Source organism: Gramella sp. MT6, assembly GCF_019357415.1.
Classification (GTDB): Bacteria; Bacteroidota; Bacteroidia; order Flavobacteriales; family Flavobacteriaceae; genus Christiangramia.
This window is the reverse complement of record NZ_CP048410.1, coordinates 3,557,570-3,615,240: the sequence shown is the minus strand read 5'-3', so window position 1 is coordinate 3,615,240 and position 57,671 is coordinate 3,557,570. Positions and strand designations below refer to the sequence as shown.

The 57,671-nt window shown below is 37.1% G+C and carries 54 protein-coding genes, 2 tRNA genes and 1 pseudogene (2 of these 57 running past the window's edge); 30 read left to right on the top strand and 27 right to left on the bottom strand.

The annotated features are described in order from the left end of the window. The 8 genes and pseudogenes from G3I01_RS16385 to G3I01_RS16350 all read right to left on the bottom strand — a co-directional run. On the bottom strand, nt 1–730 hold the 5' portion of the coding sequence (locus tag G3I01_RS16385) for a methylmalonyl-CoA mutase subunit beta (protein ID WP_219549704.1). It extends 662 nt beyond the left edge of the window; 730 of the gene's 1,392 nt are visible here — the first part of the coding sequence; the start codon lies at nt 728–730; its stop codon lies off the left edge, out of view. A gap of 36 nt (nt 731–766) precedes the next feature. After that, nucleotides 767–1,081: a septum formation initiator family protein gene (locus tag G3I01_RS16380; protein ID WP_219549702.1), complete on the bottom strand. Its 315-nt coding sequence runs from the start codon at nt 1,079–1,081 to the stop codon at nt 767–769. 108 nt (nt 1,082–1,189) lie between these two features. Further along, a complete protein-coding gene (locus tag G3I01_RS16375) occupies nt 1,190–1,864 on the bottom strand; it encodes a class I SAM-dependent methyltransferase (RefSeq protein WP_219549700.1) in 675 nt (224 codons plus the stop codon). 104 nt (nt 1,865–1,968) lie between these two features. After that, a complete protein-coding gene (locus G3I01_RS16370) occupies nt 1,969–3,309 on the bottom strand; it encodes a RagB/SusD family nutrient uptake outer membrane protein (RefSeq protein ID WP_219549698.1) in 1,341 nt (446 codons plus the stop codon). Between the two features lie 16 nt (nt 3,310–3,325). Continuing rightward, nucleotides 3,326–6,304: a SusC/RagA family TonB-linked outer membrane protein gene (locus tag G3I01_RS16365; protein WP_219549689.1), complete on the bottom strand. Its 2,979-nt coding sequence runs from the start codon at nt 6,302–6,304 to the stop codon at nt 3,326–3,328. Between the two features lie 198 nt (nt 6,305–6,502). Continuing rightward, nucleotides 6,503–7,123 (bottom strand): annotated as a pseudogene (gene udk, locus G3I01_RS16360) (uridine kinase); the annotation flags it as partial. 131 nt (nt 7,124–7,254) lie between these two features. Then, on the bottom strand, nt 7,255–7,728 hold the full coding sequence (locus tag G3I01_RS16355) for a cytochrome c (RefSeq protein WP_219549678.1): 474 nt from the start codon (nt 7,726–7,728) through the stop codon (nt 7,255–7,257). A gap of 1 nt (nt 7,729) precedes the next feature. Beyond that, nucleotides 7,730–8,923, bottom strand: a complete 1,194-nt coding sequence (locus G3I01_RS16350) for a PQQ-dependent sugar dehydrogenase (protein ID WP_219549676.1) — start codon at nt 8,921–8,923, stop codon at nt 7,730–7,732. Nucleotides 8,924–9,045: 122 nt separating this feature from the next. Between G3I01_RS16350 and G3I01_RS16345 the strand changes: the two genes are divergently transcribed. Together G3I01_RS16345 and G3I01_RS16340 are read left to right on the top strand one after the other, a co-directional pair. Further along, a tRNA-Pro gene (locus G3I01_RS16345) sits at nt 9,046–9,120 on the top strand. 215 nt (nt 9,121–9,335) lie between these two features. Beyond that, the gene (locus G3I01_RS16340) at nt 9,336–10,550 is read left to right on the top strand and encodes a site-specific integrase (RefSeq protein WP_219549674.1); all 1,215 of its coding nucleotides are present in this window, start codon (nt 9,336–9,338) and stop codon (nt 10,548–10,550) included. A 1,377-nt stretch (nt 10,551–11,927) separates the two neighbouring features. Here the strand turns inward: G3I01_RS16340 and G3I01_RS16335 are convergent. Next, the gene (locus G3I01_RS16335; RefSeq protein WP_219548572.1) at nt 11,928–12,221 is read right to left on the bottom strand and encodes a hypothetical protein; all 294 of its coding nucleotides are present in this window, start codon (nt 12,219–12,221) and stop codon (nt 11,928–11,930) included. 505 nt (nt 12,222–12,726) lie between these two features. Here G3I01_RS16335 and G3I01_RS16330 point away from each other — a divergent pair. From G3I01_RS16330 to G3I01_RS16290, 10 genes are all read left to right on the top strand, one after another. Further along, complete coding sequence (locus tag G3I01_RS16330; protein ID WP_219549672.1) at nt 12,727–13,410, top strand: response regulator transcription factor; 684 nt, start codon at nt 12,727–12,729, stop codon at nt 13,408–13,410. Then, nucleotides 13,407–13,976, top strand: a complete 570-nt coding sequence (locus G3I01_RS16325) for a hypothetical protein (protein WP_219549670.1) — start codon at nt 13,407–13,409, stop codon at nt 13,974–13,976. The genes G3I01_RS16330 and G3I01_RS16325 overlap by 4 nt, the downstream gene beginning before the upstream one ends. Next, on the top strand, nt 13,934–14,575 hold the full coding sequence (locus tag G3I01_RS16320; protein WP_219549668.1) for a histidine kinase dimerization/phospho-acceptor domain-containing protein: 642 nt from the start codon (nt 13,934–13,936) through the stop codon (nt 14,573–14,575). The genes G3I01_RS16325 and G3I01_RS16320 overlap by 43 nt, the downstream gene beginning before the upstream one ends. Nucleotides 14,576–14,744: 169 nt before the next feature. Continuing rightward, on the top strand, nt 14,745–15,089 hold the full coding sequence (locus tag G3I01_RS16315; protein ID WP_219548567.1) for a PepSY-like domain-containing protein: 345 nt from the start codon (nt 14,745–14,747) through the stop codon (nt 15,087–15,089). A 311-nt stretch (nt 15,090–15,400) separates the two neighbouring features. Continuing rightward, a complete protein-coding gene (locus G3I01_RS16310) occupies nt 15,401–16,123 on the top strand; it encodes a superoxide dismutase (RefSeq protein WP_219549666.1) in 723 nt (240 codons plus the stop codon). After that, a complete protein-coding gene (gene chrA, locus G3I01_RS16305) occupies nt 16,124–17,194 on the top strand; it encodes a chromate efflux transporter (RefSeq protein ID WP_257710659.1) in 1,071 nt (356 codons plus the stop codon). A gap of 8 nt (nt 17,195–17,202) precedes the next feature. Continuing rightward, a complete protein-coding gene (locus tag G3I01_RS17185) occupies nt 17,203–17,469 on the top strand; it encodes a hypothetical protein (RefSeq protein ID WP_257710658.1) in 267 nt (88 codons plus the stop codon). Nucleotides 17,470–18,254: 785 nt separating this feature from the next. Then, nucleotides 18,255–18,608 carry a response regulator gene (locus G3I01_RS16300; protein WP_219549664.1) on the top strand — a complete coding sequence of 118 codons (354 nt, stop codon included), beginning with the start codon at nt 18,255–18,257 and terminating at the stop codon, nt 18,606–18,608. Then, nucleotides 18,608–19,660 (top strand): hypothetical protein, encoded by a 1,053-nt coding sequence (locus tag G3I01_RS16295; protein ID WP_219549662.1) that lies wholly within the window; start codon nt 18,608–18,610, stop codon nt 19,658–19,660. The genes G3I01_RS16300 and G3I01_RS16295 overlap by 1 nt, the downstream gene beginning before the upstream one ends. Further along, on the top strand, nt 19,650–21,101 hold the full coding sequence (locus G3I01_RS16290; RefSeq protein ID WP_219549660.1) for a glycosyltransferase: 1,452 nt from the start codon (nt 19,650–19,652) through the stop codon (nt 21,099–21,101). The genes G3I01_RS16295 and G3I01_RS16290 overlap by 11 nt, the downstream gene beginning before the upstream one ends. Here G3I01_RS16290 and G3I01_RS16285 read toward each other — a convergent pair. Continuing rightward, nucleotides 21,098–22,342, bottom strand: coding sequence for a YaiO family outer membrane beta-barrel protein (locus G3I01_RS16285; protein ID WP_219549658.1), 1,245 nt, complete (start codon nt 22,340–22,342; stop codon nt 21,098–21,100). The two genes, G3I01_RS16290 and G3I01_RS16285, sit on opposite strands and share 4 nt — an antisense overlap. A gap of 151 nt (nt 22,343–22,493) precedes the next feature. On the opposite strand from G3I01_RS16285, the gene G3I01_RS16280 reads away from it, so the two are divergent. The 4 genes from G3I01_RS16280 to G3I01_RS16265 all read left to right on the top strand — a co-directional run bounded on the left by G3I01_RS16280 (nt 22,494) and on the right by G3I01_RS16265 (nt 28,889). Further along, nucleotides 22,494–23,405, top strand: coding sequence for an alpha/beta hydrolase (locus tag G3I01_RS16280; protein ID WP_219549656.1), 912 nt, complete (start codon nt 22,494–22,496; stop codon nt 23,403–23,405). Between the two features lie 52 nt (nt 23,406–23,457). Beyond that, nucleotides 23,458–24,300: an aldo/keto reductase gene (locus tag G3I01_RS16275; protein ID WP_219549654.1), complete on the top strand. Its 843-nt coding sequence runs from the start codon at nt 23,458–23,460 to the stop codon at nt 24,298–24,300. Nucleotides 24,301–24,350: 50 nt separating this feature from the next. Beyond that, nucleotides 24,351–24,424: transfer RNA gene (locus G3I01_RS16270), tRNA-Pro, on the top strand. 292 nt (nt 24,425–24,716) lie between these two features. Beyond that, entirely contained in the window at nt 24,717–28,889 is a 4,173-nt protein-coding gene (locus G3I01_RS16265) for a hybrid sensor histidine kinase/response regulator transcription factor (RefSeq protein ID WP_219549652.1), read from the top strand. A 110-nt stretch (nt 28,890–28,999) separates the two neighbouring features. Here G3I01_RS16265 and G3I01_RS16260 read toward each other — a convergent pair whose 3' ends face one another. From G3I01_RS16260 to G3I01_RS16250, 3 genes are all read right to left on the bottom strand, one after another. Beyond that, nucleotides 29,000–29,338 carry an endo-1,4-beta-xylanase gene (locus tag G3I01_RS16260; RefSeq protein ID WP_257710855.1) on the bottom strand — a complete coding sequence of 113 codons (339 nt, stop codon included), beginning with the start codon at nt 29,336–29,338 and terminating at the stop codon, nt 29,000–29,002. Continuing rightward, nucleotides 29,313–29,717: a hypothetical protein gene (locus G3I01_RS16255; protein WP_219549648.1), complete on the bottom strand. Its 405-nt coding sequence runs from the start codon at nt 29,715–29,717 to the stop codon at nt 29,313–29,315. Before G3I01_RS16255 ends, G3I01_RS16260 begins: the two co-directional genes overlap by 26 nt. A 123-nt stretch (nt 29,718–29,840) precedes the next feature. After that, complete coding sequence (locus G3I01_RS16250) at nt 29,841–30,713, bottom strand: RsiV family protein (RefSeq protein ID WP_219549646.1); 873 nt, start codon at nt 30,711–30,713, stop codon at nt 29,841–29,843. 267 nt (nt 30,714–30,980) lie between these two features. On the opposite strand from G3I01_RS16250, the gene G3I01_RS16245 reads away from it, so the two are divergent. The 3 genes from G3I01_RS16245 (at nt 30,981) to G3I01_RS16235 (ending at nt 34,798) form a co-directional block, all read left to right on the top strand. Beyond that, nucleotides 30,981–32,033: a response regulator gene (locus G3I01_RS16245; protein WP_219549644.1), complete on the top strand. Its 1,053-nt coding sequence runs from the start codon at nt 30,981–30,983 to the stop codon at nt 32,031–32,033. A 358-nt stretch (nt 32,034–32,391) separates the two neighbouring features. Further along, complete coding sequence (locus tag G3I01_RS16240) at nt 32,392–33,894, top strand: thymidine phosphorylase family protein (protein ID WP_219549642.1); 1,503 nt, start codon at nt 32,392–32,394, stop codon at nt 33,892–33,894. 4 nt (nt 33,895–33,898) lie between these two features. After that, nucleotides 33,899–34,798, top strand: coding sequence for a ribose-phosphate pyrophosphokinase (locus G3I01_RS16235; RefSeq protein WP_219549640.1), 900 nt, complete (start codon nt 33,899–33,901; stop codon nt 34,796–34,798). Between the two features lie 8 nt (nt 34,799–34,806). Here the strand turns inward: G3I01_RS16235 and G3I01_RS16230 are convergent, their stop codons facing one another. After that, entirely contained in the window at nt 34,807–35,256 is a 450-nt protein-coding gene (locus tag G3I01_RS16230; RefSeq protein ID WP_219549638.1) for a pyridoxamine 5'-phosphate oxidase family protein, read from the bottom strand. 192 nt (nt 35,257–35,448) lie between these two features. On the opposite strand from G3I01_RS16230, the gene ftsH reads away from it, so the two are divergent. The 7 genes from ftsH (at nt 35,449) to G3I01_RS16195 (ending at nt 43,497) form a co-directional block, all read left to right on the top strand. Then, on the top strand, nt 35,449–37,407 hold the full coding sequence (gene ftsH, locus G3I01_RS16225; protein WP_219549636.1) for an ATP-dependent zinc metalloprotease FtsH: 1,959 nt from the start codon (nt 35,449–35,451) through the stop codon (nt 37,405–37,407). 4 nt (nt 37,408–37,411) lie between these two features. After that, the gene (locus G3I01_RS16220; protein ID WP_219549626.1) at nt 37,412–37,798 is read left to right on the top strand and encodes a hypothetical protein; all 387 of its coding nucleotides are present in this window, start codon (nt 37,412–37,414) and stop codon (nt 37,796–37,798) included. 171 nt (nt 37,799–37,969) lie between these two features. Continuing rightward, on the top strand, nt 37,970–38,152 hold the full coding sequence (locus G3I01_RS16215) for a hypothetical protein (protein WP_219549624.1): 183 nt from the start codon (nt 37,970–37,972) through the stop codon (nt 38,150–38,152). 476 nt (nt 38,153–38,628) lie between these two features. Further along, nucleotides 38,629–40,374: a GMC family oxidoreductase gene (locus tag G3I01_RS16210; RefSeq protein WP_219549622.1), complete on the top strand. Its 1,746-nt coding sequence runs from the start codon at nt 38,629–38,631 to the stop codon at nt 40,372–40,374. Between the two features lie 11 nt (nt 40,375–40,385). Beyond that, nucleotides 40,386–41,087 carry a gluconate 2-dehydrogenase subunit 3 family protein gene (locus tag G3I01_RS16205; protein WP_219549620.1) on the top strand — a complete coding sequence of 234 codons (702 nt, stop codon included), beginning with the start codon at nt 40,386–40,388 and terminating at the stop codon, nt 41,085–41,087. Nucleotides 41,088–41,258: 171 nt separating this feature from the next. Beyond that, complete coding sequence (locus tag G3I01_RS16200; protein WP_219549618.1) at nt 41,259–41,945, top strand: amino acid racemase; 687 nt, start codon at nt 41,259–41,261, stop codon at nt 41,943–41,945. Nucleotides 41,946–42,084: 139 nt separating this feature from the next. Continuing rightward, a complete protein-coding gene (locus G3I01_RS16195) occupies nt 42,085–43,497 on the top strand; it encodes an MBL fold metallo-hydrolase (RefSeq protein ID WP_219549616.1) in 1,413 nt (470 codons plus the stop codon). A 75-nt stretch (nt 43,498–43,572) separates the two neighbouring features. Here the strand turns inward: G3I01_RS16195 and G3I01_RS16190 are convergent, their stop codons facing one another. Then, complete coding sequence (locus tag G3I01_RS16190) at nt 43,573–44,013, bottom strand: Hsp20/alpha crystallin family protein (RefSeq protein ID WP_219549614.1); 441 nt, start codon at nt 44,011–44,013, stop codon at nt 43,573–43,575. A gap of 170 nt (nt 44,014–44,183) precedes the next feature. Between G3I01_RS16190 and G3I01_RS16185 the strand changes: the two genes are divergently transcribed. Beyond that, a complete protein-coding gene (locus G3I01_RS16185) occupies nt 44,184–44,570 on the top strand; it encodes a DUF302 domain-containing protein (RefSeq protein WP_219549612.1) in 387 nt (128 codons plus the stop codon). Nucleotides 44,571–44,597: 27 nt separating this feature from the next. On the opposite strand, the gene G3I01_RS16180 is transcribed toward G3I01_RS16185, so the two are convergent. The 4 genes from G3I01_RS16180 to G3I01_RS16165 form a co-directional block, all read right to left on the bottom strand. Continuing rightward, nucleotides 44,598–45,188: a hypothetical protein gene (locus G3I01_RS16180; protein WP_219549610.1), complete on the bottom strand. Its 591-nt coding sequence runs from the start codon at nt 45,186–45,188 to the stop codon at nt 44,598–44,600. Nucleotides 45,189–45,282: 94 nt separating this feature from the next. Further along, entirely contained in the window at nt 45,283–46,656 is a 1,374-nt protein-coding gene (locus G3I01_RS16175) for an MBL fold metallo-hydrolase (RefSeq protein ID WP_219549608.1), read from the bottom strand. Next, nucleotides 46,646–47,491 (bottom strand): restriction endonuclease, encoded by an 846-nt coding sequence (locus G3I01_RS16170; RefSeq protein ID WP_219549606.1) that lies wholly within the window; start codon nt 47,489–47,491, stop codon nt 46,646–46,648. The genes G3I01_RS16175 and G3I01_RS16170 overlap by 11 nt, the downstream gene beginning before the upstream one ends. Before the next feature lie 25 nt (nt 47,492–47,516). Next, on the bottom strand, nt 47,517–47,906 hold the full coding sequence (locus G3I01_RS16165; protein ID WP_219549604.1) for a hypothetical protein: 390 nt from the start codon (nt 47,904–47,906) through the stop codon (nt 47,517–47,519). A gap of 271 nt (nt 47,907–48,177) precedes the next feature. Between G3I01_RS16165 and G3I01_RS16160 the strand changes: the two genes are divergently transcribed. Next, the gene (locus G3I01_RS16160) at nt 48,178–48,957 is read left to right on the top strand and encodes a hypothetical protein (RefSeq protein ID WP_219549602.1); all 780 of its coding nucleotides are present in this window, start codon (nt 48,178–48,180) and stop codon (nt 48,955–48,957) included. Between the two features lie 62 nt (nt 48,958–49,019). On the opposite strand, the gene G3I01_RS16155 is transcribed toward G3I01_RS16160, so the two are convergent. Continuing rightward, nucleotides 49,020–49,460 carry a hypothetical protein gene (locus G3I01_RS16155; RefSeq protein WP_219549600.1) on the bottom strand — a complete coding sequence of 147 codons (441 nt, stop codon included), beginning with the start codon at nt 49,458–49,460 and terminating at the stop codon, nt 49,020–49,022. Between the two features lie 275 nt (nt 49,461–49,735). Here G3I01_RS16155 and G3I01_RS16150 point away from each other — a divergent pair, with 275 nt between their 5' ends. Continuing rightward, nucleotides 49,736–50,575, top strand: coding sequence for a PAS domain-containing protein (locus G3I01_RS16150; protein WP_219549598.1), 840 nt, complete (start codon nt 49,736–49,738; stop codon nt 50,573–50,575). Nucleotides 50,576–50,579: 4 nt separating this feature from the next. Here the strand turns inward: G3I01_RS16150 and G3I01_RS16145 are convergent, their stop codons facing one another. From G3I01_RS16145 to G3I01_RS16135, 3 genes are all read right to left on the bottom strand, one after another. Then, a complete protein-coding gene (locus tag G3I01_RS16145) occupies nt 50,580–51,104 on the bottom strand; it encodes a GNAT family N-acetyltransferase (RefSeq protein WP_219549596.1) in 525 nt (174 codons plus the stop codon). Nucleotides 51,105–51,128: 24 nt separating this feature from the next. Further along, nucleotides 51,129–51,653 (bottom strand): GNAT family N-acetyltransferase, encoded by a 525-nt coding sequence (locus tag G3I01_RS16140; RefSeq protein ID WP_219549594.1) that lies wholly within the window; start codon nt 51,651–51,653, stop codon nt 51,129–51,131. Between the two features lie 251 nt (nt 51,654–51,904). Beyond that, nucleotides 51,905–52,747 carry a bestrophin family ion channel gene (locus G3I01_RS16135; protein WP_219549586.1) on the bottom strand — a complete coding sequence of 281 codons (843 nt, stop codon included), beginning with the start codon at nt 52,745–52,747 and terminating at the stop codon, nt 51,905–51,907. Between the two features lie 181 nt (nt 52,748–52,928). On the opposite strand from G3I01_RS16135, the gene G3I01_RS16130 reads away from it, so the two are divergent. Then, the gene (locus G3I01_RS16130; protein ID WP_219549584.1) at nt 52,929–54,257 is read left to right on the top strand and encodes an adenylate/guanylate cyclase domain-containing protein; all 1,329 of its coding nucleotides are present in this window, start codon (nt 52,929–52,931) and stop codon (nt 54,255–54,257) included. Here the strand turns inward: G3I01_RS16130 and G3I01_RS16125 are convergent. The 4 genes from G3I01_RS16125 to G3I01_RS16110 all read right to left on the bottom strand — a co-directional run. After that, nucleotides 54,254–54,625 carry a glyoxalase superfamily protein gene (locus tag G3I01_RS16125; protein WP_219549582.1) on the bottom strand — a complete coding sequence of 124 codons (372 nt, stop codon included), beginning with the start codon at nt 54,623–54,625 and terminating at the stop codon, nt 54,254–54,256. The two genes, G3I01_RS16130 and G3I01_RS16125, sit on opposite strands and share 4 nt — an antisense overlap. A 303-nt stretch (nt 54,626–54,928) precedes the next feature. After that, nucleotides 54,929–55,438, bottom strand: a complete 510-nt coding sequence (locus G3I01_RS16120; RefSeq protein WP_219549580.1) for a lactoylglutathione lyase family protein — start codon at nt 55,436–55,438, stop codon at nt 54,929–54,931. A gap of 32 nt (nt 55,439–55,470) precedes the next feature. Then, the gene (locus G3I01_RS16115; RefSeq protein WP_219549578.1) at nt 55,471–56,451 is read right to left on the bottom strand and encodes an NADP-dependent oxidoreductase; all 981 of its coding nucleotides are present in this window, start codon (nt 56,449–56,451) and stop codon (nt 55,471–55,473) included. A gap of 131 nt (nt 56,452–56,582) precedes the next feature. Further along, nucleotides 56,583–57,671, bottom strand: the 3' portion of a protein-coding gene (locus G3I01_RS16110) for a TIGR00366 family protein (protein ID WP_219549576.1). It continues 309 nt past the right edge of the window; only the last 1,089 of its 1,398 coding nucleotides appear in the window; its start codon lies beyond the right edge, outside the window; its stop codon occupies nt 56,583–56,585.

Genomic DNA, 57,671 nt, shown 5'->3' with positions numbered 1-57,671 from the left:
AGAAATAATCTGAGCCTACCGAAACGATAAACTGAAAGGTAAATTTTGATTTTTCCTTCTCTGAAAATTCAAGTTGATCCAAGTGATTTAAATACTCGGTGACATGGGCAATGGAGTAGGCCAGTTGTTGCGGAATATTAGCCCCTGCATTTTGATATAATCCCAGGTCTATACTAACAGCCGACTCTAAATTTGAAGAGTTATTCAGGATCTTCTCAAGTTCTGAATGGTCTGCTTTTAAGCTGTCAAACCAGTTTCCAGATCTGGCCAGTTTTCCAATGATATCGGTCTGAAGAAATACCTTAAGATCCTTACCTGCTATAAATTCATTCAATTTCTGAACGTATTCCGCATCAAGAAATTCTGGTTTTAAATAGACCGTGATCCCTGCGGGAAGATCTTTAAAAAGTTCAGCGAAATCGATTTCTTGTGAGGGTAAAATAAACCATAGCGCTTCGGTTCCTTTCTGCAATCTATCCAGCGCCTTTTTATTGGCGGTTTCGGCAGAAGTAACATATATTTTTTCGCAAATATTCCAGTGAGCGGGATTTGAAACCTGAAGTGTTTCCTGCAAATCCTCTGAGGAGTAAAATGGTTTAATGTCTATACCGTGAAGGGTTTTGGTAACCAATTTCTCATTATAATCGGCACCCTTTAGATCGGCCTGGATCTTTTGTTTCCATTGTTTTGCAGAAACTTCTTCAAATTCCTGAAATAACAATTTTTTCATTCTCGTTGATTTTGGTTGGAAAGATTAGCGAAAACCTTAATCTATGGTGTCATATTCAATTATATAGATATCTTCATCTGGCCTTTTCATGTAATATTTCTGCCTGGCGAACTTTTCAAGCTCTACCGAATCCTGAAGTTTTTCTATGACTGCCTTATCTTTCGCGATTTCCTTTTGATAATATTCTTTATTGTCCTGCAACTCGTCTATTTCCTGATCGAGTTCATGATGAATAAACCATGAATTGGTATCCAGAAAGAACATCCATATAACGAATACGAGGCTTATCAGCATATATTTATTGCTAATAATTCTGAACCAGGGTTTTTTACGCAGGTCTTTAAATTTCATACCCGGCTAAGATACAAAATATAGGAAAGGCTTTTTAGCGGGCTAACAGAGATTTTTCCACTAAAAGATTATTAAGGATCGAGATTGATCATTATTTCTGCTAATGAGTTATGAAGTAGCCTTACTCAATTCGAAGATCACAGATAAAGGTTGATTTTCGTTATTTACTGGTTCTTTTATGGATTCCAGGTATAGACCGCAGGTATTGAATGCTTTATACCAGTCGGTAAAAGTTCTTATATACCATTGATGGGGATCTTTAAAATCACCTTTTAATCCCGCCCATGAGTCTTCTATCCATTGACTTTTATATGGAAGGGAGTTTTTAATTAGGAAAGCTGGATGCAATGTCTGGATAAAGATCCTACCATTTTTAGACATTATCGTCTTTAAACTTTTGAAGAGTAGTTCTGTTTCTTCATTTAAAAATAGGCTGAAATTATAGATGATCGCATCAAATGGGTTTCCTGTAATGTTAGGATCCAATATGATTTCTTCGTAAGATAGGTTCAGGTAGTTCTGATCTCCTTTTTTCTTCGCATTTTCGATCAGGGGAGCAGAAGCATCGCTCCCGGTACATGTAATTCCCGTTCTGGATAATTCCCTGGTTAACCAGCCTTCGCCACATCCGAGGTCCAGAAGATTTTTAGGTTTATGGCTAACTACTGAATCAATAATAGCCGCATTCGTGAATTTCCGGGATTCTATGATCCCGCCTTCAATGGCCCTGATCCATTCTGAAGCATTCTTCTCCCAGGTCCTTTTTATCTCATCATTTACCATTTGCTTAAGGAATAGTTTAAAAACAATTCAATTTAATCAAAAAAAGCAGGGAAATAACCTAAGGTCAGATCCCTGCTTTCTGATTTTAAAAAATTATCCAACTACTAAATTGCCGGATCCTGCGGCGTATTAGGATTGCTATTTCTCTCAATGTCTGGATATGGATAAAAGTTCCTGTTCCTTTCTTCTGTAAAGATCATTGACTGTCCGCTTGGAGCAGGTCTGTTAAACCTTCTGCTGTCTTCCAAACTCATTCCGGTTAGGAAAAGTTCTGCTCTACGGTTCTTATAGATCTCCTTTAATACGGCTTCTACTGTTTCAGGCCCAGAATATGCATCCAGATCTGCACTCAATCCCAGTGGATCACTGCTGTCTGTTAAAACAGCGTTTAGTGCCGAGATAGCAGCATCGATATCCGCCGGTGACTTTCTAAGGTTTGCTTCAGAAATTATAAGATCCATTTCATCTGGAATATATAGAGGAATAGCTTCAGTATTAACATCAAAGAAACCGGCCAGGTCCTCTATAGGTAAACCATTCTGGTTGTTTACATCTAGAGGGATGAGGTAAAAGTCAATTCTACCGTCTTCAGGATCAAGATCAAAAGATTCTGGTAACCCAAAATTATCTCTGGGTTTGAAGTTTGGTGAATCATTTAGATAAACCCGGCTCCAGATAGGATTCAAATTCTGAGAATCATATACGAACAATGAAACCGAGGATTGGTCTACCGAATTTGCCGCAGAAATAGCTGCTTCATAATTTCCTGCGAAGAGGTTATAACGGGCTTTCATCGCACGTATTGAATTCAAAAGATCAATATTTCCCTGGGTAACCTGGTTTGTAAACTCGTCTGAAGGGGGAGTGGCGGTTAGAATAGCTTCGGCTTCGTTCAATTGATTAATAGCAAATTCGAAACCCTGTTGACGTGAAACGAATTCAGCGTTGTTATCTGGATTTGTTACCGTTACCACCTGCTCAAAATTCTGTGATAGGCTACCAATGGCCATTGCCTGGAAAAGTTTAGCATGGGCTACCAACCCACTTTCGGTACCAGGATCAAGGGTAATATTGGGAGCATTGGTTTGGATATCTTCAGCGATCTTCACCACGCGTAGCATGGTAGACCAGAGTCCCTGAACATTCGAATTGAAATTGGGTAAGGAAGCCCCACCATCTTCAAGCTCGATCATATTCTGGAAAGTGGTGGTTATGCCACCTTCACGGGTTGTTATCGCAGGTGTTTCCACTATCCAGCGTAACCCGGTTGTCGAATAGATTTGCTGCAGACCTACGCTGGCAGAAAGTATTCCTTCTCGTGAGGAATAAGTTTGCTCACTGGTCGCCTCGTTGGGATTATCAAAATCTGTTTCACAGGAAGCTGCTAAAAAGATTCCCAGTAATCCCAACATCAAATATTTAGTGTTTTTATATATGATTTTCATTTTTATCTTTTTTGAGTTAGAAGCTAACGTTTACACCGAATTGGAAGGTTCTTGGGATAGGAACTCCGGCAAAATCGAATCCTCTTACACCATTACTTTGTCCTGCGGCATTGATTTCAGGATCCCAACCGGAATAATCGTCCCAGGAAACAAGATTTCTTCCTACAAGGCTTAAACGTATGTTATCAATATAATTGAAAGGTTTGTAAAAAGTATAGGCCAGAGAAACTTCTCTTAGCTTCACGAATGAGCCGTCTTCCACAAACTCTTCAAAAATATTCGCCTGTGCACCACCATAACCTTTTGGGCGGTTTCCTAACAATTCTTCACCAACATTTGAGCCACCTCCAAAGATCACATTATCTAACAGTCTTCTGTTCCAGTTGAAAACATCAAATCCCTGTACTGCATCAAGTTGGACACGTAGATCGAAGCCCATAAAGCGGAATTCATTGATAAGAGAGCCAAACCAATCTGGATTTGGATCTCCAATAACTTTAGATGATGAACCGTCTTCAGTTCTACCGCTGAATGGATATCCATTTTCATCAAGGCTTATACTGCCATCGGGATCCCGGGCGTAGAACTGCCTGTAAAAAACTCCTAGCGGTTCTCCTTCTATAACATAGTTGGTCGCGAAACTTCCGGCAAGGGCAAATTGTCCTCCACCGGCAACTTTTGTCACCACGTTATCATTTTTAGTATAGGTAGCAGTAATATCCCAGTTGAAATCTTCGGTTCTAATTGGTGTACCTTTTAATAGAAGTTCAATACCTTCATTTTCTAGGTTACCCACGTTCTCTATTCGGGAACTAAAGCCTGAAGATGGAGCCAACTCCCTTGGTAAAAGAAGATCAGTTACTTTTTGTTTATAATAGGTAAACTCAATCCCCAGCCTGTTATCAAGTAATCCGGCATCAAAACCAAATTCTATTTCATCCTGTCTTTCTGGAGCTATATCCAGATCTCCCTGCTGTGCATTGGGAATTAAACTGGTAGACCCATTGATCGCTGACGGACTGAACCTGGTATATCTTTGAAAAGCCCCTAATGCGGTGAGGTTACCCGCCTGCCCCCAGGACGCTCTTAATTTGAAAGTGTTGAAGGAATCACCAAAGGTATTTTCCCAGAAATCCTCTTCTGAAAGTACATAAGATAGACTGGCTTTGGCGTATAGCTGATTTCTTTCGTCCTCACCGAAAGTAGAGGCGCCATCCATTCTAAGCGCACCGTTTACATAAAGCTTGTCTCTGAAATTGAAAGACTGCTGAAAAAATGTACCCCAGTAAGAGATCTGGAATCTGCTTTCCCCTTGCTCCACAATACTACCGCTGGAGGCAGTTTCAACAATAGGAGGAAGGCCGTTGGCATTAATTCCAATTCTGTCACCTTCTTCGTATTGCCATGAACCACCAAGAGTTGAAGTAGATTTTAGGTCATCACTGATGTCGAACTGGTACACTAAATTAAGGTCACTATTATACTGAAACCTGTTTACATCTGACCTTCTTGCAAATCCGTCACCGTTTGGAGAAGTATTATTAATTGGAATGTAAGCTGTAGCAGACTGGTTATAGAAATCCACACCTAACTTGTAACTTGCCGAAAGATTATCGGTTATGGCCGCATCCAGCCCCACACTGGTTATGATCCTGTTGAGTTTCTGGCCAAAATCAAACCTGTTAACTGCTTCCAAAGGGTTGGTTCTGGGAACCAGGAGGGAAGTAACAGGATAAATCCCAGATTCATTGGGATAGGGATCTATAGAGTTATCGCTAAAAACGAAACCGGTAATGGCACCGTAGGCCGCATTAATACCACCATTTGGAATATCATTACTTTCACTTCTAACATAGTTCAAGCCAGCAGTAATATTGAGCCAGTCCCAGGCTTTTTGGGTAATTGTAGCCTTTAGTCCATATCTTTTAAAATCGGTATTTTTAATTATACCTTCATTATCAAGTTGCGATGCTGAAATAAAATAAGAGGATCTGTCTGAACCTCCGCTTACCGATAGATAATTCTCTATTCCAAATGCACTGTCGAAGAAAAGATCCTGATAATTGTACCGGGTAACCGGAACTGTTTCCAGGTCGGTTCTGGTAAAGGGATCTGCCCAGGCCAGGGGAACATTGTTATAATCGATTTCTTTTCTGAGCTCATGGAATTTAAAATTGGTAGAATAGGTGAATTTAGTTTCTCCAGCCCGACCTTTTTTTGTGAAGATCTGCACAACTCCATTACTCGCACGTGAACCATAAATAGCGGCGGCAGCTGCACCTTTTAGAACTTCTATTTTCGCAATATCATTTGGGTTAATATCTGCAAGTCGGTTTTGATTATTTCCTCCAAGATCTATAAGTTCATTACTAGAGTTGTCGATGATGATTCCATCTACAATATATAATGGATCTGAACTACCTAAAACTGTACTGGGGCCCCTAAGTCTAATGCTTATACCTCCAGCCGGGTCACCGGAATTCTGCTGAACCAGGGCACCGGTGATCTTACCGGCAATGGCCTGGTCTACCGCGGTAGCGCCATTATTCACTAAATCATCTCCGGTTAAGGTAGAAATGGCATTTCCCAGGGTTCTTTTATTTACACCAATAGTAGATCCAGTTACCACAACTTCATCAAGATTTAGAAGATCTCCCTGTAATTGAAAATCTGTTGTAATATCTGTCTGGCCTGCTAATTCTACCGGAACCGTCTTGGTGACATATCCAACATAACTAGTCATTAAATTATAAGTTCCCGCATCTAAACTCGCGGTAAAATTATAATTACCATCAAAATCTGTGATCGCACCATAATTGGTGTTTTCAATTGAAACCGTCGCACCAGCAATTGGCTGATTATTACTTGGATTGATCACAGTCCCCGAGAAGCTATAAACCGCTTCCTGGCCTTTCGCATTAAAACTTAAAAACAGAACAGCCAATAGAAGCCAGATCTTTCCATTTTCAAGGATTTTTGAATACTGTTTTTTCATAAAATGAATTTAGTGGTTAGGATAATTTTTAGTGTTAGGTAATAAGAGTAAGTGTTTTTTAGGTTTGTAATAAGGTTAAATTACTAAAAATCAGTACCGTTGTAACTTCCAATAGATTTAACTATCAACTATATATTAACAAAGCCTCGAAAGTAAATTTCCGAGGCCTTGTCTAGTATTTTAGAGTGTGAAATTCTTTTAGAACAGTCTGTCCTTGATAATGGTTTGTACAATATCAACAGCAACAGTATTATAACGGTTGGTTGGAATAATAATATCTGCAAATTCTTTGGTTGGTTCAATGAATTGCTGGTGCATAGGTTTCAAAGTGGTCTGGTAACGCCATAATACTTCTTCCAGATCACGACCTCTTTCTGCGATATCACGTTTCAGTCTTCGAATTAATCTTTCATCACTATCGGCATGAACATAGATCTTAATATCAAAAAGTTCGCGAATTTCGGGATGTGTAAGGATGAGAATACCTTCAACGATAACAACTTTTCTTGGTTTTATCTCCACAAATTCACCAGTACGGTTATGCTCTTTGAAAGAATAAACAGGCTGTTGGATGCTTTGTCCAGATCTCAAAGTTTTGAGGTGCTCACCTAATAGATCGAAATCTATGGATTTAGGATGGTCGAAATTTATCTTTTTTCTGTCTTCGAAACTCAGGTGGGTCGTGTCCTGATAGTAGGAATCCTGAGAGATCACATCGACTTCTTCATGTTTTAACTCGTCGATGATCTGGTTAACAACAGTGGTTTTTCCGCTACCGGTTCCTCCGGCAATACCAATTATAAGCATGTTCCTGAAATTTCGGCAAAGGTAATATTAGTTTTAAAAAACTTTTGCTGATCTACTAATCAATTTACTGAAAAACGTACTCCATTGAAATAAAAAAACCGGACTGCATAACAATCCGGTCCAATTAGAAAATCAAATTTTATCTATTCTTCTTTTTCCTGAACGGCTGCTACTTCTTCTACTGTAACCATATCTTTAATATCATTACTCCATGAATTCATTACATAATTCATGGCATCTGCAACTTCCTGATCGCTTAAGCCCATAGGAGTCATAATATTATCATACTTTTCACCATTCACTTCAATTGGTCCCTGCATACCATATTTCACACCGCGAATACTTTCCTCACGTTTTTCTGTAAGCCAGTTAGATCCGTCGAGTGGAGGATAAGTCCCTGGAATTCCTTTACCGGTTGGTAAATGACAGGTTACACATAGGTCGTTATAAATCTTCTTCCCCCTATCGATACTTGCTGTTAAAGGTGAGTTTTCACTAGATTTTTCTGAAGATGGGATTACATAGGATTCTTCTTCTTCAGCATCCTTATCCTTTTTGTCAGATTTACAGGCCACCATAGCTGCAGCCAGTCCAAATACAAATAAAAGTTTTTTCATATTATTGGTTCTTAGTTAGTTTTGCGATTCCTTTACCTTCTAAAGCAACATAAATATTGCCATCTGGTCCCTGTCTCACATCTCTCATTCTTCCCGAGTCTTCTAGCAATTTAGTTCTTTTTTTGATTTTTTTACCATCCAGTTCTAAAAGTTCCAGATATTGGAATTTCAATGATCCTACTAATAAATTTCCTTTTAATTCCGGGAATTTATCTGAAGTCACATAAGCAAATCCGCTAGGTGCAATAGAAGGTAACCAGTAAAAAATAGGATCTTCCATGCCTGGTTTTGATCTTTCCTCGGTGATAGGCGTGCCATCATAATTTTCACCATAAGTGACTACGGGCCAGCCATAGTTCGCTCCTTTTTTTACCACATTGATCTCATCTCCACCCTGTGGACCATGTTCATGAACCCAGATCTCTCCGGTTTCAGGATTAAGGATCATACCCTGCGGATTACGATGCCCGTAAGAATAAATCGCTTCTACTGCATTTTCCTCATCTACAAAAGGATTGTCTGATGGGACAGTTCCATCATCATTAAGGCGGTAGACCTTACCATTATCACGGGTAATATCCTGCGGGTTCACATCACGTGCTCCACGCTCTCCGGCACTAAAATAAAGATGTCCTTCATTATCGAAGGCAATTCTGGAACCAAAGTGCTGTCCCTTGGTAGTATTTGGAGAGGCCTTATAAAGTACTTCTTTATTTGTGAGTTGATCCCCTTCTAGTTTTGCTCTCATAAGGGCTGTGTTTCCACCATCACCTTCACCTTCTTTAGAGGAATAAGTAAAATATATCCAGCCGTTATTTTCATAATCCGGGTGAAGCACTACATCTAAAAGTCCACCCTGTCCACGATCATAAACATCTGGCGCACCCTGAACTTTGGTTTTCTTACCATCTTTAAAATGAATTATCTCACCCTTTTTCTCGGTGATCAGGATACTTCCGTCTGGTAAAAAGGTAAATCCCCAGGGAATGTCCAGGTCTTCTACGACCATTTCATAGGAATATTGATCTGAACTTTCAGCTTCGATAGGGTCTGGAACATCGGTAGGTTCCTGAACCTGTTCGCCGTTAGTTGTTTCTGCGTTTTCTTTAGTTTGTGCGGTTTCAGAATTATTTTCATTTTCCCCGCAGGCAATGAGACTTAAGGCAAGTCCCGATAGCAATAATATTCTTCTCATAGCAATAATTTAAAGGCTTAAGTAAGCATTAAGTGAACTAAGATATAAAAAATTAAAAGTTTTCATTGTGGGAGATGAATAATTCTTATATTTGCCGCCCAATTGTGGTTGAAAAACCAATTCGGGGTGTAGCGTAGCCCGGTTATCGCGCCTGCTTTGGGAGCAGGAGGCCGCAGGTTCGAATCCTGCCACCCCGACGAACCACCTAATAAGTGGAAACAAAACACTGTTAATCTCTTGATTTTCAGTGTTTTTTGTTTTTAGGGATATCAAATAATATCATTTTAAAGCATAAGTCTGGTGAATCATTCGGTGAATCAATTTTTACAAATAATTCCGTAACTTCCTAAGGCATTTGAGTTAGTTTGATTTTCGTCTTTGCGAACTGATTGTTTCATTAAAGACGCTTGAAATGCCTGATTACACTACCTTTTCCGTATTATTCTTTGTCCGAAAACATCATGATGAGACCAAGAAATTATTTATTTATGCCCGAATTACTGTTGATGGAAAACGCTCCGAAATTAGTCTGAAAAGATCAATTCCGGTGAATCAATGGGATACCTCAAAAGGACGCGCCAGGGGAACCGCTCCAAAATCACGAATTCTAAACCAGTACTTAGACCAGGTTTACAATAAGCTGTTAGACTGCCATAAGCAGCTGTCGTCAGAGAATAAAGTTATCTCCGCCCAGACTATCAAAGCCCGTTTCTATGGGAAGGATGAACATCACAAAACTTTACTGGAACTGATGGATTATCATAATACTAATATGAAGAATGTATTAAAACCCGGCACCCTCAAAAACTATTATACGACCGAAACTTATTTAAAGGAGTATTTAAATAAAAAACTGAAATGCAATGATATTAACCTTAAACAGATCAATTACCGGTTTGTAACGGACTTTGAACAGTTCTTACGCAATTATTCGGCAAAAGTTTCACGCAAGACCTGTGGGAATAATGGTACCATGAAACACCTGGAACGTTTCAAGAAGATGCTTAACCTGGCTATTAAACTGGAATGGCTGGTAAAAAATCCATTTGACAACTTTAAATTCCGGTTTGAGAAAAATGAACGGCAGTATCTCAATAAACGGGAGCTTCAAATATTAGAGACGACCGAATTTACGAGAAGTAGCTTGCAAAAAGTAAAAGATATTTTTGTTTTCTCTTGCTATACGGGGCTTGCTTATGTTGATATTAAAAAATTAACCCTTCATCAGATTGTAAAAGGAATTGATGGGAGTAACTGGATCTATACCAAACGGGAAAAAACAGAAGAAACTATAAAGGTGCCTGTACTTCCCCAGGCGCAAATCTTATTAGATAAATACAAGGACCAAATTATATCAGGTGATTATTTGTTTCCTGTTTGTTCCAATCAAAAGGTCAATAAATACCTAAAAGAGGTGATGCAGCAACTGAAAATAAAAAAGACTATCACCTTTCATTCTGCCAGGCATACCTTTGCCACCACCATAACTTTATCTAACGGGGTGCCAATTGAAACGGTCTCTAAGTTATTAGGACATACTAAATTATCGACTACGCAGATCTATGCCAGGGTGATTGATTCCAAAATATCCAGTGATATGGAATGTTTAAAAAAGAAATTAAAATAAAGATGATTGACTTTGAAGTAGGTATAAAAATAGCCCTAATCCTAAAAGGGACATAATTATACCAATTATAAGAATTAAATAATGTACAATCTTTAGTTTGAACATATGATAATTTGAAGTCGCAATTAAGTTCTTTCTTATGGAGACGATTGCCGTTTTACCAATTAGTATTGTCAATTTAGGATCAGCTTAATATATTAATTCCGTGCTAATTACAATATGTGTGGGCTCAATCTTGATTATTTCCGATGTTCTCATGAAGAAAATGAGATGTTTATGGAGTATCTAAACTTTTAGGGAATATCAAAATAGTAACAACCCAGATTTATGCGCGAGTGATATCCACGAAAATTTCCAAGAAGGCACAATACTCGAAAAAAAGTAATAACGGGATTTTTAAATCCTTCAAAAAAGCAGTTGGTACAAACCAACATGTATGAAATTTTGTCCGCCTGCGGGACGAAATCGAATAGCAAGACGGTAACACGCTACGCGATGTTATTCGATTCCTTAAATTCATAAATATTTGTTGTTCAGTGTTTTATAAGTTAAACTATCCTATAGTATATCCACCCAAGTGGATATACCCATCTGAAAAGACCTATAAAATAAGGAAGGCTATAGCCAGTATATAATGAAATAGTATCCATTTTGCCCAAAAAAGGTTTCAATTAAGCAAGTAGGCCTGGAGTTTTCTAAAAAACCAATAGCTCTGTTTCAGCAAAAGAGGTTCATTCCTAATTGTCCTGGACACGAGCCAAAAAGCTTAGATTATTAAATGTTTGAAAGAATAATATCAAAAAGATTTTTTTAAGTTCACTAGGCGGTAACTAAAATTCACCGATCAGGATTTCAGAATTCTTTATCTTCTTTCATCACCTTATCTTTCGATGCGAAAATGACAAACTTTAAAATTAACCGGAGCCCATAAACCACTCTGTTATTTTTATAGCTCCTCTATAATTTTAAAGCTTGAAGCTAGGAGCATCAAAAGGTAATGCGATGGCGCTGGAAGAAGTAAATAGAAATAAATAAAAACCAGTTCATCCTGATCTACAGTATTTTTTTTCACAGCAAACGGAAAATGCTCAAGATGAAAAAAGTAAATAGTGTTTTCTCTTTTAACTTTTTGCTAGTAATTTTCAAATATTATTTATTATACATTTAAAGTAAAATCAAAGATAAAAAAGGGTTAATTCTGTTATTGCAGTCACGGCCCTTTTTTAGTATTCAAATATTTGATTACTCCCGATGGTCGCAATGAAAAAAGAGATGTTTATTGTGGAAACCAAACATCAGAATTAGTAGAATCAAAGCCCCCTATCTATCGAACTAATACTATGAAATGTTTGGTCGCTAAATAAACTACCTTTCCATTCATGGCATTAAGGATTTGGGAATATTCTTTCTTTTCATTCCCAAAGTACGCATATGATCAATCAAATTAGCTTTTACACAGTTTTCGATTTGATCCATCGGAATTCGATAGCTGCTTTTGCATTTATATTCCATCTTATTATCACAAAGTTTAGTGGTTAAATCAAGGTCTACCTTATTTCCATGAGTTTTGGTGTGTAAATAATAATTAAACTCAATATGCTCTTTATCTGCCAATGGAGAGCCTTTAATTTTAGGAATATAGACCGCATCTTCTAATTTCTGAAATTCCATAGTTACTGGTTTTTAAGGTGATTTATAAAATATAATAAATTTTATGATTGGAATTGAAATAGGAGCAGTTTGTTAAGAAAAAAGGGAAATGACGCTTTTACCTGCATTTCCCCTTTTAATTCCACTTGGGGGGTGACCCTTTGTGGAATAAACTTTATTAAAAGTTTACCGTGATTTTAAAGATACAAATTATTCTTTGCAACCTCCGGGCGCAAAGCAAGATTGTCATGACAATGACACATCTTGCTTTGTTTTCTTTTTTTGAATGATAAAGTATTATTTGGCAAAAATTACCACATAGGACTTTGTTAAAGTCATAAGATTTTGGCATTTAAAGAAGTAGGTAGTGCAGCACTTCAGATCGCATTTTTAATCTGAACAGCCGAAGCTCCAGGATTAATGGAAGCATATAAAACTACAGCTCTAGAAACATATTGATTGTTATTAAAATTTCAAAAGTATCCTTTGCAATATTTCTACAGAATTAATTCTGTAATTTGGAATTATGAAACTGCTTATAATAGAAGACGAACCTGAAATGCTAAAAAGCCTTGAAGATTTTGCCATAGAGGAAGGGTTTACTTGTGATACCGCAGGCAATTATTGGGATGGTGCTGAGCGTATCAATCTCTATGATTATGATTGTATTATCCTAGACATCAATCTCCCTGATGGAAGTGGGTTCGATTTACTTGAAGCTCTCCATAAAACAGATAAAACCGATGGAGTAATTATCCTTTCTGCTCGTAATTCCCTTGATGATAAAATAAAAGGACTGGGCTTGGGGGCGGATGACTATTTGACTAAGCCCTTCTATTTTTCAGAACTAAATGCCCGTGTAAAGGCAATTATCAGAAGGAAACAATTTAAGACTAATAAATTGGTTCGTTATTCAAACCTTATAATCGAACCAGATCAGTACATTGTGGGAGTCAATGAACTTGAAAGTAAACTTTCTCTGACTAAAAAAGAATATGCAATACTCACTCACTTGATTAGTAATCACAAGCGGGTACTTACCAAAGTTTCATTGGCAGAATATATATGGGGAGATTATGTAGATGAGGCACAGAGTTTTGATTTTTTATTCTCTCAAATCAAAAACCTAAAACGTAAATTAAAAGATGCCGGGGCACAGGTGGAAATAAGCAATATTTATGGTATTGGTTATCAAATTAAGTCTTTATGAAACTACTTACCTACACTTCCCGCATTCAATTACTTTTTTTCCTGATCCTGTTCGGGATTTTTTCAATATTGTTTTACCTGGTACTAAATTGGAACGTACTTCAGAATGTGGATGAAGTACTGTATAACCGCAAAGACAACCTGCTGGCTTATCTTGAAGAAAATCCTGAAGCTCCATTTAAAGAAGACAACCCGCTAGACGATTTTACTTTTTATACTGTTGCAGAAACTGTGTTCCAGGAAAGTTACGAAAGTTACTCCGACACTCTTATTTATGAGCCTGTTGATAATGAGTTCGATGAATACCGCAAACTAACCACTTTTGCGAAATTACAAGGTGAACATTACCGGCTGGAAATAATAAAGCCCCACCTGGAGGCGGCAGAAATGATCAGTACAATCGCTATTACTCTCGGAAGTTTATTTTTGGGGTTAGTATTGTCTTTTATTTATTCCAACGTTTTATCTCACGAAAAATATGGAAGCCGTTTTTTGGAATACTCGAAAAAATTCGGCTTTTCCGATTGGATAAGCAGGAACTACAAGAACTGCCATCTACATATATAGATGAGTTTCGGATGCTAAATGAAGCCGTTAATGAGCTGACCCGGAAAAACAAGGAGGTATTTGAAAATCAGAAGCAGTTTATAGAAGACGCCTCCCATGAATTGCAAACACCCTTATCCATAATTCAGTCAAAATTGGAAGCGCTAGTGAGCAGAACCACGTTAACCGCAGAACAAGCAGCTATTGTAGACAGTATCATTGGCTCTACGCAACGGCTAAAAAAACTGAACAAAACCCTTTTACTGCTGGCCAAAATAGAAAATAGTCAGTTCCTGATGACGGACGAGGTTAATGTCAATGGAATAATCGGCAGATCCCTGGAATATTATGACGAACAGAAAAATATCCTGAATATTAAAATGAAAATTAATATAAGAAAAAGGGTTGTAATTTCAGGAAACAAGATGCTTACCGAAATCCTCATCCAGAATTTGCTTAAAAATGCCTTTTTACATAATGTCGAAGATGGAATGGTAGACATAAAATTAGACAAGAAACAATTGGTTGTTACCAATTCTGGCAATCAAAAAAGTATAAGTCAAAAAGGCTGTACCAAAGATTTAATAAATCTTCTAATAATCCTGAATCTTGGGGCTTAGGGTTATCAATTGCTTTTAAAATTGCCGATAAAAGTAATTTGAAATTAAAATATAATTTCGAAGTGAATCAACACATTTTCACAATATATTTCTGATTCTCCAAAATTTCTACAGAGTTGTTTTTTAAATTTCAATTTCAATAAATGTTTAATTTTAAAATCTTATTGTTATGAAAACAAGTAAAAATTTATTTCGCATTTTATTATTCTCCTTACTTTTTATAGGAGGTAATGTGGCTACAGCAACTGCCCAATCGGAGATCAAAGAGTTAAGTGAAAAGTCCATTGAGTTCTCTGAACTACCCGAAGCCGTAAAGGATGCTTTTAAGAACTCGGAATACGCCGAATGGGAAATAGAGGAGGTGGAAAAGGTTGAGACCAATAAGGGCACTATGTATGAGCTTGAGGTCGAAAACGAAGATGAAACCTATTATGAACTTTATTTTAGTCCGGAAGGAAAATTAGTGCTCAAAAAAGAGAAAAGCCACAAAGATGGTGAAGATGATCATCGATAATGCTTCAACTAATAAAATCTAAAGGATTTCAGACCTTTTATAGAAGCTGAGGGCTGCCAAGAAGAATTTCGACTTGTGTAGATCTCAGCTCTTAATCTTTTACCATCCTCTGGATTAATAAAGAGGAAAAATAAGAAGAAATACTTGAATATGTTTCCTTGTTACTTTTGATACGTATTAGATTCAAATTTTTCTTTCTATGCCCATTGCTGTTCGTTTTTTGGCAATGAGATCCCGGAATTTGGAGTTTAGTATTCTATTTTAAAATAAGGCCAGAAAAATCATTAATTAACTTTTAAATATAAATGCAAATGGACCGAAAAGATTTTATAAAAAATTCAACAATATTGGGTAGTGCAACTATCCTCCCCGTTAATAACGTTTTTTCTCGAGGTGTGAATGAAAATGGTATTGATAAATTAGTAGATAACAATGGTAATTTTATTCAGAAGTCGCTACCTTACAATAAAACCTTTCTGGAACCTCATATGGATGAAGAAACTCTGCATCTACATTACGAATTTCATCATGGTGGAGCGGTAAAAGGAGCTAATAAAGATCTCGACAATATTAAAAAGCACCTTAAGTCTGGTGAAATGGAAATGGTCGATTTATGGACAAGGAAATTAGCCTATCATTTTTCAAGCCACGTACTTCATTCTATTTTCTGGACTAACCTGACCAATAAAAAAACCCAGCCAAAAGCAGATTTATTAAAACAGATAGAAAAAGATTTTGGTTCGTTTGATAAACTCCAAGCATACATAGCCAAAGTTTCCAAAAGTGTTGAGGGCAGTGGTTGGGGTATTTTAGGTTATCAGCCTTACTCACAGTCCCTTACACTTTTGCAATGTGAAAACCATCAAAAATTAACACAATGGGGGGTTATTCCTATTTTGGTAATAGATGTATGGGAACACGCCTATTATTTAAAGCATAAAAATAAAAGAGGAGATTTTGTAGATACTGTGTTAGATATTATTGATTGGGATAATGTAGCAGATAGATATAACACCGCCATTAAACTTCGATAATTGGAAAAATTACCTTTCAAGGAAGCCCTGAGAGTATGGGTGAAAGTAGCTATCCACAGTTTCGGAGGACCAGCTGGGCAAATTGCAGTAATGCATAAAATATTGGTAGAAGAAAAAAAGTGGATCAGTGAGAGCCGTTTTCTACATGCTCTCAATTACTGCATGTTATTGCCGGGACCAGAAGCACAGCAACTAGCTACCTATATCGGCTGGTTGCTTCACAGAAACAAGGGAGGACTGGTTGCGGGGATATTATTTGTCCTACCAGGTTTTATCTCCATATTAATCCTTAGTATTCTCTATGCAGCATACCGGGATATAGGAATTGTAGAAGCCATTTTTTTTGGCATTAAACCTGCTGTATTGGCCATCGTTATTGGTGCAGTCATCAAAATAGGGAAAAGAGCCCTAAAAAATGAGGTCATGGTGAGTATGGCAGTACTCGCTTTTATCGCTATTTTTTTCTTCCAGATCGACTTTCCTTATATTGTTCTGGCTGCTGGGTTAATAGGTTTTATAGGCGGAAAACTTTGGGAAGAAAAATTTCATGTAATAAAGGGACATAGAGAAAAAAGGGATGAAGATAATGCCTTTTATATAGACAGCTATATCCAGCCGGTAAAGCCGTCTCTTGTAAAAAGCCTGAAAACCATATTCCTCTTTTTAAGTTTATGGGCACTACCGTTGATACTGATCGCCATGTGGATTGGAACGGAGAACATTTTCTTCTCAGAAGGGATATTTTTCAGTAAAACGGCAGTGGTTACGTTTGGAGGAGCTTATGCAGTCTTGGCCTATATTGCTCAAAAAGCAGTGGAAGATTATGGCTGGCTAAGAAGTGGGGAAATGCTGGACGGTCTGGGAATGGCAGAAACAACACCGGGCCCCCTCATCCAGGTCGTTCAATTTGTTGGGTTTATGGGAGCTTATCGCTTATCTGGTACGATGGATCCTCTTATGGCCGGCATCTTAGCTTCCTTTTTGGTGACCTGGACAACTTTTATTCCCTGCTTCCTGTTTATATTTACCGGCGCACCCTATATTGAATACCTCCGGGGGCAAAAAACCTAACCACTGCCTTGTCAGGAATTACGGCTGCAGTCGTAGGCGTTGTACTCAATCTTGGGGTTTGGTTTGCTATCTATACACTTTTTGGACGAGTAAATGAAAGCCACTCATACGGAATAAGATGGTTAATTCCGAAATGGGAAACCATTAATATTCCTTCAATGGTAATTGGAATTATTGCTGCATTTGTTTATTTCATCCTTAAATGGGACATGCTAAAAACCATTGCTGTGAGCATTTTGTCAGGAATAATTTACTTCTTCATCTTTAATAACTAGCTTTAATGAAAAATTTAATCCAACATCTAAGCGGCAATAAAAATGGATGTTTCAAATTAAAAAGTAACTCAATTAAGGACTTATAAAAGGGTGAAGGAGAAGCCCGGCTTATGCAGTCCGGCTAACTTCTAAATCTTGTCCATTAGCATCTTTAAAGAAAAATAGTAGAGACTCGGAAAAGTAGTTTTTTGAAGGGGCTATTTTATAGAAAATCATATCTTTATACCACAAAGGCGAGCAAATAAAATGAACTCTCTTTGTTTTATGAAGTTTGGTGAATCATTCGGTGAAACATCAAAATAGTTAACAGTGAAAGTATTGTGGTTAGGGCGTTTGTACAAAAATAAATTATCCTGCCACCCCGACCAAATAAAAGCCTTGAACGAAAGTTTGAGGCTTTTATTATTCCAGATGTTAAAGGGTTTATTTCTAAAGTTTTGGAAATAATTGGTTTAGTCTAATAGAGTTAACCTACGTTCAGATTTTAAACTTTTTCAGGAGGGTAAAATGTAAGAAAAATGTAAGCTCAGGAAGTTTTTAGCATATTAAGAACACTACCGCTCTAAATTTTTTTTTTCTTCTACAGAAAAATTTTCTGGAAAATAAATCCAATTGATGTATTCTTGCGTAAGTTTTTACTGACTCTGGGCATATGCTGATGTAAATTTTTTAGCGAGGGGAAAATCTTACAGCCCTCACTTATACAGTTGGTTAAAAGACCGTAAAAAACTTTATAAGGCAATATTTAAGATGGTTTTAGTATATTTCGAAGCAAATAAATTCTAATGAAGAAGGTCCTGGTGATCCAAGAGGATATCATTATCCTTAAGATTCTGGAAAGACTAACAACGCTGAACGGTTTCGATTGTAAAGCAATTAGGTCATTAGATGCTCTTAATATTGAAGATCAACAAACCAATTTTGATTTTATCATTACAGATATTTTGTTTGAAGGGATCGCACCATTACAATTTGTTGCCCAGGTACAAGAGGTTTTGCTTCATAAGAATCTATTGATAGTAACCAATATGGGACAGGATAAGATAAAACAGGAAATTTTTTCCCTGAGAGGTATTACCGGTTTTTATGCAGTACCTATAGACCTCGATGAAATCGAAGCTATAATACAGGCCTATTAATGAATGAAGCATCCATACTTATTCTAATCGCGTTCGTTTTTGCGGTTCTGGTGGTATATTGGATCTCCATAGTTATAAGCGTAATTTATCGCAGAAGAAGGACCTCTAGACTTCAAAAGATCGAGTTGACTTTCGCTGAGATCGTTAGTGGCTATTTATATAATGATCCAAAAGACCCACTGACTCTTACCGAAATCAATAAAACCCTGAATAGAGTTGGAATTAAAAAACAGAATAAGAATAATATTCAATTTCTTATTGGTTTAATGATTCGTACTCAGCGAACCATTCTGGGAACCAACTTTTATAAGCTTCAAAAGCTGTACACGCAGATTCCGCCATACAGGGTTTCAGTAAATAAAATCTCAAGCTGGAGCTGGTATAGAAAGGCGAGAGGGATAAGAGAAATCTATGAAATGAACCAATCTCAATATCTTGATGAGATATTTAAGTACCGAAACCACAAGAATATATATGTTAGACGTGAAGCCCAGATCGCCCTGGTTGTTTTCTTAGGCTGGGAGAGTCTCAGGTTTTTACCTTATTTGAAGCGTAATATGACCTTATGGCAGCAGATCAAGATTGTTGAAAAGCTCTATGATCTTTATCCAACTCCTGAATTAAAATGGCTGCATCGGGCTTATAAAACCGAAAGATTATTTGGTAAAAAACTCCTTATGAGGATCATTAGGAAATACGAGCTGCATGCCGAGACCGGTTATATTGTTGATAACCTGAATCATGAAGATTATGAAGTAAGGGAAACAGCTATCTACTGTTTACAAACTTTTGCACTTTCGAGATCGAAAATAAAATATATAAAGGTGCTTTTTGAGGATATTTCAGATCCAACCCAGCAGGGACAATTATTGAACTATTTATATCACAATTCTGAAATGGATCTGGATTTCTACATGAAACAATTAAATTCAGCTAGTGACGATCTTAAACTGAGTATAGCCGAAATATTATGGAACAATGGCTATAAAGAGAAAGTTCAGGAATTCTATTATCAGCAATACCCGGCAAAAACAGAAATGAATGTTGAGTAGCCTAAGAGAATTTTTCAGCAGTGAGTATGTTTTCCTGGCGGCGAACTATATATTCTTTTTCTATGGAATAATATTAATGACCTTTTACTTTAGTGGGGTGGTCCTGGCAAGCCGCGCCATAAAAAGGAATAAAAGAAAATCTCTATTCTTACAGGTAAATGATATTGTAAGTGCTACAGATATTCCTTCGATATCGGTTATAGCTCCGGCATACAATGAAGGATTAACGATCATAGAAAATGTGAAGTCCTTGCTATCCATTCAATATCCATATTATGAACTGATCCTGGTTAACGATGGTAGTAAAGATGATTCTCTGGAGCAGCTTATTGAAGAATTTCAGCTGGAACGCAGGGACGCGACGTTTATCACACAGCCTATTCCAACGGCTTCAGTAAAGTATTTTTATCGCAGCAAACTTTCAAAATATACTCATCTTACCGTATTGGATAAAAATAACGGTGGACGGGCAGACGCGTTGAATGCAGGGATAAACTTTGCTTCTTCTGAATTGGTAGTTTGTACAGATGCCGATTGTATCATAGAACAGGATGCTCTTTTAAAAATGGTGAGGCCATACCTGGAAGAAAATGAAAAGGAAGTTATCGCCTGTGGCGGTGGAATTGGAATTGCCAATGATTCTGTAATTAAGAATGGCGTTCTCAAGGAATTGAGACTTCCTGACAATCTGGTGCCTATGGTGCAGGTCGTAGAATATATCAGGGCATTCTTATTAGGTAGAATGGCCTGGAGCGAGATCAACGGTCTCATGCTTGTCTCCGGTGCATTTGGGATGTATCCCAGGAAAAGAGTTATTGAGGTGAATGGTTTTGACGCGAAGACCGTTGGAGAAGATCTTGAACTTTGTATTCGACTTCGCATGCTTATGGAAGAGAAGAAATTACCCTATAAAGTGGTATATCTTCCAGAAACGCTTTGCTGGACTGAAGGTCCGCCAGATCACAGTATCTTGATTAAACAAAGAGATCGATGGGCGAGGGGGCTATGGGAGACCCTGAAGATGCATCGTAAGCTATTTCTCAATCGTAAGTATCGCTACATGGGATTAATTTTTTATCCATATTGGTTGTTCTTCGAGTTTGGTGCACCAATTGTTGAATTCCTTGGTGTTATTTGCATTATAGCATTCGCTTTTTTCGGAATGATCAACTGGCCTATGGCAATCTTGCTATTTACAGCTGCCTATCTGATAGGATGTGTATTTTCTACGGCAGCGATCTTTATGTATGTTAAGAATTTTGATCATTATCATAAACCTAAGCAGATCATAGAATTATTACTGGCCGCTTATCTTGAACCTTTCCTATACCACCCCATACTGGTGTACGGACAGATGAAAGGTTACTATAAAAAGATCTTTGGTATAAAATCCGGTTGGGGAACTATGACAAGAAAGGGATTCAAAGTTTCAGATTCTTAAAACCTGAATCTATATCCAATATTTCCTATTGCCTGGTCACCTTCTTTTTCGCTCGTTATATCTTCAAACAAATATCCAATCCCTGCCTGGATAATATGGCGTGGTCCTATGGTGAAATTTATTCCAAGATTCGAGTAATAGGCTTCCAGTCCCGGATTTTCCTGTACCTGGGTGAAGATCGTACTTTCATCTGGAGAAATTCCTGTTCCCAAACGAAGCATTAGAAAGTTGTCTGTATTATTCAGATAGTAACGAACATTCAACTGGTAATTCTGCGTATACTGGTCATTGATCTCCGGTCCCATAAATATTCTGGTATTCAGATAGAATTTTCCCTGATACATCGTAAGTCCTGCAATGGCAGAAAAATAATCCTGGTCTGAAAAATGTAAAAGTCGACCACCTGCTTCAAATTCAAATTTCCGAAGAAAATTCACGAATATAGATGCACTGGTCCTTAGATCTGGATATAATGAGCCATTGGAAATTCCTACGTTAAGGAAAGAATATACCTTGTCACTAAATACAGGGTATGCCTCAAGTTCATATAAAGTCCCATTCTGGTAACCTCGGTCATTATAATTCAGACGGGCAATAACTGCTGTACGATTGAAATAATGTTGAAATTCAGGGCTAATGGTTTGCCAGGCCTCACGGTTGTAGCTATCACTAAAGTAAATGTATTGGTAATTGATCCCAATTTCATTGCTAATGGTCCTTTTCAGAATATTCTGAAGTAAATACCGGTCTTTTTCATCGAGATCTGGATCATTAAATAATTCCAGTGCGATTTCCCGGGATTCAGATTTCTGTTTGTTTTCCAGTAATAATTGCGATTTGAGGATCCGTGAATTCGTACTCAAACTGCCGGTTTCTTCTATTTTATTTAAAAATTTTAAAGCTGTTTCGGGATCCTTAAGCAATTTGGTTTGTCTGAGTACAAGTTCTCTAACACCTGGATAGTCTTCAGCTTCAGCCAAAAGAAACTCAAGGTCGCTGGTGGCATTCTGGATCATATCAAGAGCCCAGTAATTACGGACTCTTAATATCCTTATGTCGTGGTATTCCGGAGCTAATTCTAACCCGCGATTGGTGTATGCAAGTGAAGTTTTAAATTCCTGGTTTTTATAGAATTTCAGACCCTGGAAATATAAACTATCTGTATTTTTTTCCTGAATTTCCTGGGAGAACCCACACACGGAAACAAGCAGGATAATTAAAAGAAAAAACTTTCTGATCATTTAAGTTAGTTTGGGGAAACGGCCGTGAAGATAGCAATTATGAAAGATTTTCTTTAAAGTAATGGTTGACTTTTAAATTTTTAATATCAGACGTTAATTCTGGAACAAGCATTCTTTATTTTGGATTAGCTAATTTTAAGAAATTTTCGATATGCATTTTCATTTTTTTATTTTACTAATGATCTTATTGGGCTCTTATGTGCGGGGTCAGGAGCAGGAATTTGATAAGAAAAGATTTCAAACCAATTACAAAGTCTTTGGTAGTGGCTATCCTGTTTTAATTATTAATGGCGGACCGGGAATGAACAGTAATGGATTTGCGCCATTAGCAAAGTTGTTTTCTGAAGATAACACAACTATCATTTATGATCAAAGGGGAACAACAGGAACCGAAATGAAACACCGAGATCCTTCAAATTTCACCATGGATCTTATGGTTGAAGATATTGAAAATCTTAGGAAGGAACTTGGATATGAGCGATGGATCTTGCTAGGGCATTCTTTTGGCGGAATGCTGGCTTATGCTTATACCGCAGAATATCCTGAACGGGTTCAGGCAATAATCCAGTCTCATAGTGGAGGCATGAGTTTAAGAAACGCAAATAGGTTTAGTATTACTAACCGCCTCACTGAAGCCGAAAATGATAGCCTTATACATTATTTAGCCTTAATGAATACTAACTCCGCAAATCCTTATTTGGTAAAGAAAAGAGCTTCTTACATGGCAAAGGCCTATTTGTTTGGATCTGAAAATGAAGCAACCATTGCTGCAAGGTTACTGGAAGTAGATCGTGATTTAAATTCGTTGATCTGGAATAATATGCGGTCTGCCAATTTTGATAAGACTGCTGAAATGCAGAGTTTTAATAAAAAAGTATTGATCCTTCATGGATTACAGGACGTAGTACCTATTGATATCGCTGAAGAAGCTCATGAAATTTTACCTAACTCCAGGTTGGTGGTCATGCCTGAATGTGGACATTACGGTTGGCTGGATAGGCCGGATATTTACTTAAAAGAGGTTAAAGATTTTTTAAAAGCGAATTCAGAAGAAGTTAAGTAAAGCAGGAGTATTATTTTTAGGGTTCTAAGTAATTAATCTAAAAAATTCAGAAATGAAAATTACCAACATTCAGGGAAAAGTGAAGCTTGCAAATGAAGTGGAGATGCCTTATTTAGGACTTGGCGTTTATAAGGCTGATAATGGGGAGGAAGTTAAAACTTCTATTCAGCATGCCCTGGAAGCTGGATACCGTCTAATAGATACCGCTGCTTTTTACGGAAATGAAGAAGGCGTAGGAGAAGCGATACGAAATAGTGAAATTCCAAGAGAGGAGATCTTTGTAACTTCTAAAATATGGATCGATGATCAGGGAAAAGGTTCTACCCGTAAGGCATTCAATGATACTCTGGAAAAGATGGGCCTGGAATATCTTGATCTTTACTTAATTCACTGGCCGGTACCGGGTAAATTTCTGGATACCTGGCAAATTATGCAGGACCTCTACGCTGAAGGTTCAATTAAAGCAATTGGTGTTAGTAATTGTTTGGAACATCACCTGGAAAGTTTTAAAGAACTTGGAGGCGTACAACCCATGGTTCTGCAAAATGAATTTCATCCCAAATTAATTCAGCAAGAGCTCATAGATTATTGTAAAAAGAATAATATTCATTACCAGGCATGGTCTCCCTTAATGAGAGGTGAAATCCTCAAGAATGATGTTATAAAAGAACTTGCGGAAAAATACGGCAAATCTGCGGCTCAAATTGTTCTTAGATGGGATCTGCAAAAAGGAGTTACAACTATTCCAAAAAGTGTGCATAAGGAGAGGATCATTGAGAATTCAAATGTCTTTGATTTTGAATTGTCTTTAGATGATATGCGTAAGATAGATGCCCTTAATGACAACACCAGAACCGGTGCTCATCCAGATCACTTTATGGAACATTTTAGTTAAGCTTTATTTTTGAAAATTGAAATAAAGAAGTTTAATTTGCAATCCACAATCGGGATGTGGCGCAGTCTGGTAGCGTATACGCCTGGGGGGCGTGGGGTCGCAGGTTCAAATCCTGTCATCCCGACTTTAAGCTTATTATTAAAAGTTTGAACTCTGGTAGTCTTTTGATTACCAGAGTTTTTTATTTCACGCAATTTACTAGTTTGGCCCAAATTCCTTAAATGCTGATCATTGAAGAGTTTAAATTAATCCTTCTTAAATTTTTATCTCAACAATAATTTCAGTGATAGAAAAGTTGAAATTCAGATTGATGAAGTTTATTATTGTAGGGTAAATAAGTTTCTTTTTTAGAAAAGCATGGGTGGATTTTGACCTTTTAAATTAAAGTATTCCTATATTCCAACAAAATATTCCAATTGTACGCTGAAAGTAAAACGTTCAAAGCTGATTCAAGTTCAGAGTTAAAAGTGATTAGTCCATTCAAATTTAAGCTGTTTCTTTTTTCTTTAACTGTTATAATTAACAGCTTAGTCTTTGCTCAGGAGAATAAAGAATCTCCATATCAATTTGAGACTTTAGAAGATCTACCCACACAGAGGGCAGTTGCAAGTATTTCTCAAGATGAGCAGGGATTTATTTGGATGGGCACCAACGGGCTTGGCCTTAATAAATTTAATGGGGTCGATTTTATTTCCTATCAATATGTAGAGGGGGATAGTACCAGTCTTAGTAATTCTCTGGTTCATTATACTTATATAGACAATGCAAATAGATTGTGGGTAGGTACAGAGACCGGGCTGGATTTATATAATCGAGAGCAGGATAATTTCATACATATTCCACTTGGCGAATCAGAAAATGCTAATATTTCAGTTCAGGCAATGCTCGAAGATGAAGCCGGGAATATTTTAGTGGGAACTCACCAATATGGAATTTTCCTGGTTGATCCACAGAGCCTCAAAGTTTCTAAAATTAAAATATTCGGAATCAATGAAGTGAGAAACCTGCTTATTAATAGTCTGTCATTTTTTGATGATAAGATTCTTCTAGGTACAGATAAAGGTCTGTTCGAGTTCGATAAAAATGAAAATAAAGTTATTCCTGCTAATTTCATGACTTCCAGTGGGAAAGAAAAAATTGAGACCTCCATAAAAACAATGGAATTGGATGGAAATGGAGATCTCTGGCTGGGAACCATTTCCAGTGGGCTCTATAAAATTGACGAGAATGAAAATGGAAGGTATGTGATACAGCATTTTCCAATTACAAGTAAAAGGGTCCTGTCACTCCAAATCACTCCAAGAAACACCATCCTATGCGGTACAGAGAATGATGGGATGTTCGAATTGGATGCCAACGGTAATATCTCTAACCGTTATTTGCGTAATAAATTTTCTAAGGACGGAATAAGGTCAAATTCCATCTGGTCGTTATTTTTAGACGACCAGGAGCGTATTTGGATTGGCTATTATAATAACGGTTTGGGTATTTACGATAAACTGTACGATAAGTTTCAGGATATTAGTAGCATCCCGAATGATTCAAATTCATTACAGGCAAACTCGGTTACCGGAATTCTGAAAGATGATCAGGGTAGGTTATGGATCGCAATGGATGGAGGAGGTATAGACGTTTATAAACCACGTACAAAAGAATTTATTCACCTTTTAAATACTGATAATAGTATTGCAACCGGACTCAATTCAGCAGATGTACAAACCATTTTTAAAGATAGAAAAGGGAACATCTGGGTGGGAACCTGGGATTATGGTATTTATTTCCTAAAAGAGAGTGCTAAAGAATTTATTAATTATACTGAAAAGACTACAGGTGTAGGATTACCGAGTAATCGGATTTTAAGTTTTTCCGAAGATTCAAAAGGTATTATCTGGATCGGCACTTATTCCAATGGAATCATTTCTTATAATCCTTCAACTGAAAAATTTAAGGATTACGATGAATATATTTTTCAGGAAGAGCGCATTACCTATAGCGATGTGCGCACAGTTTATGTAGATAGTGAGGATAATATCTGGTTTGGGGGAAATTCAGGGTTGTTTAAGTTAAGAGTGATTAACAATACTTATGACCTGGAATCCATGTCTTCCAGGTTTTTTAGCAATACCGATCATCCTTATAATAGTCTGGTTATGGATATTTATGAAGATTCTTCAAAAAATCTATGGATTGGGACAGAGGGTCATGGTTTATGCAGGTACGATATGAAAGCAGATTCATTTACCTGGATGGATGCTGAAATGAATTTCAACAAAATTACGGCCTCCTCGATCATTGAAGATGATGCCGGCAATATCTGGGTAGCAGGAAATAATGGCCTCGCCAGGCTGAACAGGGATGAAAATGAATTTAAGAACTACACTATAAATGACGGTCTTTTAAGCAATGACTTCAACAGTAATTCGGTGTATAAGGATGAGGAGGGTAAATTATATTTTGGGTCATATGAAGGAGTTAATTACTTCCATCCAGAAAATCTTTCAGTTTTAGAAAAGACTCCGCGGGTTTACCTGAGCGACCTTAAAATCTTTAATCAACCTGTACATCCTGGCGATGAGCAATCACCATTGGATAAAGTGCTTTCACAAACAGATAAAATTCAGCTAAACCATGAGCAGTCGGTTTTCACGATAGATTATGCCGCGATAGATTACACCAGGCCAGAGAAGATACAGTTTGCTTATTACCTGGAAGGTTTTGAAGATTCCTGGAATTATGTTCAGAATACGAGGAGTGCCACCTATACGAACCTTCCCGCCGGTAATTATATTTTCCACGTCAAAGCAGCAAATAGCGATGGGGTATGGAATGATGAACCAACTTCATTGAATATAAAAGTTCTTCCCCCTTGGTGGTTTACCAGGATCGCCATTTTAGGATATGTTCTATTATTCTTTTTACTGATATATGTAACCTACCGTGTTATTAGTTCCCGAATAAAGACGAGGAGAGCAATCGCACAGGAACGTGAAAGATATTTACAGGAAGAAGCTTTAAATGATAAAAAGATTCAGTTCTTCACAAATATTTCTCATGAATTCAGAACACCATTGACTTTAATTATGAGTCCGCTGGAGGATATTATGAATGATAATTCTCTTTCAGGTCGGGTAAATAAGAAATTGAACGTTATCAATAAAAATACTATCCGATTAAAGCGTTTGATTGATGAGTTAATGGATTTCCGTAAACTTCAGGTGAACAGAATTCCGCTAAATGTCACTTCTTTCTCCGCAAAAGAACTCTTGTTGGAGATCGAGGACTATTTTAAAGAAGAGGCAGAGCAACGAAATATTGTATTATCCCTGGAAATAGAGGAGGAAATTAACCTTATTTATGCCGACAGGGGAAAACTAGAAAAGATTATTTTCAACATTCTTTCCAATGCTTTTAAAAGTACAGGGAATAATGGCATTATTACGATGACAGCGGCTTTTAAGAAGTCTCACTTTTTTAAATTGATCCCAGGGAAGCCGGTCACCGGTTTGGAAATTAGTATTGAAGATACAGGGAAGGGAATTGATCCTGATGAAATTCAGAATATTTTCGATCGTTTCTACCAGATCAAAGACAGAAACGAACAGTATTACAGCGGCACCGGGATTGGTCTTGAAGTAGTGCGTAGTTTCGTGGAACTTCATAAAGGTGAAATCGAAGTTGAAAGTGAAGTTGGGGTGGGTACCAAATTCAGAATATTGATTCCAATGGATAAAGAACACCTGGAAGCTCCTGAAGTTAACCCGGCCACCGAAGAAAAAGTAGAGATCAAGGCAGATGGATCTGAGACTAGCAGTAAAACGGATGATACGGAACCTCTGAAAAAGACGCTATTGGTAGTTGAAGATAATCTCGAGCTTAGAAATTATATTAAAGAATCCCTAACCTCAGATTATAAAATTGTGGTTGCCGAAGATGGGGTAGTGGGGCTGGAAAAAGCTAAGAAATATATGCCAGATGTGGTGATTACTGATGTGATCATGCCTAAAATGGATGGTTATGAGTTTTGTGCCGAGCTTAAAAAAGATCTCAGAACCAGTCATATTCCTGTGCTTATGCTTACCGCAAAAGCGATGACAGAGGATTGGGTGGAAGGCCTTGATGCGGGAGCAGATGTGTACCTGAATAAACCTTTCCAACTGAAGATCCTACGTTCGCATTTAAAGCAATTAGTGAGCAATAGGGCGCTTCTGTTCAATAAATATATGGGTGATGTGAATAATACTGAAATGGAACCCAATGCGACTTCCTTAGACCAGCAATTTATTCTGGATATCATGAACTACACCCGTTTAAATATTCGTGAGTCGAATTTAAATGTAGAAAAACTGGCAGATGAATTTAATTTGAGCAGGAGTCAGCTTTATAGGAAAATAAAGGCTTTAACCGGTTTAACTGCCAATGAGCTTATTAGAAAGATAAGGCTGGAAAGGGCCAATGAATTATTAAGGGAGAATTCCGAGATTTCTATCAGCGAAATTAGTTATAAAGTTGGATTCTCTTCTCCTTCATATTTTTCGAAATGCTTCAAAGATTTTTATGGAAAGCTCCCTAAAGAAGTCAATGAAGGTTAATTTTTATTGAAATTAGAATCTTATAGAAAAGAAACTTTCCAAAGCTATAAAAAAAAAAGTACCGGAAATTAATCCGGTACTTCTTGAAAGCAGAGTTGGATAATCCAAACTTAATATTCCAATTCTCCCGTAAAATCTTCACTTACATCACGACCGGCCAAACCATCGGCCACTCCTTTGTAAGCATGTTTCCTTTCATAATTGGCATCCCATAAATTAGGTGATTCATTTGGCAACCAGAATTCATGTTCATTAGCATTATCTGATACATTCCAGATCGTGATACCATATTGCTGTGCCGTTGGAATATATTCGTGATAGGTATCTATTATAAACTGGTACATATCTGCCTGAGCTGCCAGCTGCTCCTGGGTTGGTGTAGCCGTTCCCAGTCTTACATCCAGTTCAGAAATTTTAATCATCTTACCTGAATTTCCTAATTTTTCCATCATGCTGGTGATATTTTCTCTGCTGGTATTTAAAGAAACATGCATTTGCGATGGCGCTGGCCGTCTTTAAAAACAGATCATTGCGTTGCTGAGTAAATAGATGCTCATGTGTTTTTTTAAAATGTCTGAAACTCTCAAAACATTCCCAGGCATCCTTGTCTTTGTAATCGAACCAGCTGAATACAATTTCCATTTGATAAACTGCATTGGTTTCAAAAGGATCTTGTGAATTTTCTAATTTCTTCCATTTTCCAGTAACGAACTGCCTGAGAGCATCAAACTCCTGTTCATGCACTTTTTTATCTACTGCCGCGATGGCATAAAAAAGTTCACCAAGTTTTTCAAAAAGAAGTGAATGTGATGAATTTTCTTTTTTCATGACACACCTATTTAGACATAAAATTTAAGAAGACCTAATGATTGAATAAATGATAAATATCAGGTGTGATGAAAAACGAAAATCAAATTCTTACCCGCGTAAAGATTCTTTTAGGAGAAGAATCTATTCTTGATATTCCAAGTCAGAAGAAATTCTATTGACCGCCAGCTCATTTAAAATAAAGTTCAATTTTTCAAGGGGAATCTTTATGGAAAATATCCCGGTATAGGAAGGGCAAATAATACAATCGTCAAAGTAGTACTCTATAGAGGAGTCTATTAGTACAAAGTTGTTTTTATAATCCTCAAAATCTTCTTCAGAAATTTCCCAGCAATCGTAATATATTTCTCCGGAATTGATCTTTTGTACCAGAATTTCATTTAATATCTCGCGCAAAATCTCTTCGGAATTTGGAAGAAAGAGATCATTATAATTCATGAATTCTGAATTTTTCAGGTCGTAATTTAAGGTTTCAAATCTATAGACGGGGAGGGGAGTTTTAGAATAGAAATTTTCTTTGTAAAAGAGCACACTCATGAATTTCTCATTTGCATTATAAATTTTATAATCAATTCTTCTTATCTCGGGATATTTACCAAAAGCAGAAGTATCGCAATTTTCTAATTCGGCTTCTATTTCCTTAACGTTTAAAAAGGAATTTAGTAGGTAACTATTGAAATTGGTGTATTGGCTATTTATTTTTTCGTTTAAAAGCGGATACTTAAAACTTAACATATAAAACTTCTCAATTTTCAGGTAGGATTTAGGGATTACAAGGTCTTCTAGAACCTGGCGATCGTCTTCCCTTTGTAACAGGGAGTCCTTGCTGTTCTTTAAATACCTGTATTCCCTAAAATCAAAGTCAATTTCACCGGTAGAAATTGTATCGATCCTTTGGATTGAATCTTTAATTAAGAGCGGTTCCTGAGCTTCTTTTGGATTCTCAGCGCAAGAAGAAAAAATAAGAATGACCCATATAAAAAATACCTTTTGCATCTCAATCAATTTACAATCAAGGTAAATTTTTAAAACTTTTGATTATATGATATTCATCACTTTATGATTTCTAAATATAAAGGCAAAAGTTGTAGATTTTATTTAATTTTAATAGGCAAAATTATTGGATATCAAGAGGTCTATCCTTCTATTGATAGATTAATTATACACTATAAAATTTGATTTCTTATTAGAAAGATTTTCTCGCCCCAGGTCCTATAAATACATTAACAGTGAATGTAGAAGGTATTAAGTTATTAGGCAGGGATGAAAAAAATCCTAATTATCGAAGATGATAAGGCTCTAAGAGAAAATACAGCCGAAATGTTAGAATTAGAAAATTTCAGGGTTTTCCAGGCAAGTCATGGTAAAAATGGAATTACCGCGGCAAAAGAGATCAAGCCAGACCTTATTATTTGCGATATTCTAATGCCTGAAGCCAGCGGATATGAGGTTTTAGAAGCTGTTTCACTTGATCCTGTTACTTCGGGAATTCCTTTCATTTTTCTATCTGCAAAGTCTGAATATCATGAAATTAGATTGGGAATGGAAATGGGCGCAGATGATTACCTGGTGAAACCCTTTGAGGAAGACGATCTCTTAAAAGCTATAAGGAGTCGCCTGACGAAATCCGCAAGTCTTTCCAGGATATTTTCAAAAAAAAGTAAAGTTTTAAAAACAGAACCTCAGAGTTTAAAAAGTATAGAAGAGCTTAAAACTTTCTTTATTGATCATGGAGAACATCTAGTTTTTGAAAACGACGAAATAATCTATCGTGAAGGTGAGCACACCAATAAGATTTACCTGATTATAAATGGAGTTATCAAATGTTATAAAAGTAATAGCGATGGTAAAGAACTTACAACCTCCCTGTATAGAAGTGGAGATTTTCTGGGATTAACCTCTTTCGTTGAGAATATCGCCTACCGTGAATCTGCCCTCACCCTCGAATCTGTAGAATTAGCTGCACTCTCTAAAAGGGAAATGAAAAGGTTATTAGAAAAAAGTGAGCATGTTTGCCTTCAATTAATGAATGAGCTGAATGAAAAAGTACTTGATGTTTATGATAAACTGCTTCACATGGCTTATAGTTCGGTCTTCAGCAAAACGGCCCAAACTATCCTGGAGTTCTCTTCGGTTCTTGATAAAAAACCTGGCTCTAACCTGAAGATTAGAAGGTCTGATCTTGCAAGTGTAGCTGGTATAGCAACCGAGAGTTTGATACGTGCCTTGTCCTCTTTTAAAAAGGAAGGCCTTATTGATATTGAAGGGCCATTTATTAAGATCCTTGATTTTGATGGGCTGGAAAAGTTGACCTGATCAATATCTTAAGCTAATTCAGGAATATAATGTGCCCATTTTTAGAACATAATCCAGGTGTTTTTCGATAAAAATGAATTCCTCTGTCAATTACCTTTAAGACTTGTGAAGGTGTATTTAATAAACACATATAATTTCTGGATAGCTGATGTAAGTCATTGAAATAACAAAAGTTACACTATAATTTTATGGGTGATATTAAAGGTTCAGGGATTGGATAGATGAAATAAACACCAGTAGTTCTCTATAAAATTCCTGCAAAATATTTAGTACGAGAGATGATTTTCAGGAAGGAGGATTTTGCTAATGTGATCTGGTTTATCTCTGCCGAATATAGATTGCTAATTCTTAAGCAGAAATGAAAAATAAACCCAATAAATTAAAATATAAACAACTGGGAATCTCTACCCAGAAGGATAACGTTGTTTATTTAAGGCAGGATAGTGATGTGTGTATTTCAGAGGGATTTGAAGCGCTTACCAGGGTTAGGGTGTCTACTGCGAACACCTCTATTGTCGCCGATTTAAACGTGGTTACCTCAGATATTTTAGGCTTAGATGAGATTGGATTATCCAATAAGGCGGCAGATAAACTGAATCTAGAGGATGGAGATCTACTTAAAGTTACCCATTTAGAACCTATAGAATCCCTAATGCACCTGAGAGCTAAGATTTATAACCAGGAACTGGACTATGAAGCATATCAAAGTATTATCACAGATATTATTAAGGGTGAATATTCAAATATACAGGTAGCAGCATTCGTGATAGCTTGTGCAGGTAATAGAATGAGTATTCATGAGATCTCGAATTTAACCAAAGCCATGACCTGTTCTGGTGTGCAGTTAAAATGGAATTCAGAAATGGTCATGGATAAACATTGTATAGGTGGTTTGCCCGGAAACAGAACCACTCCAATAGTTGTTTCCATTGTTTCAGCTTTTGGGCTTACCATGCCAAAAACTTCGTCCAGAGCCATCACTTCATCTGCGGGAACAGTAGATACCATGGAAGTGATCACGAATGTCTCCCTTTCTCCGGAACAAATTAAAAATGTTGTAGAAAAAGATGGCGGTTGCTTTGTTTGGGGTGATGCTGCTCGTTTAAGCCCTGCAGATGATATTTTAATAAGGGTGGAAAAGGCACTGGATATAGATAGTGAAGGGCAACTTATAGCTTCAGTATTATCTAAAAAAGCAGCGGCCGGTTCAACTCACGTGGTCATAGACATGCCAGTTGGAGAAACAGCGAAAGTTCGGAATATGGAGACTGCGAGATTACTTTCTTCGCATATAGAAACAGTAGGCCAGGAAATAGGGCTGCAAATGAAGGTTATTATTACAGATGGCTGTCAACCAGTAGGTAATGGAATAGGCCCTGTTCTAGAAGCGGTAGATATTCTGAAGATTTTAAGAGGGGAGCCTGAAGCAGCAAAGGATCTTAAAGAACGCGCAATACTAATTGCGGGGCAGTTAATAGAATTATCTGGAAAAGTAAAATTAGGGGAAGGCAGTAGTATAGCCCTGGAAATATTAGATTCCGGTAAGGCCTATCAAAAGTTCAAAGCTATTTGTTTGTCTCAGGGCAGGTTTACAGAGCCTGTATTAGCCAAATTTTCACATGAGGTATATTCCGAAGCTGAAGGCACTTTAATTAGGATAGACAACCGTAAAATAGCGAAACTGGCCAAATTATCTGGAGCGCCAGAATTCAACGGAGCAGGAATTTTATTGAATGTACATGTTGGTAATACCATTACAAAAGGCCAGCTATTATTTACTATTTATTCGGGTGCCGAAGGAGAATTAAAATATGCCCTGGGTTATTTGAAAAAGCACACTGATATATTGACGATACTTTAAAGCCATGAGTTCGAATATTTTATTTAGCTTTTTGGGGAATGAAGACATAACGGAAAAACTTGCGATAAAATTGAACGCCTCAGTAGGACAGGTGTTATTTCGAAAATTTCCCGATGGAGAATCCTATGTTAGGATACTTTCTGATATCAAGGATAAGAATGTTGTATTAATTTGCACATTGCACCAACCCAACGATAAATTTATTTCGCTTTATTTTTTCTCTAAGACGGCGAAATCATTAGGTGTGAAAACTGTATGTCTTGTGGCTCCTTATCTCTCCTATATGCGTCAGGATAAAATATTCCATCCCGGCGAAGGCGTTACTTCGAAGTATTTTGGTGAGTTGGTTTCAGAATTTTTTGATGGTATAGTTACTATAGATCCACATTTACATCGAGTGAGGTCTCTTTCTTCAGTATACTCCATACCTAATATGGTATTACATGCGGCACAGGAAATTTCTAAGTGGATAGAACTTAATGTAAGCGATCCTGTTCTTATTGGTCCGGATGAAGAAAGTAAAAACTGGGTATCGTTGGTGGCGAAAAATGCAAATGCTCCTTTCATCATCTTGAATAAAACGAGATATGGAGACAGGAAAGTAAAGATCGAATTGCCAGATTTAGAAATGTATAATGATAAAACCCCGGTACTGGTAGACGATATTATTTCTACGGCTAGAACCATGATCGAAGTGGTAGAAAATTTAAAAGACACAAAAATGAAAGCTGCCATCGTAATAGGGATTCATGCTATTTTTGCTGGGAATGCCTATCAAAAATTAATAGATAGTGGCGTGGGTAGTATTGTTACTTGCAACACTATTCCACATCCTACTAATGAGATAAATATAAGCGATGAATTAGGGAAAGGAATTCAGCAGCTATTACAAAAGTTGAATTAGGAATTGATTCATCTCTTTTCGTACCGACCGGTTTTTTTTGTTAGTTCTATTCTATATACCACACCCTGCATAGCTTCAATATATTTGCCATGGGAATCTGTCATTGAATGATGAACAGTGGTTTCACCGGTCATTATAGGATGTATTCGATCAAGCAATTTTTGCATAGCCTGTTCCCGATCTTGCGGACTTTTTAACTCCTCGAACTTACCCCAGGATATCACGCTCCGCCAGTTACTCATATTATCCACCACATCTATTTCAAAGCAAACATTTGGATTTTTACGCATCATGTCGATCTTCTTGCCTTCCCGGGTATGCCCATATATGTAAACACCATCATATGCATAAGTTATTGGTACTACATATACTTCATTTCCAGAAAAGCAGCCAATACGTCCTACTACCTGGCAATATAGAAGATATTCTATCTGGCTATTTTTTAATTCTCCTAACATGACTCTTATGATTTGAATAGCACTAACAAATTATGTTAACTTATTCAATATCAAAATGATAAATGTCATTTTTGGAACCTTCCATTTTAAATAACTTTCTGTGTTAAAAGAAATGGCTACAGGAAGTTAATCTGAATCCGGATAGATAGAAAAACTGGTTTTATATACTTCTTCTTATTTATTCTTAAATCGATGAAAAAGCCTAAAACAAATAAAGATAATAAGAGCCAACGGGAAACTAAAAAACCTGTAAAACAGCCGCCTGGCATAGGTTTTTCATGGTTTTATGTCTTTATAATTATTTTAATGCTAATTATTTCCATCTTCTCCAGGTTCGGGAATGAACCAGAACAAATAAGCTGGCTAGATTTCGAACAAAAAATGCTAAGTCAGCACGATGTGGCTAAAATTGTGGTGGTGAACAAAGAGATCGCCGAGATCTATATAAAGAAGGAGAAACTTTCTGAAAACAGATATAAAAGTTTAACTGAAGGAGTTTTTGACGGCAGTTCTGGTCCGCATTATATCATGCAAATAGGATCTGTAGAAAGTTTTGAAAGTAAGCTGGAAAGAGCTCGGCAGGATTTTACCAAAGATGAATTTATTGAGGTCACTTACACCACTACTCTAAACTGGCTAGCGGTTCTTTCATGGATACTACCTATAGGTTTGCTTATTTTCTTCTGGTGGATTATTCTAAGCAGAAGCCGTCCCGGCGGTACGGGGAGTTCAATTTTTAAATTCGGCAAGTCCACCGCAAAGTTAATGGACCGGACTATAAAAAGTACGACAACCTTTAATGATGTAGCCGGTTTAAAAGAGGCTAAAATTGAAATTAAAGAGATCGTGGATTTTCTCAAAAATCCTGAAACCTATACCAGGTTGGGAGCGAAAATTCCGAAAGGGGTTTTACTGGTGGGGCCTCCAGGTACCGGAAAAACCTTAATGGCCCGCGCGGTAGCTGGTGAAGCACAGGTGCCATTTTTCTCTTTGTCTGGATCTGAATTTGTAGAAATGTTTGTGGGAGTAGGAGCCTCCAGAGTAAGAGACTTATTTAAAAATGCAAAAGAAAGTGCTCCTAGTATCATTTTTATTGATGAAATAGATGCTGTAGGCCGTACCCGGGATAAAGCTAACGCCTTCAGGACCAATGATGAAAGAGAAACCACCTTGAACCAGTTACTTACTGAATTAGATGGCTTCGGAGTAAATACCGGAGTAATAGTACTAGCAGCAACAAATCGCGCAGATGTTCTGGATAAAGCCTTGTTAAGACCGGGAAGGTTTGACCGGCATATTTTTCTTGAACTACCGAATAAAGAAGAGCGTAAAGAAATTTTCCTGGTGCATTTAAGGCCTATAAAGAAAGCTAAAGACGTAGACATAGAAATACTGGCTTCGTTGAGCCCGGGGTTTTCAGGAGCAGATATTGCCAATATATGTAACGAAGCTGCTTTGATCGCTGCGCGGAAACAGAAGAAAGAAGTTGCCCAGCTAGATTTCATGGAAGCCAGGGACAGGGTAATAGGAGGTTTAGAAAGAAAAAGTAAGATCATTTCTCCCAAAGAAAAGGAGATCATTGCTCATCATGAAGCCGGGCATGCGGTTGTAAGCTGGTACTTAAAAAATGTAGATGCCCTGGTTAAGGTTTCAATTATCCCGAGAGGAAAATCTCTGGGCGCAGCTTGGTATTTGCCGGAAGAGCATCAGATCATCACCAAGTCCCAGTTTATAGATCAAATTTGCGCCTCACTTGGTGGCCGGGCAGCAGAAGAGATCATCTTTAACGAGGCCTCCTCAGGAGCTCTGGATGATCTTGAAAAGGTAACCAAACAGGCTTATATAATGGTGGCATACTACGGTCTGGATAAGGAAATTGGGCCAATAAGTTTCTATGATTCTACAGGCCAGTATGAAAGTTCATTGTTTAAACCATATAGCGAAAAGATGGCAGAGACAATAGATAACGAAGTACAGGATCTGATACATACTGCCTATGAAACAACAATAGGAATATTACAGGAACACAAAACTGAATTAATGAAGCTGGCTCAACTTTTACTAAAAAAAGAGGTTGCGGAACAGGACGATCTGGAAAAAATTCTAGGGAAACGAAACAGAGGAACGGAAACAATAAACAGTAAAATTTAAAATCATGAAAAGTGAAGTAATTTATAGCGATGACCTGCATTTTGAACATCGTCACTGGCAGGGAGAACTCGCCTTCTGGCAGGACGAACTAAAATCTTTTAAAAACAGGTTAGAGGAACTGTCCAATAGATGGACAGATGAGAACGTTCTGGCCCAATTGGAACATTTTCAAAACCAATTTATTCGACATGGAGAGGTTATAGATACCCTTGAGCATGAAATAAACGTGCATGAGACAGACCTTGCGAACCATTCTAAAAAAGATGAAGAGGTTATGGACAGGGAACTAACCAAAGGTCATTTTGAATTCAGACAACGCATGGAAATGCAAAGAAAGATTTATGCAGAATTGAAGGAGGAATTTTTTCGATTTCTTTCAAAATATATGTAAAATTTTTCTCAATGAACGCTTAGTAACAAGCTGATATAGATCATTTCATTTCAGCAATACAATCATAATTTAAGAGTCGAAACTAAGAAGAGAATAAGATTTTCTAATTGTGAAGATGGCATTGGTAAAATTAAAAATATCAGGAAAATGATCCTTAAAAATTTCACATCAATGAAAAGTCCCGAAAAAGCGCTGCAAGAAGCCAATCGGGAAATTGAGAAAATGGCACTTAACCATTATCTACCGAAGGAAATAGCACAGTCTGAATCTGTGTATTATAATTCTTTTAAAGAATCTGAAGAATTTCATTTTACACTGACCGTACTTTTTGTGAAAGACGATCAGTTTAAGTAGTTAAATAAACTGAAAAACCAATATCATGTTCCTTTGAAAGTAAATTTCAATTACCTTCAAACATTAAGCAGGATGCTAAGATAAAGGCAAACTGTAAGAATGAGATTTTAAAATATCTACCAAAGGATAGGGTTTTGGTTAAAGCAGATAAAAAAGTAATTGAAATTAATGATTGATCCCCCATCCTTATTTAAGGCAGTTTAGATACCATTTTAAAACCTTCAAAAATCCGCTGTTTTTTGAGGGTTTTTATTTTACCGGATTAATTTTTTTAAAAAGAATTAAAACTTTTATTCTTTTTTTATGTTTCAAATTAAATAAAATGTTAATTTGGATCAATATTGATTGATTTCGATTAAAATTTTAGCGATCTCAGTAAGTAAATTCATCGTTAATTTAAATTAAGATCATAACTATTGAGGCTCCTTTAATTGGAGTATTTTTTTTGAAAACATTGATTTATAAAAGCATTTTCTATGTCCTTTCAGATTATTGAACAAGCCAAAAAGTATGATGTATGTATTGTAGGATCTGGTGCTGGTGGCGGTATGGCCGCCAAGATCCTATCAGAAAAAGGATACAAGATCGCACTTTTGGAAGCAGGTCCAGATTTTGATCCGGCAAATCCTGAGCAGCGAACACAATTAAGATGGCCCTGGGAATCACCAAGGCGTGGCGCATCAACCTTTCAGAGATCTTTTGGAGATTTTGATATGGCCTATGGCGGCTGGCAACTAGAGGGAGAGCCCTATACCAAAGAAAGAGGTACCGAGTTCGACTGGTTTAGATCAAGGATGGTTGGAGGCCGTACAAACCACTGGGGAAGGATTTCCTTAAGATTTGGACCACTCGATTTTAAACGTAAAGATTTTGATGGAAAGGGCGACAACTGGCCTATTGGGTATGATGATGTAAAACCTTATTACGATAAGGTTGATAAGCTAGTTGGTGTTTTTGGTACAAAAGAGAATATCCCAAATGAACCTGATGGTTTCTTTCTTCCACCACCAAAACCTCGTTTGCACGAATTATATATTAAAAAGGGTGCTGATAAGGCTGGTATCCCAATGATACCTTCACGCTTATCTATATTGACGAAAAGAGTTAATAAGAAAAGACAGGCATGTTTTTATTGTAGTCAGTGTTCGCGCTCCTGTACCGTATATGGGGATTTCTCATCCTCTTCTGTGCTGGTGAATCCGGCTAAGGATACCGGTAATGTAGACCTGTATGTAAATGCGATGGTGAGAGAAGTTACTACCGATGAGAATGGAAAAGCCACTGGTGTTCATTACATAGATAAGCTCAATTTAAAAGATTATAAAGTAAAGGCTAAAGTTGTTATCCTGGCCGCAAGTGCATGTAGCTCAGCGAGGATCTTATTAAACTCAAAATCCAGCGCACATCCTAACGGCCTTGCCAATTCCAGTGATGTGGTGGGGAGATATTTGCATGATTCTACGGGTGCTGATAGAATGGGATTCCTGCCCGACCTAATGGATAGAAAAAGATATAATGAAGATGGTGTGGGAGGAATGCATCTTTATACTCCCTGGTGGTTGAATGATAATAAGAATCTAGGTTTTACCCGCGGGTATCATATTGAATACTGGGGAGGAATGGGAATGCCGTCCTATGGTTTTGGATTTAATATGGAAGCTTTGAATAGTCTGGTTCCTGGTGCTAATGGAGAGACCAAAAAGGCCGGTGGCTATGGCCTAAGTTATATGGAAGATGTTAAACGTTTTTATGGTTCAACACTAGGTATGTCTGGAAGAGGAGAGAGTATTCCTCAAAAGGACAACCGCTGTACCATTGACGATAAAACAGTTGATAAATACGGAATTCCGGTTCTTAAATTTGATTATAAATGGACCGATGAAGAAATAAAACAGGCAGCCCATATGCAGGATACTTTTGAGGAGATCATCCACTCTATGGGTGGTATCGCGTTGGGTGAAAAACCAGGAAAAGAATCTAACTACGGACTCACCAATCCTGGCCAGATTATACATGAAGTAGGAACTACCAGAATGGGTGATGATCCAAATACCTCAGTGCTTAATAAATACAACCAGGCTCACGACGTTCCCAATCTTTTTGTGATGGATGGAGGAGCTTTCGTATCCCAGGCCGATAAAAATCCTACCTGGACAATTCTGGCCCTTGCCTGGAGAGCGTCAGATTATCTGGCAGATGAATTGAAAAAAGGAAATGTTTAAAAGTAATAATCATGGATAGAAGAGAATCGCTTAGAACATTATTGATAGGTGGAGCAGGAACAAGCCTGCTTTTAAGTTGCAGGTTAGATGAAGAGCCAGATGTAAGCAAACTTACAGATATCAAAGAGCCTGAGTATGATTACGGTAGAACACCTGAAGAACAGGCTATTATTGAAGAATTACAGGATCAGGAGTATTATACCGAAGAGGAGATGAAAAACATCGCGGTTATCGCTGATATAATTATGCCAGGAGATGAAACTCACAAACCTGCATCTGAAGTCGGAGTACCTGAATTTATTGAATTTATTACCAAGGATATACCCGCGCATAAGATCCCTATGCGTGGAGGTCTGCGCTGGTTGAAAAATGAAAGTTATAAGCGTTTTGATAAAGACTTTCTGGAGATCACAGATTCTCAAAGGATCGAAATATTTGAGGATATTGCCTATCCAGAGGAAGTGAAACCCGAATATACCCAGGGAGCACAATTCTTTAGCAGGATAAGGAATCTGGTTACCACTGGATATTTCACAAGTAAGGAAGGGATAGACTACCTTGGTTACGTTGGTAACAGGCCCAATGTTTGGGATGGTGTTCCGCAGGAAGTGTTGGATAAGCATGGCCTGGCTTACGATGAAAAAATGTTGAATGAAGCCGTAAAGCCGGAAGAAAGAAATGATATAATGGACTGGTCTAACTACGAAGTTTAGAAATAAGATTTTCGAATTATAAAAGCGATGTGAGAACATCGCTTTTTTTTATGGCAGAGTTATTTAAAATACAAGGATTCCAGGTTTGAATTGATAGTTCATGATAACGGTCATTTCTAACGAGTATATCCTGAAGTAATTTTAAACCTATGGAGTTTTAAAACTTTTAAGATGAAAAAATTAGGTTTAATTGGCGGCACTTCCTGGCATTCTACGTTGGTGTATTACCGGAGGATCAATGAACTTGTTGCTGAAAAGATCGGAGGATGGGAAAATCCTCCCATGATCATTTATAGTTTGAATATAAAGTTGATGCGGGAGCAAAATATTTCGGAAATAAATGCTGCTTATTTAGATATAGCTAATAAATTACAGAGTGTTGGAGCCAAAGCGATCGTGATCTGTGCTAACACCCCCCATATGGTTTTTGAGCACGTTCAACCACAAATAGATATCCCAATTCTTCACATTGCCGATGCCGTTGGACAGGAAGCAAATAATAGAGGTCTTAAAAAGCTTGGATTACTAGGAAACCGGCCTACCATGACCGGGAGTTTTATGCAGGACAGGCTCAAAAGTAATTTTCAGATCGAAACACTTATTCCGGAGGATAAATATATAGACGAGTGTCATCATTATATTTCCAAGGAACTTACCCAGGGTAAATTCAGCGAGGAGTCCAGAAATTTTTTCATTAGACAGATGGAATATTTAAGGGAGAAAGGTGCTGAAGGGATCATTCTTGGATGTACTGAATTGCCGTTGCTTCTAAAACAGGAAAACTTTGATTTTCCTTTATTCTCAACTACAGATCTTCATATTCAGAATGCCGTAGATTTCATCCTTATGAAGGACTGAAAAAGTCTTCCTAAATGCCATGATTCATGATAATGATCAGATTTTTCCCTTAACCTAAATAGTAAATTTATGGAGTAAATAAAACCGGACCGAAGAGAGATGAAATTTCATTTCCCTTCGGCCCTAAACACGTATAATTATGAAAGTAGAACAGATATATACAGGATGCTTAGCCCATGCAGCGTATTATATAGAAAATAACAAGGAAGCTGCAATTTTTGATCCTTTGAGAGAAGTTCAACCTTATCTGGACAGGGCTAAAAAAGATAATGCCAGGATCAAATATGTTTTCGAAACTCATTTTCATGCAGATTTTGTGAGCGGTCATCTTGATCTAAAAAAGAAAGCTGGTGCAGAAATAGTTTTTGGACCTCTGGCTAAACCAGATTATGAAGCAACCATCGCTAAAGACGGACAGGTCTTTGAAGTAGGGGATTACAAGGTTAAAGTAATTCATACTCCGGGCCATACAATGGAAAGTACAACATATCTATTAATAGACGAAAATGGTAAAGAACACGGCCTTATCACCGGGGACACTCTATTTATAGGGGATGTAGGAAGACCAGATCTCGCACAGCATGTAGTAGCAGATCTTACCGAACGTAAACTTGCCGGACATTTGTATGATTCTCTTAGATATAAGATCATGCCTTTAAATGATGATCTTATAATTTATCCTAATCACGGTGCCGGTTCTGCCTGTGGTAAGAAAATGAGCAATGAGACCACAGATACCCTGGGCCATCAAAAAAAAGTGAATTATGCCTTACAGGATATGTCCAAAGAGGAATTTATAGATGCTTTGCTTGAAGGTTTAACCAAACCGCCAGGATATTTTCCGCAGAATGTACTTTTGAATATTAAGGGATATGATAGTTTTGATAAGGTAATGCACCGGGCAAAAAAGGGGCTAACTCCTTCATTGTTCATTAGCGAGGCAGAAAAATCTGGTGCGTTGATACTGGATACCAGAAGTGCGGAAGATTTTGCCAAAGCCTTTATCCCCAACAGTATTAATATTGGTCTGGATGGAAGCTTTGCTCCATGGGTTGGTGAGATGATCCCCAGCGTGGATAACCCAATTCTTCTGGTTACCTATGCCGGGAAAGAGGAGGAATCTATCACCAGGCTTTCCAGGGTTGGCTACGACAATGTAATTGGATACCTGGAAGGAGGTTTTGATGCCTGGTTAAAAGCCAAACAGGAATTTGATCATATTGAAAGGATCTCAGCTGAAGAATTTGAGAAAATGTACCTTAATGAAACCCTTAAGGTCATAGACGTTCGTAAGAAAAGCGAATATAATTCTGAACATATTAGGGGAGCTGTAAATATTCCTCTTAACGAGATAAACCAACATCTGGAAGAGATACCTAAAGATGAATTTTTTGTGCTGCATTGTGAAGGAGGCTATAGAAGTATGATCGCTGCCTCTATATTGAAACAGAGAGGATGGGAGACGTTTGCAGATCTAAGAGGGGGATTTAAGGAAATCCTTCAAACCAAAGTGCCCAGGTCTGAATACACCTTGCCTAAATCACTGTTGTAATATTTAATTCAGATAGAAATAATAAGAAAAGCTGAACATCAAGTTCAGCTTTTCTATGCTTGGCTAGGCCGTTTTTTAAGAAATCTCGATTTCTTTTCTTCGTGATTTCATTGCTTCGGCATCTTTCATTAAGGTAAGTTTTAATACTCCGTTTTTGTATTTGGCTTTCACATCTTTTGAAGTATCTACACTTTTTGGTAATTGAAGAGTTCTTTGGAAATTAGAGTAACTAAATTCTCTTCTTGTATAACCATCTTCATCCTCTACATTGTCTAAACTTTTATCTGCTGAAACGTATAGAATATCATCTTCAATACTAACTTCAAAATCTTCTTTTGAATATCCTGGAACTGCAAATTCGATCTCGAATTCGTCTTCATGTTCTTTTACATTCATAGCAGGAAGATCTTGTTTAGTAAAGAAGTCATCATAGAACAAATCATCTAATCCAAATGATTTAGCAAGACCACCATTAATGAAAGGGAATCTTTGCTTTTTAGATTTAACCAGTGACATAACTTTAATTTTTAAATTACTATTCCTTTAATTTAACCCTTGAATTTAGCTAATTAAAAAGCCATAAAACATGATTAAAATCAGTATTCAATAGATTAAATATCAATATTTTAGTATGTTGTAAATGCACGTTAAATCAAGGTTTAACTGAATAATTAAAATCATAGATCATGAATTATTATTATAACAGGAAGATCAAGGGCGATTTCGAAGAGATAATGGAGAAGGTGAAAAAGGAACTCGAAAAAGAAGGCTTCGGGGTTTTAACCGAAATCAATGTAAATGAAACCTTCAAAAAGAAACTTGATGTCGATTTTAGAAGATACCACATTCTCGGTGCCTGTAATGCTCCTTATGCCTATAAAGCAATTGGAACGGAGGATAAGATTGGAACCATGTTACCCTGTAATGTAATCCTTCAACAGATTACAGATAATGAGGTAGAAGTTGCAGCTGTTAATCCAAAGGCCTCCATGCAATCTGTCGAGAATAACGAACTAAGTGATATTGCCGATTCAATCGCAGAAAAGCTGCAAAAAGTTGTGCAGAACATCTAAAATCTACAGGTGATTAATTATTAGAATTTATTCTTTAGCCACTGGGCTAATCATGATATGGGCACGGTGAGTTCCCGGATCCATAAGCCATGGCATTCCGGGAGCTTCTGGTTTGTCTGGAAGACCGGTAGATTCGGTCGTGGCGTAAGGTATATAGACCACATATCTGAATTTCCCATCCTTAAGTTCACCCGTAGTTTTATCATAATTTTCTTTGGAACCTGAAAATACATAAAGTGTGCTGGGACTATCTGGCATTTTAAGTTTTCCCGAATCGGCTTCTTCTTTTCGGATCTTTCTTTTTTCAATTTCAGATTTCCCCTGACTGCTGAGTTCACGTCCCCGGGCCATAAAAGGTTCCAGTTTAGTTGAATAACATGCAACCTGTATTCCTTCGAATTCAGGATCATCAGCTATGCAAATCAGGTTATTGGAACCTTCTCTCAAAACGATCATTTCACCCTGCTGGTTATATCCGTATACCTTGGCGCCACTACGTTTTGTTTCAGGTGCTGCCAGTACTGCTGTTTTTATCTGGATATCTGTCGGTAAAATTTCGGTTTGTGCTTGTGCAAAAGTAGAAATGAATAGTATGATTAAAATTGAAAGAACTCGCATATGATTAATTTTCCTGGTTGTTGATTATTGGTTTATCTTAAAGATAAGAAATATAAGCAGTTTGATAAAAACTGATTTTGTTGAACTGAAAGTGCTATATATCGATCTCTATTTCTTCATTCAGCTTAGGGGTTCTCACATTCCAGTTAAATTCTGAGTTAAGTTTAACTCTGAAGGCATCTAATACCTGTTTTTCGCCGTGTATCAAAAAAACTTCCTCAGGCACGTTCCTGATGTTCTTACACCAATTCAGTAATTCACCCTGATCTGCATGTGCAGAAAGACTTTCCAGTTTAGTGACCTTCGCCTTTAACGGGTAATATTTTCCCCTGATCTTAATTTCATGAACTCCATCCTCTATTTGCCGGCCACGGGTGCCTTCAGCCTGAAAACCTGTAAGCAATAGACGGGTGCTTGGATCATCTATAAACTGTTTTAAATAAGTAAGTATTCTTCCTCCTGTAATCATGCCACTACCTGCAATTACAATCCTGGGAACTTTTTTATCGATGATTTCCCAGGTCCTTTTAAATGATGATACCAGCTCGAATCTGTTTTTCATTGCTTCAAATTCGTGTGTAGCGATCTTATGATATTCAGGAAAACTGCTGAAAACATGGGTAGCATTGATGCCCATGGGACTATCTATGAAAACAGGAATTTCAGGAGCTTTGTTATGTTTAAACAGTTTCCATAGAAGGTAGACCAGTATCTGTAATCTTTCCACGGCAAAGGAAGCAATTAATAAAATTCCCTGTTCATTTATGACCTCTTTGATTAGAGTGGAAAGGATCTTTTCTACATCTTCCTCGGGATGAAGTTTATTTCCATAAGTGCTTTCGAGGAACAAATAATCTGCCCACTTAGGTTTTTCAGGAGCTTCTAATAAAACATCTTCACTCCTTCCCAGATCTCCTGAAAACATGAATACTTTTTCATGAATATGTAACTCTACAGAACAGGCACCCAGGATGTGTCCGGCATGGATAAAGCGAAATTTGATATCTGGTGCAAGTTCTGTCCAAACCTCTGGTTGAACACTTTCAAACAGTTCAATGGTTTTTTCCACGTCATCTAATGTATAAAGTGGCAAGGCCGGAGAGTGTTTTGAATACTTCTCTTCATTGGCGTTTTCAGCTTCTTCTTCCTGGATCTTCGCCGTATCTTCTAGAATGATCTCAGCAATCGCCAGACTGGGAGGAGTTGATAATATAGATCCCTGAAACCCTTGTTTAACAAGTTTCGGAAGGTAACCTGTGTGGTCCAGATGACCGTGGGTGATAATTACATGATCTATAGAACTAACATCCACCGGTAGATTTTCCCAGTTTAGAATTCTAAGTTCTTTCAAACCCTGGAACATTCCGCAATCTATCAATAGCCTGAGATTTTGATGTTCTAAATAGAATTTAGATCCCGTTACCGTTCCTGCCGCTCCCAGGAATTTGATCTTGACTTTATTTTTCATCACAATGATCTTTATTACAAAGAATTTTAAATTCAGAAATTATTCTGTTTTTCCGGTTTTGTGAGATCCCCTGGTGGTCAAGTAAAAATGGTTTTTCTAAAACATGTCTTCCCAGGATAACCCCGCGATTCAACAGAAATTCCTTTTCAGTTGAAGATAATAGGGTAGAGGTTGTCACGGGATACGCGCCGGACCTGTCAATAAGATCTTTAAGACTTTCCCCCTTTGGCGAATCCCAGCTCAATAATTTTATACCAACACAATTACCGTAGGTTATAGCGTCTGAGGTGAATCTTGTATTGGTTACCAGCCAGCCCTCATCTGGATGTTTACTTTTTTCATATGAATAAATATCCTGGAATCTGGAATTTATATAAAGCGGGATCTTAACATCACAATTCCGACCCTCTTCGTTATGAAATTTACATTCTATAAGACTTCTTTTTGAATCCTTAAATGCAATTATATCAACCTCGTGGGTAACACAAACTCCCTGCAGCGTTGCATTAAGTTTGGTATCATAGTTCTGGATCTTAAGTATTTCGGCAATATATTTTTCAAAAGGAAAGCCGGAAGGCCCCAGTTCATAAATAGATTTTTTCAATCCGTAGCGTGAAGCAAAAGCTCCTTTATAATCCTTTAGTAAAGCGAAGGCCCGGTTGTAAACTTCCTTTGTGGAAATACCGTTATAAAGTTCATCTCTAATCTCATCGATAATAGAGGATACCATGGTTTTATTTGCTCCACTTTTTAAAAGTGATCTTCTTAATTTAGAGAATGAGAATTTTACTTTTTGTCCTGAAGATTTTATAATATCTGGTTTATGAGTTTTCATGCAGGCTTTGTTTTCTTAAACATGATCAGGCAGGTTTTCCAAACAGCCTTTTTACCTGAGCTTTGTTGAGCTCTAGGATGGTGAATACTCCCAAAATGATCCCGAGGATACCTGTTAGACAATTGATAATAGCCATTACGAATATAAAATCGTAGTTCCTTTTTTCTCCTAAGTATTTCGCGGTAAGCAAGGTTAGAATTCCCATTACTAGAAAAAAGAGGAATAGGGCAATCCCAATAAACATAACAATTTCACCACCTAATTGAGAGTTCTCCTCGGCCATCTCATTTTCATTGAATATATAAACTCCAAGAAAAATATAGAATAAAGGGATAAGGCTGAAAACGAGTATAAAAATGCCTTTGATGATATAAAGGATCTTAAAAATTCTAAGGTTGTGTTCTTCCTGATCCATGATGTTCCATTAAAAATTTATAGGCGCGTTTTTAAATCAGCAAATTATCCATACTACATTGTGGTTCCTGGATATTGTAATCTGGAAATTAAAACATATGATTTTTAAGGTTTTTATGTAGGGACCGTTGACTTTTCATATTTCTATGAGAAGTCAACATAGTAAAATTACTAAAGATTTCTCATGTTTTGGTTATTTTAAAAAACTGATTGTCAAATATTTGTGGTTATTTTAATATCTTTATAAGGATGTATAAAAAAACCAGGAAATTATGAGACGCGCACTTTGTTTGATTTTGATATTAATGCTTTTTAATTCAAGTTATGCTCAGAAGGAGACATTTCTCACTTTTGAATTTATGAAAGTAGATAACGATCAGGAACCTTTTTATAACGAAACAGAAGCTTTTTGGGAGAAAATTCATGAACAGAGAGTTGCCAGTGGTGATATCGTAGGCTGGGATCTCTGGCAATTATTACCGGGAGGAGAAGACCAGGGATATCAATATTTAACGGTCACTGTATTTGATGATCCTGTAAAAATGATGCGGGCAGGCGAGGGAGTTATGGAAAGCGCGAGGATGGCCTATCCCGATCTTAGCGATGAGGAACTGGAGAATAGAGTAAATATGGCCGGTGGATCAAGGGATCTTTCTGTAAGATTATATTTAAAAGTTATAGACCAGGCTAATCCAGATTATGAAATGAAAGAAGGTATGGTGGCCTCTATAGATCTTATGAAGGCAAAAGAAGGTCTTTATGAAGATTATGAGAGTGCCGAGAGTAAAACATTCAAGCCATATCATAAAACATATATAGATGCAGGAGCAAAAGGCGACTGGCAACTTTTAAGAGTACTTATGCCGCAGGGAACAGAAGTTTATGCAACTCATATCACTGCGAATATGTTCGACAGTTGGGAGCAGTATTTGAATTCTATGGAATTTGATGGAGGGATGACTCCAGATTTGCAGACCAGAATAGATGATGGCGTAACTACCAGAGATTTGAGATGGGTTTATATGGCAACATTATTAAGGATTGTAAGGTAGAAGATCTACATATATATTAAACGGCCCCTGGATCAATATTCCAGGGGCCGTTTAATTTTTCGCTATAGCGAGGCGATCCTCTTTTGTTTTTGATGCCTTATGGCGTCTTTAACAACTCTGAAAATTTCTTTTTTTATGATCTGGTATTTACTATCAAATTCATGCATTTTGATCATTAGTTTGCGATGCTCATGCTTATAATCCCAATCATTTTGGTTAGGTTCATGTTTAACAAATAAGATCTTTACACCATTTTTATGCATAGAGACATCCTGTAGGAGTTTTGAAACTTCTTTTTTCAGTTCAGAAAGTTCTTCCAGGTATTGTTCAGCTTTATTAGTCAAATGTGACTCTACTATAGGGAAAATGTTATTGTTTAAAAGACTTTTTAAAAATTCAATTTCTTTTAAAATAAAACTTAATCTGGAATGCCAGATCACAGAATACTTATGAATAATATCTGGTGATTCCCAGCCATAGGCATTAGATGCTTTCGTACTCATGATTATTGATTTATGGTTAAGGCTATTTTCTATTTAAAAGTAGGTTTGAAGAAAAAACAAACAACTAGAAAATCTGACAAAAATTTATGCCAGCACAGGGCGCTGAAGAATTTGATAAGGTCTTTTAAACCAGCTAATAAGTTATAAAATTCGGTCGAAAAAAATCATGTTTCATGTCAATTTATGATGAGAAAAATTTAAATATCCAACCAACTGTAGTTTTTTGTAATTTTAATTCTCTTGCCACAACTTTCCTGCTTCTAAAATTTTTAATTATGATAGAATCTCCGTGGCTCGTAAATATTCTTTCGGGATTAATCGTTTCCCTGATCCTCTTCAGTTTTGGATATTTAATTGGAAAAAGAAGAGAAAAGAACAGGCTTAAAGGAAAGAATATAGAGGAATATGACTTTTATCCCTTCGATCTGGATGAAGAAAAAAGACTCTATTTCGATCTGAAAGATTTCAGGTTAGGCATCTATTATTTTTTAAAGAATAGAGACTATTCTGCTGCCCGGCAACTTATTCTTTTAGGGGAGCAAAATGAAGTGAGGCATAAATTAAACAGTAATGATCTAAAGCAATATCAAAAGCTTTATAAGAAATATGATGGTGATTCCATTTTTAGCGATAACTCAGAATTTCTGGAAAATTATAAAAGGATCGTACGTCTCATTGGAGATTCTTTTCCTGAACTGGGTATTGAGATCTTATTGCATGATCTTTCTAATCCTGCCAAATCGTTGTGCGCAATAGAGAATAATATAACCGGCAGAAAGATTGAATCTGGAGCAACCAATTTGGTCCTGGATCTTAAAACCCGGAAAATGCAGTCGTTAGACAAACTAAATTATGAACTGAATATAGGAGCCAGAAAGTTTAAATGCACCACAATCCCGATTTTTAGGAAAAACCTTGGTCTGGTTGCGGCAATATGCATCAATGTAGATGTAAATTATTTGCAGGAAAAGGTGATGGCAGACATAAAGAATGTAGAAGAATTTTTCAGGATCTTCTGTAAGACCGAGATGAGTCTGAATGAAAATATCTTAAGTAAAGATGAATACAGGTTTGCATTAGAAGGCAAGAGGCACTGGCAGGACCGTACTATTTAAAATCCTAAACTTTTAAACGGAAGCCGAAAACAGGGAGTTCTTTTTGTATAAAATCAAGATCTTCAGATCTTTTAAATCCAAGAGTTTTATACATTTTCCAGGCTATTTTCATGAATTCGGTAGAATGTATGATAAGCTCCTTATTTCCGTCACGGATAGTCTTTCTTATACAGTGCTGCACAATTTTTTTTCCTATACCAAGACCGCGAAATTTTGGATCTACCGCAAGCAATCTAAATCCTGAGGCATTTTTTTCCTGGGTTGCCGAACCCCCAGAACCATAATAGCTCATATCGCTAAAATATACAACGGCTCCCAGGACTTCATCATTATCGGAAACTGCCACCAGTAATTCGGTGCAGGGCTTCCTGGTTACCTCTCCAATATTTAAAAGCATTTCATAATATTCGGGTTGTTCGTCTTTTGAAGGAAAACCTTCTAAACTGGAATATACCTTCACCAGTAATTTTCCAATCTCATGGAATTCCTCGGGATTAGCCTGTCGAATATTTATTCTGTTTTCTTTCATATTTATACTCAGATTGCAGCTGCATTAAAATCTTATTAGCTCAAATATTCTGTTATCGGGATTATCGGCATCTGTTTTTTTTTTATTCAATTTAAAACCATTTTTACAAAGTAAACATAGAGAAGTAGAGTTCTCGTAACTGGTGTAGGCTTCGATCTTATCCAGTGCGAGAATTTCGAACCCATATTTTATCACTGCCTGCATAGCTTCGTGCATTATTCCTTTCCCCCAGAATTCAGGGTTTAGGTCATAACCAATTTCTGCTGTTTTTCTATCTTCTGAGATATTCCACAGGCATATGGAACCTATCATTTTAGGATCCTCTTTTAAGCAAATGAACCAGTTCACCAATTTGTCATTTGCCATATTTGAAAGCGCATTTTCAATAAACTCAATAGCCTCTTCCTCAGTTTCAGCACTGGATCGCTTAACAAATTGATTAACGGTGCTATCTGTTCTTAAATATGATACCACGGGCCAATCAGCAATTTGTGGTTCTCTTAGAATTAATCTTTGAGTTTTTAGTAAAGGAAATGGTTTGAATATCAAGGTTTTTATTTTAGATATTTTGCAACTTCACATGATTCCCCTTAATCCAGAGAAGATCAGAATTGCGATGAATAATACAAGAAAGCTTTTCATTGCATAGAAGAAATTACATTAGAAAACCATTTTCAGCATCTATAGGCCTAGGGATCTCCTTATCGTCGATCATTTCTCTAAGATCGATCTCAATTCCCCTGGCGATCGAGGTGATAGGCACATCATTATAAGTTCCTTCAAATGGATTTTCAGAATAATCACCGATCTTTTTCCATCAGAAAAAAAACCCAGATAATGAGCGCGGAGAAAAACGGACAGATCCAGAATATCCAATTATTAGCTTCCTGAAAGATATCTAACAGACCTAAAGGCACGAATGCACAGAATACGAAAGTAAGCCATAATGCTGTTGAAGCATACTGTCTTGGAAACGGGAAATTCTTTATTCTTTCAGATTTTCCCTGATCCTCATAAAAACTTACCATCAGTTGATGAAGTTCCATATGCCTGAAATCGTCAAAATAATTCAGGTCCTTTAATTCCTGTAACCTTATGGCCTGGCGTTTCATGATCTGGGTAGCTAGATTTGATTTTCCTTCAAGGTGAGATAATTCCTCCTTAGATATGAATTCAAGTAATTCCTTATTAAGCTTTGTATTATAATCTTCACAAATAGTAGGAGAATAAACCTCTTTAAGTCGATTTTCGAGATGCTCCCAGGGTCTGCTCAACCTAAGTTGATGCCTTAAAGCAGTGATCCATGCCAGATGCCTGTAGATCAATTCTTTTTTAACCCTTTCATCATCTTTCCCCTGGATGAAAGAAACGGAAGCTGCAGCAAAGCTCCTGCTATTATTAACTATACTTCCCCAGATTTTTCGAGCTTCCCAGGTACGGTCGTAAGAGCTGTTATTTTTAAAGCCCAGGTAAAATGCTACGGCAATACCAATAATACTAATGGGTTGCCATGGGACATAAAATTGTTGATCGATCAAAATATACCCTGCACAAACTAGGATTGAATATAGCAGCCCTATCAATAATGGTTTTTTTGACCAGTTTAAGGTCATCCAGAAACCGTAATTTCTTTTTACATACATAATTGCGAAATAATGCCAGCAAACGATATTATTACTTTTAAATGTACTTAATTTTTTAAAAGCCTAATCATGTTTTTTTAAAGTTAGAGATCTAAAACCAATAAATTGAAATTGAGACACTGAATTGAATTACAGTTATTTAGAAAAATATCGTAAATTTCTATTAATAAATAATTTGGTAATGCCAGCGATTAGAAAACCAATAATTACCTATACAGGCATCGACCAAAAGGTAACTTATGATGATCCCGATTCTACTATTCTGGATTGCTCCATAAGTAACCAGATTCCACATTTACATGAGTGTGGTGGAAACGGAAGATGTTCTACCTGCAGGATCAGGGTTATCCAGGGTTCTACAAATTTGACTCCGCGTACATTGAAAGAACAACAAATGGCCGAATTCAGGCGATGGGATCCCTCCATCAGGCTTGCCTGCCAGTGTTATGTGAAAGGAGATGTAGATATTCAAAGACTTGTATGGACAAGTTCAGAAGTTAATAAGCTTCAATTAGAAACAGTTCCCGATGGAGAGGCTGAAGAACGTGCGATCGCAATTCTATTTTGTGATATCAGGAATTTTACAAAAATGGCCTTTGAAAATAACACCTTCGATATTGCGCACGTCCTGAACAGGTTTTATACGATTATAGGAGATCCTATTCTATTGAACAATGGTGTGATTTATCAGTACATAGGGGATGAGATCGTGGGATTATTCGGAATTTCGGGAGGTACACGGGAGAAGAACTGTCGTGATGCTGCCAGGGCTGCTTTAGGGATGTATTATGCCATTGAGCATTTGAATCATATGGAACTTGTAGATTTTGATCTTAAGATTAAAACAGGTATCGGGATCAATTTTGGCCGAGCGTATATTGGTCATCTTGGGCATCCCAAGCATAAGCAGCTCGCGATTGTTGGTGATCCTATCAATACTGCGAGTAGAATTCAGTCATTTAATAAAGAGGTTAATTCAAGGATACTTATTTCCCATTCAGTTTATAAAAGTGTTCCCGAAGATACCTTTGAAATAGGAGAGGAGTTTATAACCAGGTTTGCAGGACACGAACATGAAAGTCAGTTATATGAGTTAAAGGGATTCAAAAAAATGGATACTCAGCTGGAACTTCAGAAATCATTAGATTACATATTTTCAAATAAAGAAAGGTTTGCCGCGAAATTCTATGAACGAGTATTTGAAAAAGCGCCTCAAGCCAGGGATCTTTTTAAAAAGAATATGAGGGACCAGGGAAGATTACTTACCCATATGCTTGGAGGTATAGTTTATTCAATGAGCAGACCTGAACACCTGGAATCCGGACTTGCCTTTCTGGGTAAAAGCCATGCCAAATATGGAGTTACAGAAGAACATTACCCTGTAGTTCTCAGCTCTATGATAGAAACCATACGAGAGGAACTTGGAGAACATAGTACTCCAGATCTTATTTCAGCCTGGGAACAGGTATTAGTCTATGTGACCGACGAAATGAAGAAATACACCAATTAATCACCATTTCCGAAGGTTATTATAAAACCGTCCGGATCTTCAATATCAAAATCTTTCATTTTGTAATCCCTGTCTTCAATATCGTTGACGATTTTGATCTTTTCATCTTTGCAATGCTTATAGACATCATCAATATTGTTCACAAAAATATAAAGTGCACGATGATATTTTGAAGGTCTTCCACCATCAGACCGCTTAGTAAGATGAATTCCGACTCCACCTTTTTTTACAACCGCATAATACATAGGTTCACCCCATTCAAAGGTTTTTTCAAACCCCAGCTTATTGGTATAGAATTCTATGGATTTGGAAAGATCACTAACCGGAAAAATTGCTGCCGAGTGAGAGAAGTTGTTTGAATCTGACATATCATAAAAGTTAGAACCTGAAATATCTCAAACTTTAATTTGATCTATTACAGAGGAAGTTAGTGTTCAGTTTTTAACGATTATTTCCCTTTAAGCACCTATTATATAACAGAATCAACGGGTCTTAGAGTCAAAAAGCAATGAGTTAGATCGGAATATAAAAGGACAGATAGGGAAATATCTGCTAACAATTTTTAATTATAGTAAATATATGTAAAAAACTGATAATCAGTATACATGGGTTGTTCAGAGTTTAATTATTGAAAAAACTGGAGGGTTTAGGTATTATAATTCTAAATCAACTTAATCACTATATGCCCCGGCGGAATAGGTAAGCTCATAGCTATGGGTATAAATTTCGAATACGATGCCAAAAGGATCTTCTACATAACACATTCGATAGGGTTTTTCATTAGGGTAATACTCTCTAATTGGCATACGCTGTTTTCCGCCAGACGAAACTATCTTTTCAATTAGACCTTCTATATCCGGGTCCTGGACGCAAAAGTGGAATAACCCTGTATTAAATGGATTAAATTCTGGAGCCTCTTTTTTTCCATTCGGAAAAGAGAAAAGCTCAATTCCAATACCATCTGAGGTAGACATATGAGCAATCTCAAACCTGGTCCAATCTTCACCAAATACATCGATACACATTTGGCCAATTGCGGTATCTTTTTCTTTTCTCACGACGGAAGGTTGCATGATAATATACCAGCCCATTACTTCTTTATAGAACTTCACTGCCTTTTTAATATCTGGGACGGTAATCCCTATATGGGAAAAAGACTTAGGATACCTTGGACTATTCATAATGTATTCTTTTAAAATTCAAAGTCTTAATATTAGATAGATACGATCACTTTCCCTCTTGCTTTACCTTTAGCCAGGTATTCGTAGGCATCAACTGCATCTTCAAACGAGTAGATAAGATCTACAATTGGTTTAATATCTCCATTTTCAACCATTGCTTTGATCTCCTTCAGCTGCTCTGCATTGGGTTGCATCCAGGTAAGTTTATATACGGCAGATTTTTTTTCAATGAGCTTGGCCAGTTTCTCTGGCAATTCGTAATCCTTAATACCCATTTGCCTGGCTGTTTCTTCATCTGGCGGACCCACTATGGTAGATACTTTTCCGCCATCTTTTATTATTTTAAAAGCATCAAAAGTATGCTCATCACCAATGGTATCGAAGACTATATCCAGGTTTTTTGCAACTTCTTTATAATCTTCCTTGGTATAATCTATAACACGGTCTGCTCCTAAGGCTTTGACCCAATCTACATTTTTGGTACTGGTAGTGGTGTAGACAATAGCTCCTTTCTTTTTCGCATATTGGATAGCCAGACTTCCTACACCCCCAGAGCCAGCATGTATCAAAATTCTGTCATCTTTTTTAATTCCAACATTTTCCAGTGCCTGCATAGCTGTAAGTCCTGTTAGAGGTAAGCCAGATGCTTTTTCGAAAGATATATTAGTAGGTTTCTTGGCAACCAGCTCACTTTTTATTGTTACGAATTCAGCTACGGTACCCATTTGTTCTTGTGGGACCCTGGAAAAGATCTCATCTCCAACTTCAAAATCTTCAACTTCATCACCTTTTTCGATCACTACGCCACTTACATCAAAACCTATAGTGCATGGTAGATCCAGTGGTACCATATCTTTTAAATGACCCTGCACTATTTTATAATCTATGGGATTCAAAGCCGCTGCTTTTACTTTCACTAGAATATCCTTGGATTTTATGGTTGGTTTTTTCACCTCTTTTATAGCAAGCCCATCTTTGATTTCTCCGTATTTAATTATTTGTAATGCTTTCATAATTTATATTTTATCCTTTGGACACCAGTAAATTAAGTCTTCTTTTGGATTTTTCTATTCTTTTCTGAAAGAATCTTAATTCAGATGTAATTATATTTTTTTACCAGCAGGACTTCAGAAGTTTTAATTTTTCACATGGGACAATAGAGTACGAGTAGGGACTGGATAATAAAAAATATTATAAAGGGTAGGACCAGGTAACCCATGATGTCCCTGGCCTGGATTTTAATTCCAGCAGCCATTATAGGCAATACTAAAAGTAAATAAAATGGCTGCAGAAGATTGCTTAGGCTTTCACCATAGGCAACGGCCAGCGAAGCCCGTGAAATTATCTCTGTAACTTGCTCGGCAGGTAATCCAATACCAATTTCTTTCACCGCATTGATGATACTGGGGCCAACCACAGCGAATTCTCCACCAGCCGAAGGTATGGCAAAATTCACGAGCCCACCGGTCAAATAAGCATAAAAAGGATAGGAGTCTATGTTTGCCTGAGAGGCCATTAATTGCCCCAGCTTTTCTCCTAATCCTGTATATAGCATAATCCCCATAATACCAGCATAGAAAGGATACTGAAATAATATTCCTGAAACATTACTACTGGATCTTTTCATGGAAATTACATAGCGCATAGGTGTTTTATGCAGCAATAAGCCAGTTATAATGAAAATGAAAATCATGATATTAAAATTAAGATCGAACCCCTTTGAGCTAAAATGATAAACAATATATGACAGCCCCATTATTACTATGATCATTTGAAGAACGTAACTGTTATTCATTTTATCTGAATAGGACCTGAAAGGCAATTTCAGGCTCTGGGCCTCCTCTTTAATGGTCAGATTATTCGAAGTCTCTTTCGAAATCATTAGGTCACTAATTTCTTTATCTCTGGTATTTTTCGGTCTTAAAATTAGAATTGCAAGAGGAGCAAGGATTAGTAAAGTAAAGATCATTGTAATATTTAAAGTAGAACCCAGCGTGTAGGAAGTTGGGATCACTTTATCCAGAATACCAGACTGGATTAAAAAATTATTTTCAGTATTCAGCAATAATGGAATAGAACTGCTAAAACCTGAAACCCAGGTATTCGCTGAAAAATAAACGCAGGCAGTAAGGAATGGATAATTAACCCCTTTTACACGAAGAGCCAGTTCCCTGGCCAGAACGCAGGTAATAACTATCCATCCAAAACTGATAAGAGTAAATAATAATCCAAT

Excerpts from the sequence above, each read along its gene's own strand:
- G3I01_RS16380 (WP_219549702.1), bottom strand. The coding sequence starts at position 1,081 with ATGAAATTTAAAGACCTGCGTAAAAAACCCTGGTTCAGAATTATTAGC.
- G3I01_RS16375 (WP_219549700.1), bottom strand. The coding sequence starts at position 1,864 with ATGGTAAATGATGAGATAAAAAGGACCTGGGAGAAGAATGCTTCAGAA.
- G3I01_RS16370 (WP_219549698.1), bottom strand. The coding sequence starts at position 3,309 with ATGAAAATCATATATAAAAACACTAAATATTTGATGTTGGGATTACTG.
- G3I01_RS16365 (WP_219549689.1), bottom strand. The coding sequence starts at position 6,304 with ATGAAAAAACAGTATTCAAAAATCCTTGAAAATGGAAAGATCTGGCTT.
- G3I01_RS16355 (WP_219549678.1), bottom strand. The coding sequence starts at position 7,728 with ATGAAAAAACTTTTATTTGTATTTGGACTGGCTGCAGCTATGGTGGCC.
- G3I01_RS16350 (WP_219549676.1), bottom strand. The coding sequence starts at position 8,923 with ATGAGAAGAATATTATTGCTATCGGGACTTGCCTTAAGTCTCATTGCC.
- G3I01_RS16340 (WP_219549674.1), top strand. The coding sequence starts at position 9,336 with ATGCCTGATTACACTACCTTTTCCGTATTATTCTTTGTCCGAAAACAT.
- G3I01_RS16335 (WP_219548572.1), bottom strand. The coding sequence starts at position 12,221 with ATGGAATTTCAGAAATTAGAAGATGCGGTCTATATTCCTAAAATTAAA.
- G3I01_RS16330 (WP_219549672.1), top strand. The coding sequence starts at position 12,727 with ATGAAACTGCTTATAATAGAAGACGAACCTGAAATGCTAAAAAGCCTT.
- G3I01_RS16325 (WP_219549670.1), top strand. The coding sequence starts at position 13,407 with ATGAAACTACTTACCTACACTTCCCGCATTCAATTACTTTTTTTCCTG.
- G3I01_RS16315 (WP_219548567.1), top strand. The coding sequence starts at position 14,745 with ATGAAAACAAGTAAAAATTTATTTCGCATTTTATTATTCTCCTTACTT.
- G3I01_RS16310 (WP_219549666.1), top strand. The coding sequence starts at position 15,401 with ATGGACCGAAAAGATTTTATAAAAAATTCAACAATATTGGGTAGTGCA.
- G3I01_RS16300 (WP_219549664.1), top strand. The coding sequence starts at position 18,255 with ATGAAGAAGGTCCTGGTGATCCAAGAGGATATCATTATCCTTAAGATT.
- G3I01_RS16295 (WP_219549662.1), top strand. The coding sequence starts at position 18,608 with ATGAATGAAGCATCCATACTTATTCTAATCGCGTTCGTTTTTGCGGTT.
- G3I01_RS16290 (WP_219549660.1), top strand. The coding sequence starts at position 19,650 with ATGTTGAGTAGCCTAAGAGAATTTTTCAGCAGTGAGTATGTTTTCCTG.
- G3I01_RS16285 (WP_219549658.1), bottom strand. The coding sequence starts at position 22,342 with ATGATCAGAAAGTTTTTTCTTTTAATTATCCTGCTTGTTTCCGTGTGT.
- G3I01_RS16280 (WP_219549656.1), top strand. The coding sequence starts at position 22,494 with ATGCATTTTCATTTTTTTATTTTACTAATGATCTTATTGGGCTCTTAT.
- G3I01_RS16275 (WP_219549654.1), top strand. The coding sequence starts at position 23,458 with ATGAAAATTACCAACATTCAGGGAAAAGTGAAGCTTGCAAATGAAGTG.
- G3I01_RS16260 (WP_257710855.1), bottom strand. The coding sequence starts at position 29,338 with ATGGAAAAATTAGGAAATTCAGGTAAGATGATTAAAATTTCTGAACTG.
- G3I01_RS16255 (WP_219549648.1), bottom strand. The coding sequence starts at position 29,717 with ATGAAAAAAGAAAATTCATCACATTCACTTCTTTTTGAAAAACTTGGT.
- G3I01_RS16250 (WP_219549646.1), bottom strand. The coding sequence starts at position 30,713 with ATGCAAAAGGTATTTTTTATATGGGTCATTCTTATTTTTTCTTCTTGC.
- G3I01_RS16245 (WP_219549644.1), top strand. The coding sequence starts at position 30,981 with ATGAAAAAAATCCTAATTATCGAAGATGATAAGGCTCTAAGAGAAAAT.
- G3I01_RS16240 (WP_219549642.1), top strand. The coding sequence starts at position 32,392 with ATGAAAAATAAACCCAATAAATTAAAATATAAACAACTGGGAATCTCT.
- G3I01_RS16235 (WP_219549640.1), top strand. The coding sequence starts at position 33,899 with ATGAGTTCGAATATTTTATTTAGCTTTTTGGGGAATGAAGACATAACG.
- G3I01_RS16230 (WP_219549638.1), bottom strand. The coding sequence starts at position 35,256 with ATGTTAGGAGAATTAAAAAATAGCCAGATAGAATATCTTCTATATTGC.
- ftsH (WP_219549636.1), top strand. The coding sequence starts at position 35,449 with ATGAAAAAGCCTAAAACAAATAAAGATAATAAGAGCCAACGGGAAACT.
- G3I01_RS16220 (WP_219549626.1), top strand. The coding sequence starts at position 37,412 with ATGAAAAGTGAAGTAATTTATAGCGATGACCTGCATTTTGAACATCGT.
- G3I01_RS16215 (WP_219549624.1), top strand. The coding sequence starts at position 37,970 with ATGAAAAGTCCCGAAAAAGCGCTGCAAGAAGCCAATCGGGAAATTGAG.
- G3I01_RS16210 (WP_219549622.1), top strand. The coding sequence starts at position 38,629 with ATGTCCTTTCAGATTATTGAACAAGCCAAAAAGTATGATGTATGTATT.
- G3I01_RS16205 (WP_219549620.1), top strand. The coding sequence starts at position 40,386 with ATGGATAGAAGAGAATCGCTTAGAACATTATTGATAGGTGGAGCAGGA.
- G3I01_RS16200 (WP_219549618.1), top strand. The coding sequence starts at position 41,259 with ATGAAAAAATTAGGTTTAATTGGCGGCACTTCCTGGCATTCTACGTTG.
- G3I01_RS16195 (WP_219549616.1), top strand. The coding sequence starts at position 42,085 with ATGAAAGTAGAACAGATATATACAGGATGCTTAGCCCATGCAGCGTAT.
- G3I01_RS16190 (WP_219549614.1), bottom strand. The coding sequence starts at position 44,013 with ATGTCACTGGTTAAATCTAAAAAGCAAAGATTCCCTTTCATTAATGGT.
- G3I01_RS16185 (WP_219549612.1), top strand. The coding sequence starts at position 44,184 with ATGAATTATTATTATAACAGGAAGATCAAGGGCGATTTCGAAGAGATA.
- G3I01_RS16180 (WP_219549610.1), bottom strand. The coding sequence starts at position 45,188 with ATGCGAGTTCTTTCAATTTTAATCATACTATTCATTTCTACTTTTGCA.
- G3I01_RS16175 (WP_219549608.1), bottom strand. The coding sequence starts at position 46,656 with ATGAAAAATAAAGTCAAGATCAAATTCCTGGGAGCGGCAGGAACGGTA.
- G3I01_RS16170 (WP_219549606.1), bottom strand. The coding sequence starts at position 47,491 with ATGAAAACTCATAAACCAGATATTATAAAATCTTCAGGACAAAAAGTA.
- G3I01_RS16165 (WP_219549604.1), bottom strand. The coding sequence starts at position 47,906 with ATGGATCAGGAAGAACACAACCTTAGAATTTTTAAGATCCTTTATATC.
- G3I01_RS16160 (WP_219549602.1), top strand. The coding sequence starts at position 48,178 with ATGAGACGCGCACTTTGTTTGATTTTGATATTAATGCTTTTTAATTCA.
- G3I01_RS16155 (WP_219549600.1), bottom strand. The coding sequence starts at position 49,460 with ATGAGTACGAAAGCATCTAATGCCTATGGCTGGGAATCACCAGATATT.
- G3I01_RS16150 (WP_219549598.1), top strand. The coding sequence starts at position 49,736 with ATGATAGAATCTCCGTGGCTCGTAAATATTCTTTCGGGATTAATCGTT.
- G3I01_RS16145 (WP_219549596.1), bottom strand. The coding sequence starts at position 51,104 with ATGAAAGAAAACAGAATAAATATTCGACAGGCTAATCCCGAGGAATTC.
- G3I01_RS16135 (WP_219549586.1), bottom strand. The coding sequence starts at position 52,747 with ATGTATGTAAAAAGAAATTACGGTTTCTGGATGACCTTAAACTGGTCA.
- G3I01_RS16130 (WP_219549584.1), top strand. The coding sequence starts at position 52,929 with ATGCCAGCGATTAGAAAACCAATAATTACCTATACAGGCATCGACCAA.
- G3I01_RS16125 (WP_219549582.1), bottom strand. The coding sequence starts at position 54,625 with ATGTCAGATTCAAACAACTTCTCTCACTCGGCAGCAATTTTTCCGGTT.
- G3I01_RS16120 (WP_219549580.1), bottom strand. The coding sequence starts at position 55,438 with ATGAATAGTCCAAGGTATCCTAAGTCTTTTTCCCATATAGGGATTACC.
- G3I01_RS16115 (WP_219549578.1), bottom strand. The coding sequence starts at position 56,451 with ATGAAAGCATTACAAATAATTAAATACGGAGAAATCAAAGATGGGCTT.